Consider the following 57,671-nt stretch of genomic DNA (forward strand, 5'->3'; position numbering starts at 1 on the left):
GTAGCTAGAACCCTTGGTGCAACTGAAACCACAATCTTTTGGCGGATCAGTTTACCCCTGGCAGTACCCGGCATTGTCGCCGCCACAATGTTAGCTTTTGCCCGTGCTTTGGGGGAATTCGGCGCGACGTTGATGCTAGCTGGTAACATTCCTGGACAAACGCAGACAATCCCAATGGCAATTTATTTTGCAGTGGAAGCGGGAGCAATGAATGAGGCTTGGTTTTGGGCGATCGCAATTATGGTGATTTCTCTCTCTGGAATTATTGCAGTTAACTTCTGGCAAGAAGTGAGGGAAAAGGGGAGGGGAGCGGGGAGCGGGGAGCAGGGAGCGGGGAGAGCGGGGAGCAGGGAGCGGGGAGCAGGGGGAGAAATTCTTTATACTCCGCAATCTAGCTTTGAATTTGGTGGATTGTTAGTCAACATTGAAAAAATCCTTCCTAGCTTTGATTTAAAAGTTGCTTTCAATACTGATGAGCAACCCTTGGGATTGTTAGGGGGTTCTGGAGCAGGTAAGAGCATGATTTTGCGCTGCCTTGCGGGGATAGAAACGCCCACAACCGGGCGCATAGTCTTAAATGACAGAGTTCTGTTTGACTCAGAACAAGGAATTAATTTACCCAGCCGCGATCGCCGCATCGGTTTTTTAGTGCAGAATTATGCTCTTTTTCCACACATGAGTGTGGCGCAAAATATCGCTTTCGGTTTGCCCAAGAAACTATCTGCTGGAAGTATTAGAGTACAGGTAGAGGAGCAATTAATCGCGATGCAGTTACAGGGATTAGGCGATCGCTATCCGCACCAACTCTCAGGGGGACAACAACAACGGGTAGCCTTAGCAAGAGCATTGGCAAGTCAACCGGAAGCATTGCTCTTGGATGAGCCGTTTTCGGCACTTGATACACATCTGCGTAGTCAATTAGAGCAGCAAATGACAGAAACTCTAGCTGACTACCAAGGTGTGACTCTATTTGTCACCCATAATATGGAAGAAGCTTATCGGATTTGTCCGAATCTGTTGGTATTGGAGCATGGCAGAGCCGTTCATTATGGCTCCAAATACGATATTTTCCAGCATCCTGCTACCGTGAGTGTCGCTCAACTCACTGGATGTAAAAACTTCTCCCGTGCTGTTCTCCAGTCATCACAACAGATAGAAGCGACTGATTGGGATTGTACTCTTCAAGTAATTGAACCAGTCACGAGCGAATTATCTCACGTCGGCATTCGTGCCCATCAGTTCATTTTTACCAACGACTCATCACAGGAAAATACCTTTCCCTGCTGGGTGGTACGAACCAGTGAAACGCCTCATCGAATGACGTTGTTTCTCAAACTACATTCGGCTGGCAAGAATTCTCAAGATTACCATCTGCAAGCTGAAGTCTTCAAAGAAAAATGGGCGACGATGAAAGATCAACCTTTTCCTTGGTATGTGCGTTTAGATCCTCTGCGGTTGATTTTAATGGAGTGAACGCAGAGATACAGATCGCAATCCCAATTCCAATACGGTTCAGTTAAGGGTTTATTGGTGTGGGTACTGGGTCTTTGAAGACGCGATAAATCGCGTCTCTACATGAGGGTTTTGGGCTTATCTGAACCGTATTGATCCCAATTCTACAAACATAACCTGATATATTGTCACGCTTCCAGAGTTTGATATGTTCAACCCAACTTACTATTCTATTTAAGGGCGCGATCGCGAAGACAAGCGTGTAGAATGTGTTAGTTAATAGGGTAGGCATCTTTCACTTAAATCCCTATTGTGTAAGAGGTCAAGATGGTACAGACACCCGCCAGTCCAGAAACCGAAACCCTATTGATTGAGTTGCCTAAGACAATCGGATTGTACGTCACCCAGGAACAATTTGCAGCTCTAGCAGCAGCCAACCGAGACTTAAGACTAGAAAGAACCGCACGTGGAGAGTTAATTGTGAACCCACCAACGGGCTGGGAAACTGGAGAACGCAATTGCAGTATTTCTGGAGAGTTGTATTTGTGGTGGCGTAATTCGGGCGAACCGGGTAAAGCCTTTGACTCTTCGACTGGATTCATTTTACCCAACGGTGCGACTCGCTCCCCCGATGCCTCTTGGGTGAGCCAAGAACGTTGGCAGGTACTCATTCCAGAACAAAAAGGAACCTTTGCTAATATCTGCCCGGATTTTGTTGTAGAGTTACGCTCTAGCTCAGATCGGCTTGGGTCTTTGCAAGCTAAGATGAGCGAGTACATTGACAATGGCGCTCTGCTGGGCTGGTTAATCGATCCGCAGCAGCGACGGGTGGAAATTTATCGACCGGGATTAGCAGTGGAAGTGTTGGAGAATCCGATTGAGTTGTCCGGTGAAGCGGTGTTACCGGGTTTTGTGTTGAATTTGCGTCGGGTGTGGGATTGAAAATTGAATATCCCTTACATGACATTTACAAAAGACATCTCCAGAAATTAGGTTTTCACCTAGATAGGATAAGGGTTTGAGATTCTTTTTCGGAGATGTCTAAAGTACGTTACCAGCTTCCGAGTTATCTTCGATGGGTCGTAGACGCTTCTCCTGTCGGAGACGCTACGCGAACGTCTTGTCGCAGACATCGCTCTAATCCTGAAACTATTTTAAGTAACATTAATTATTTTTAAAGTATTAGTTTAGACTTGCATAACTGATAATTTTAAAAGTCATTACTTCAAGCGCCCAGACTCCAAAGAGTCTGAGCGCTTGAATATTAGGTTGCAGAGAAACTTCTGCTAGATTGTTATAGAATTATGCGGGCATCATGTGCATACTTCTGCAAGACTCTGCACACTTACGGCAAGCAGCAGCACATTCCATCATTTTGGCGTCATCGCTCATCATCTCACACGCCATTGCAGTGCGATCGCACATTTCCGCGCAAAGCATACAAGTGCGTTCCATGAACTCAGAACCGCTCATCATCATATTCATGCACATCATGCACATTTCAGAGCAATCGCGCATCATACTCATCATGCTCATCATGTTCTTATCCATGTGCTGACCACCTTTACTCATGCAATGAGTCATGGTTTCCATACACATTTTATGACAATCCATACAAACATCCATGCAAGCCTGCATTTCTGGAGTCATGGTTTCAGTCATCATCATCATCATCATAGGAAGTACCTCCTGATTTTTTGATGCATAAATAGTGTCCTTGAAAGGACTACTCATCACATTAGTCCTATCCTTTTAAAGAGTCAATGGGGTTTTTAATCCAGAATTTTTAAGCCTACTATCCCGATATAATTACCGGAAATTTGAACTAATTCTACACTAGTTTGGTGTTGTTTTTCTGGGGAATACTATACATTAAGGTTAAGAATCCCTCGCTTTGGAGTGGGGTTTCATTTTAAAAGTCAACTTTACATCGGGGATCAAAAGTTCGAGTTAAATTTAACTCGAAAATAATGTTATCTTTTTTAACAAATGAATGCTTAAATTAAGTATTTGTAAAATTATATTAATCTAAACATCGTCTACCTTGAGAACTGTAGTTTTGTAGGTTGGGTGCAGCGATCGCGTAACCCAACATAAAATTTGGTGGTAATGTTGGGTTGCGTTTCACTCCACCTAACCTACATAAATATATCTTTTAAAAAACTCTAGGTTTCAACATAGATGAGGTTTAGGTTTCATTAACTTATATTAATTTGAAGATATATGGTCTGATAAATTCGTAATTTATAATGGAATTTAAACGGCATCTCAAACAAAAATGCCTCACAAAAAAGTAGTTTTCACAACTTACATTTCTGTTATAGAATTGATTGTAATTTGAGTAAGCGATCGCTAGCTGCTTTTAATGTCTCAGGTCTTTTGCTAAAGCAAAATCTGATCAATGAATGTCCTTTTTCTGGTTGGCTAAAAAAGCTGGAACTGGGAACTACAGCGACACCAATATTTTTAATTAGATGGTAAGTAAATTCAACATCTGTTTTATAGCCAAATTTGGAAATATCTGCAAGAACATAATACGCTCCTTTGGGAACGAAATAGGGAATGCCAACTAGGTCTAGAATTTGTAAAATGCTGTCTCGCTTCTGGTGATAAAGTTTGGCTAGTTCTTCATAATAGGATGGTGGCAGTTGCATAGCAGCAACTCCGGCTCGTTGCAATGGTGCGGGTGCGCCAACGGTGAGAAAATCATGGACTTTGCGAATCGCTCCTGTCAATTCGGGGTTTGCTAGGATATAGCCGACTCGCCATCCGGTGACGCTATAAGTTTTGGATAAACCATTAATAGTAACGGTACGTTCTTCCATTCCGGGAAGGGTAGCTAGGGCAATATGTTGAGTGCCGTCATAGAGAATATGTTCATAGATTTCATCAGTGAACGCTAACACATCCCACTTTTGAGAAAGTTCAGCAATTAGGGTGAGTTCTTCACGGGTGAAGACTTTACCTGTAGGGTTGTGGGGCGTATTGATAATAATCGCTTTGGTATTGGCATTGAAAGCTTGACGCAACTGTGCTTCATCAAATGTCCAATGAGGAGGATGCAGTGTCACATAACGGGGTATAGCACCAGCTAAAATCGCATCGGGGCCGTAGTTTTCGTAATATGGCTCAAATACAATTACTTCGTCACCCGGATTGACTGTTGCTAGCATCACAGATGCCATTGCTTCTGTGGAACCACAGGTAACAGTGATTTGGGTTTCGGGATTGATATCTAAGCCGAGATACCAACGGACTTTGTTAGCGATCGCATGACGAAACGGGCGATCGCCCCAAGTAATGGCATACTGATTAACATCTGCCTCTATGGCCTGATATGCTGCCTGTTTCAACTCCAAGGGACAAGGGAAATCAGGAAACCCCTGCGCCAAATTCACTGCATCGTGTTGCAGTGCCACCCTGGTCATTTCTCGAATCACCGACTCTGTAAACTGTTCTGCCTTCGCTGATATTTTTTGGCGCTTAATCTCACTCACCCCTATACCTCCGTTGATCTTTATTGCAGTTATCCGGGAATTTGTGTAAACCAGACGAAACCCATAATATTGATAGATTTATCGTAGTATACTCAAATTTTAGATCCAGGGGAAGAAGCAAGAGAGCAGGGGAGCAAGGGAGAACAGTTTTCCCCTCAGCAAGAACAGCACGCTGCCCCTCTGCCTCTTTTCAATGCTCAATGCCCGTATTATCTATATACTGAATTATTGAGATTAATAGTCAATTATTGAAGTACCGATCCAGAATCATCATGAAATCTTTGCACCGTCCCGATCTTTATAGCTGGTCTAATTTCAATCCGGCAAGAAATATTGATTTCAATGGGATTGCCTGGATTCGCCCAGATGGCAACATCTTGATTGACCCAGTAGCACTATCAAACCATGATTGGAATCATCTAAAATCCCTCGGTGGTGTGGTTTGGATTGTGCTGACGAATTCTGAGCATGTCAGGGCAAGTAAAGAAATTGCCGATCAAACTTATGCTAAGATTGCTGGCCCGATTGCAGAAAAAGACACTTTTCCTATACCTTGCGATCGCTGGCTATCTGATGGTGAAGAATTTGTCCCAGGACTGGAGGTGATTGAACTCAATGGTTCTAAAACTCCCGGTGAGTTGGCTTTGTTACTGGAAGAGACAACTTTAATTACAGGAGATTTAGTCCGGGCACGTAAAGCAGGTAGCTTGACGATTTTACCAGATGACAAGCTGCTGAATCGAGAGGAGGCTGTTGCTTCTGTTCGCAGGTTGGCTCAACTGAGTCGAGTAGAAGCAGTGCTGGTGGGGGATGGTTGGCCCGTCTTTCGGGATGGACGCGATCGCTTAAAGGATCTGGTAGCAACGCTGTAAATAATTAGGTTAGGGTAGCACAACTAGCCTGGATTTCTCACTTGTGAGAAATCCAAGGGGTGTGGGAGGATGGGGAAGAAGTCTTACCCCCCACACTCCCCACACTCCCCACACTCCCCACACTCCCCACACTCCTCTTCCCCTGAAGCCTACACTATGCGTGAGAAATCCGGGCTAGCTATGCTACCCTACAGGCGATTGTAGTTCAAATAGATCAAAAAGGCTCTCAGAAGAAAATCAAACAACACCGTATCATGGTAGTTAGTAGCATTTCTGTCTGATACTTTCTTTTTTACCATAAAAGAATATCAGGTAAGTAATATCCTGATTTACTGACGGCAGAATGCGAAAGCTTTTACTGATTCACCTAGTTGGAGAACGCTGATGTCTAAGGAAAGAAAAAGTAATAAAGAAGCTAAAAAACCTAAAAAAGATCCTAAAGACAAAAAGGAGAAAAAAGAACCAGGCAAATAGGAAGATTTAGGTAAATAGTTCTAGCGAAGACCAAGAGTTGCATTTCCTTAAATTGACAATACTTCGTCCAGTAGCACTGAGTAGGAGAAGTTATTGTCAAAAAATTTATTCACCCTTGGTCAAGCTCCAAAATCTGATGATTTAGGTTGTGTATGCGATGTCACGAGGCTCTACGCCTACCCAACTTAATTAAGCCGGCTCAAATTTCAGCGAAACACCGTTCATGCAGTAGCGCTTCCCAGTGGGTGCAGGGCCATCATCAAAAACATGACCCAGATGACCACCACAGCGACTACAATGCACTTCAGTTCTGGTCATAAACAACGACTTGTCTACAGTCGTGGCGATCGCACCTTCAATTGGATTAAAGAAGCTAGGCCAGCCAGTACCACTATTAAATTTGGTATCAGATGTAAACAGTGGTAGTTCACAGGCGGCACAATAATAAGTGCCTTGGTCGTATTCCTTATCCAATGGACTGGTGTGAGGGCGTTCAGTCCCATGTTTACGCAATACATTAAACTGTTCTGGCGTTAAAATCGTGCGCCATTCTGACTCTGGTTTGGTAACTTCAAATCCACTCTGAGAAGTTGTCATTGCTTGTGACCCCCAATTGATATACCTTGATAACAATGCTGTGCCGACTATGACTGCACCAGCTTGTAAAAAATAGCGTTTGTCCATATATCTATTATTTTCTATTTTCCGGTTCACTGGGCAATCGATTCCAGTACGGAATTCCCTACATGAATGACTATAATCAGCGATCGCTCTGAGTTAGCCCTGATAAACTGATTAAAATTGGCTAAGAAACGCGATGTGCGACTTATTCTTAAAACCCCACTTCCATTCCTCTCCCCGAAAGGGAGAGAGGCTTTGATTCTTGCTCCCCTTCCCTTGTAGGGAAGGGGTTGGGGGTTAGGGCTGAAAGAAAGTCGCACACGGCGTTAAGAAACAACAAATTATTTTTCAGCCAAATACTAGGTGGTAATCCGATCTATTTCACCTAATTTTGGACAATATTAAGTATAGTTTTCAATTGGAGCATAAACTACGGTCAATCATCATCTTCATCAGAGGCGGTGAAATGCTGAGTAGTCCCGTGTTTACCCTGACTCGTCAGAAATGCAAATGCGTGATTGAGCCGCTTCACACCACTGAGGGTAATCAGAGTCAGTAAGCCTCCCAATAATCCCATTTGCCATAGACCACAACCAATTGCAGCCCCCAACCCGGCCGCTGTCCAGACACAGGCGGCTGTAGTTAAACCCTTTACTTTTGGCGTTGCAGATTTTCTCGGAGATTCTTGTAAAATCAATCCAGCTCCGAGAAATCCAACCCCGGTAGCTACACCTTGAATTGTGCGACTCAGTGCATTGGTAGCAGCATAGGGACTCTCGCCCTCAGCCTGCAAAGGAATCATCACGAATAGTGCTGCTCCCATACTCACGAGCATAAATGTTCTCATCCCTGCTGGTCTACCCCCTTGCTGACGGTTAAATCCAATCAAGCAACCAACTAGGAGCGCCAAAGACAATCTAAACGCTATATGTGGCCAATCATTGGCAGCAATAAACATCGGCCCCATTGCCTTATTTCTCCTAGAGACAGAACGGAATTTTGCTCCTATTGCCAGTGGACTGGATAGCTACCCACGTTTATAGCTGAAACCTAAGTACATTAAGTCAATCAGCTTGGCGTACATTAAGGTTAGTTTAACAAAAAGTTAGGGATAAGTAAACTAATATACACAATGGTGCTATTTTTGTATTCTCCCTAGAGACAGAAAGAAGGGAACAAGAGGAATAATTCCCCAATCCCCAATTTTTTTGATTGCTAGCTTATTGAACACTGCCTAATATACATTGGACTGATAGAGATACCGGAGTTTTATGAAAAACCTGTTGCTAGGTTAAGTAGAATATGTGATACTCTAAAAACTGTAAATAAAGAACGGTATTTCTATCGAATTGCCGGAGTTTAAAAGGACAGGATTCATGCAGCTACTATGGTTCATCCCAACTCATGGCGACGGACGTTACCTTGCAACTGCTACAGGTGGACGGGCAGTAAGCTTTCCTTATCTGCGGCAGATTGCCCAAGCGGTGGATGACCTTGGTTATACAGGGGCATTGCTGCCTACAGGCCGCTCTTGCGAAGATGCTTGGATTGTAGCGTCAACGTTGGTATCACTGACGCGACAGATGCGTTTTTTGGTGGCAATTCGTCCCGGCTTGGTATCACCTGGGGTAGCAGCGCGGATGGCAGCGACTTTTGATCGCCTCTCTGGAGGACGCTTGCTAATAAATGTCGTGACAGGGGGCGATCCCGTGGAATTAGCGGGAGATGGCTTGCATTTGGATCACGATCAGCGCTATGAATTAACAGATGAATTTTTAACAGTATGGCGAGCGATCGCTAGTGGAGAACAAGCCAATCTCCAGGGCGATTATCTCAATATTCAAGATGGTAAATTGCTGTTTCCACCTGTTCAAAAGCCATATCCACCCTTATGGTTTGGCGGTTCCTCTCCTGTTGCTCAAAAAATTGCTGCCAAGCACGTAGATGTCTATTTGACTTGGGGCGAACCACCGGCGCAAGTAGCCGAGAAGATTGCAGCAGTTCGGAGACTTGCTTTATCAGAAGGCCGAACTTTGCGGTTTGGGATTCGCCTACATGTGATTGTGCGCGAAACTGAGAGTGCAGCTTGGGATGCGGCGAATGAATTGATTAAGTATGTAGATGATGAGGCGATCGCTAAAGCCCAAAAAGCTTACGCCCGGATGGATTCAGTTGGACAACAGCGAATGACTCAATTACACCACGGTAATCGTGAGGCATTAGAGATTAGCCCGAACCTGTGGGCGGGAGTCGGTTTAGTGCGGGGTGGTGCGGGAACAGCCTTAGTCGGCGATCCCCAAACCGTAGCTGCCAGGATATTAGAATATGCAGATTTAGGTATTGAGTCCTTTATTCTCTCTGGCTATCCCCACCTAGAAGAAGCTTATCGAGTTGCAGAACTTTTATTTCCCCATTTGCCCTTAGATAATTTACCCGCAGTGGAGAAGCAACACGTCTTAAGTCCATTTGGCGAGATAGTGGCAAATGAAGATTTCCCTAAGCAAAAGCTTCAAGAAAGAGCAACGTCCATATCCTAGTAAATAAGAACTAGGAGATTAACAGCAATGCTGCACCAACAAATCGACCAAAAAATCTCAGAAAAAGAAGCATGGGTATTGCGTCGTCAGTTGGGAATACCTAACAATAAACGCTTGTGGGTGCTAGCTTGCATGGATGAACGTTTACCAGTGGAGAAAGCATTAGGAATTGGTGAAGGAGATGCTCATATTTTCCGTAATGCTGGGGGGTTAGTTACAGATGATGCAATTCGGTCAGCGATGTTAACTACACAGTTTTTTGGCACAAAAGAAATCATCGTCATTAATCATACCGAATGTGGCATGATGACAGCATCAGGAGACTTTCTCAGTGAGGTATTGCGAAATCAAGGTATTGACGTGGATCGAGTTAGTGTCGATCCTGCTTTGCCAGAGTTGAAGCTACCAAAAGGCGTTTTTTCCAAATGGATCAAAACCTTTACCGATGTGGATGAAATCTGCACACAGCAGGTGGAATTACTGCGGAATTCTGCTTTAATTCCCCAAGATGTAGTTATTCATGGCTACATCTGGGAAGTAGAGAGTATGAGTTTGCGCCATCCTTACAAACGCCTGAGTGAGAAAGTCAACACAGCATCAGCTATGAATACCAAAACTGCAAAACATACTGAACCCGTTTTAGAAATTGGGAGTTTAATTGAATGACAAATATTTTAGCGATCGCAGGTAGTCCAACCCATCCATCTAGAACCTATGGTGTTGTCGAATATACAGCCCAGCTTTTACAACAAGAAGGCTTGCACGTAGATATTATTTCAGTTCGGGATTTGCCTGCTGAAGATTTAGTTTTTGGACGTTACGATAGCCCAGCTTTAGAACAGCCAAAAGCTTTATTAGCAAAGGCAGATGGTGTGATTATTGCCACCCCAATTTACAAAGCTGCTTACACAGGAGTGCTAAAAACATTTCTAGATTTGCTGCCACAAAAATCATTAACAGGTAAACCCGTGTTACCAATTGCTTTGGGTGGAACGATCGCTCATTTATTGGCAATTGAATATGCTCTGAAACCCGTGTTATCTGAATTAGGAGCGCGGCATATCCTAGCCACTATTTATGCGGTAGACAAACAAATTCAACGACAAGCTGATAATAGTGTCTTGTTAGATGAGGAAATTGAGCAAAGACTCAAAGACGTTCTCAAGGAATTTGTGAAAGCTGTAGAATATGATGCCGCAGCACCTCAAGAATTGGTTCATGCCAATTAAATAATTAAGTTTATACCTCCGTTTGCTTGTAGCAGAGGGGTAATTTTTACCCATCTGTTACTTTTTTTTAAAATTAATCAGAATCATATAACTTTACTTTCATAAATTGCACTTTTATTGCAATATTAAAATTATTTACAGACTACGCTCATACTTATCTCCCAACTTCTATAGTCTATTCAACTAACACCGCTATAATTTATTATTTTTTCTATAAAATATCTTGTATATATGCAAATTGTCTCCTAACTCTACCTGTAGTAGATGAGTTCAATTTACTCATCTACTACTTTCTCCACTTAAATTTCAAAATTTATCAACAAATTTACAAAATTATAGGTTGGATAAGGCTAATACCTTAACCAACCAAAGCGCGATCGCTTTTAATACAAGAGTTGTAGGTTGGGTGGAGGCTTTGCGTAACCCAACATCCTGATATCTGTTGGGTTGCGCTCCGCTCCACCCAACCTACGTCTCATGCAAAATTTTTTTGCTTGCCACGCCAGTTAAGACAGTTAAGTAAGTATTTAATAAATTTTTAATAATTTATTAGGTTGTTAATATAGTTAGATTATTAGTCATAAACGTTAAAGTTGCAGACTGCGCTAAAAAGTTTATTGTAAATGAGTAGCGATCGCTTGAAAAACAAACTTTCTTTTATTTGGCGCTAATTACAAGCTGTCGTTGGTGCAACCAGCCGTAGGAATCTAAAGCCACCGATTAATGGCAATGCGCTTTTTTGGTCAGGTTAGCCAGTAAATTAGAAGTAGGGCGTAAAAAAATAAACTCAATGAAAGCGATGTCTAACGACAAGCCGCAAGGCGTCTGCGCTTCTGAACTTGCATCTATCGTCGGTGAAGAAAATGCTATTTGCCTTTGGGAAAATATCGAACTCAGTCAGCAAAAACGTATCCAACAGGCTATAGCTTCTGGAAATTCACCCAGTTGTATTGTCTATCCCCGCAACCAAGAACAGCTAGCCGCAGTCATTACCACGGCTCACGCAAATAACTGGCGCGTCCTTCCCTGTGGTAGTGGCAGTAAACTTAGCTGGGGTGGTTTAGCAAAAAGCATTGATGTTGTAGTTAGTACAGAACGCATTAACCAACTGATTGAACACGCCGTTGGCGATTTGACTGTCACAGTAGAAGCTGGGATGAAGTTCTCCGATTTGCAAGCACTTTTGGCAAAATCGCGGCAATTTCTCGCCCTTGACCCCACAGCACCAGAGTCGGCAACCATTGGCGGTATTGTTGCCACAGGTGATACAGGTTCTCTGCGACAACGCTATGGCAGTGTGCGCGACCAGTTACTAGGTATTACCTTTGTCCGTGCTGATGGAGAAATCGCCAAAGCTGGGGGAAGAGTAGTTAAAAATGTCGCCGGATATGACTTGATGAAGTTGCTTACGGGGTCTTATGGCACATTAGGCTTTATTAGTCAACTAACTTTTCGCCTGTATCCGCTAGCAGAGGCATCAGGGACGGTGGTACTAACTGGGAAAGCTGAGGCTGTATCTCAAGCGGCTGATATCCTTCGAGGTTCAGCGTTAACACCAGTTCAGGCTGATTTGTTATCAAATAAATTGGTATCTAGTTTAGGATTGGGTGAAGGGCTGGGATTAATTGCTCGGTTTCAAAGTATTAGTGAGAGTGTTAAGGAACAGTCAAACCGAGTTTTGGAAGTAGGGCAAAAGCTAGGCTTAAATGGAGCAATTTTTGCCGATGGTGATGAAGCTAATCTATGGCAGAGATTGCAAGAACGAATACATACTACTGCTACAGAATCGGTAATTAGCTGCAAAATAGGAGTGTTACCTACTGCTGCTGTGGAGATTTTGACTCAGGTGGAGTTGGGTTTAATTCACATTAGTAGTGGTTTAGGTTTGTTACAATTAGAGAGTAAAAATCAAGTTTTAAAAATTCGCGATGAGTTATGCTCCGTTGGAAGCAATCGCACTCAAGCGAATAAAGGTTTTTTAACAATTCTGTCAGCACCAGTTGCGGTTAAAGAACAAATAGATGTTTGGGGTTATACGGGGAATGCTTTGCCGTTGATGCGCCGTATTAAAGAACAGTTTGATAGTAAGAATATTTTAAGTCCTGGTCGCTTTGTGGGTGGAATTTAGTTTTAAGAAAACGAACCGCAGAGACACAGAGGACGCTGAGATAGAGAGGGGAAAGAGAAAAATATGCAAGTTTCAAAGAATTCTGTTAATAATACGGCTAGTTTAAAAAATTTGAATGGCTTTGATGTTAATCATCCGCCTGACCCAAAGTTAATTGATAGTTGTGTCCATTGTGGATTTTGTCTTTCGACTTGTCCCAGTTATCGGGTGCTGGGTAAGGAGATGGATTCTCCTAGAGGACGCATTTATTTAATGGATGCAATTAATGAGGGTGAAATTGCCCTCAATACGGCAACAGTAGAACATTTTGATTCTTGTTTGGGATGTCTTGCTTGTGTGAGTACTTGTCCTTCGGGAGTGCAGTATGACAAGTTAATTTCTGCAACTCGTCATCAAATTGAACGAAATTATCCCCGCAGTTTACCAGATCAATTTTTTCGTCAATTGATATTTTCTCTGTTTCCTTATCCCAATCTTTTACGGGTTTTATTAGTTCCGTTGTTAGTTTATCAAAAGTTGGGATTTGCTAAGTTATTTCGGGCTACGGGTTTACTGAATAAAATATCGCCCCGTTTGGCAGCAATGGAATCAATTCTGCCAGAAATTACTCTCAAATCTTTTCAAGATAATTTGCCTAGTGTGATTCCTGCTAAAGGTGAAAAGCGGTATCGAGTCGGGGTAATTTTGGGTTGTGTCCAACGACTGTTTTTCTCACCTGTGAATGAAGCAACAGTGCGCGTTTTAACAGCGAATGGTTGTGAAGTTGTGATTCCCAAATCTCAAGGTTGTTGTGCAGCGCTTCCCGAACACCAAGGACAAACAGAACAGGCAAAAGCTTTAGCAAGACAGATGATTGATAGTTTTGCCAAGACAGATGTAGATTTCGTGATTATCAATGCTGCTGGTTGCGGTCATACTTTAAAAGAGTACGGTCATATTTTAGAAGACGACCTAGAATATCGGGAAAAGGCCAAGGATTTTGCAGCTAAAGTTAAAGATGCTCAAGAATTTTTGGCAACTGTTGGGTTAACAGCGAAACTTTCCCCACTGACAGATAAACCCTTGAATTTAGTTTATCAAGATGCTTGTCATTTATTGCATGGACAAAAGATTAGCGTCCAACCGCGTCAGGTGTTGCGACAAATTCCAGGGGTGAAGTTGAGAGAACCAATAGATGCAGCTTTGTGTTGTGGCAGTGCCGGGGTTTATAATATGCTCCAACCAGAAGTATCTGAAGAATTGGGTCGGCAAAAAGTAGAGAATTTGTTGAATACTGGTGCTGAGTTAATTGCTTCTGCTAATCCTGGGTGTACTTTGCAAATTACTAAACATTTACAGTCGCAAGGTAAGAAGATTTCAGTTATTCACCCGATGGAGTTGTTAGATTATTCGATTCGCGGTGAGAAATTGAAATTGTAGAGGTTTGCTAGCTGCGTTGTGTATTTACAATACTCAGCACTCTTCATTTAATCGGATGAGAATAATTTTGCTGGCTTAAGTGTGCAGAAAAAGAGGTAGAAATTGGTATAGCGGTTCTCGGTTGAGTGAGGTACAAGAACCCCACCCCCAACCCTCTCCCCGCAAGCGAGGAGGGGGCTAAAATGTACCTCATGTGATTAGGAAACGCTATATGAGATTTAAGGGAATTTGAAAGCAAAGCACTCAATTTTTCAATGGGATTGGGCGACCATCTTAAAGAAAAACAAAGCTTGATGCCAACGGCAATATTTACCATATCTCATGTTTGAGATTGTCAAATCGCAGCAAGAGGTTAATGATTCCTTTGCTGCGATTTTAACCTTAATTGCGTGTAGCTTCCAGTAGGCGAGAAAAATAGAAGCGAGTCTTCGTCATTGCCCGTCGTTGCAATGAAAAGCCATTACTTTCCAAGATTTTCACCACATCAGCCTCACGATGCAGATATGCACGAGTGGCTTTACTTGGACCAGGAAAGAAACTGCCAATTTTCTTGAGTATACTCAGGGCGCAGGTCTTCGGCGCAAAACTGAGAATTATCCGCGACTGTGCCAAAGAACAGAGGTGAGATATCATCTCATCGGCTTTTTCTTGAGGGTAATGGATGAGAACATCTAGGCAAATAACCGTATGGTAGCTACCACTCAACGATTCCAAATCCTGCACGGCAAAAGTAGGATTTTCGGTATTTCCCAAAGTTTGCTTTGCTCTATCTCTGCCTTCTTCTACCATTTTTTCCGAAATATCGGTGGCATAGATTTTGGCACCATCTACCGCCAGGGGAATGCTGAGACTACCGACACCACACCCAGCATCACAGATTGATAGCTCTGGTAAATTGTTATCAGCCTTCAGCCAACCGAGTACTGTATCCACAGTTTGCTGGTGTCCATTCCGGATGTCTAATTGGACTTTGTTGACTTCGCCATCGCCGTAGATTCGCTTCCAACGGTCAAACCCTGTGGAATTGAAATACTCGCGAACAATCGTTTTGTCGTCGGCTACGTTCATAAACTTTGATTTTTAGGGGTTCCCAATGCTTAAAATTATCATTGATAGGAACCCATAAGAGCGGTCTTCCAGATTTTTCCAGATGATAGTTGCCCGATAAGCAAGGATACTTACGTACATAGAGTAACTCAGGATGTCGAATTCCAGTCCAGACGCACAAAATTGAAGCTGTACTGGCTTAACAAGCAAAAGACTGAATTTAACTTGGGTTTTATGGCTTTTAGATATACCTTTTGCCCATAACAGCGATTTGCTTTTAAATAAATCAGCAAATCGCTATATTTCTACAATTACTTTGGATTAGTCTATATTATCAAATTTGATGTTGTCATTGCACCAGCTGTCGGCCTTATTTTTCCGTTTAAATCATTGTTTAGTTAATATTTTATTATTTAAATTAAAACTGCTATTTTTCTATGATTTCACAATTTATAATTGCTAAATACTATTTATAGCTATTTAAATACCCATGATTTTTGCAACATCAAATCTCATCGAAATTTATATCTATGGATATAAAAAATACTTCCTTAAGATAGAATTGAATTGCGATCGCAACAATTATGCTGTTAAAGATTTAATTATATGTAACCAATAAAACGGAACTATACAAAAAAATAAGTAAAATTTCGTATGCCTTTTGTACATCTACTATCTAGGCTGATTTATTATACATGACACTGAACTCTCTCACAGACAGTCCTATTGTTGCATTTACAATTCTTCTAACAGTAATCTTTACTGTCCCTCCGATATTTGAGCGACTGCGACTACCTGGATTAGTGGGATTGTTGGTTGCAGGCGTAGTCTTGGGGCAAAATGGACTGAAGTTGTTGAATTCTGAGTCTGAAACAATCAATCTGCTCTCGGATATTGGCAAGATTTATTTGATGTTCGTAGCAGGTTTAGAAATTGACTTAGAGCAGTTCCGTAAAACTAAAAACCGCTCAATTGGGTTTGGCATCTTAACATTTTTAGTACCATTAATTGCTGGCATTGCTGTTGGACGTTTATTCAATTTTAGCTGGAATACCTCTGTCTTAATTGGTTCTCTACTAGCATCTCATACACTCTTAGCGTATCCAATTGTGAGTCGTTTAGGAGTAGTAACAAATGAAGCTGTAACCGTCACCATTGGGGCAACAATTTTTACTGACACAGGTGCTTTGTTAGTGTTAGCAATTTGTGTGGGAATTCATGGAGGGCAATTCTCTGCCTTAAGTTTAGCTACTTTATTAGGAGGATTAGCAATTTACTCTGTTGTTGTTCTGTTTGGGTTTGACTGGGCAGGAAAAGAGTTTTTTCGCCGATCTGGAGATGAACAAAGTAACCAGTTTTTGTTTATATTGCTAGCATTATTTTTGGCATCTGTCGGAGCGCAGGTAATTGGAATTGAAAAAATTGTTGGTGCTTTTTTAGCAGGTTTAGCAGTCAATGACGTTCTAGGACGTAGCCCAGTCAAAGAAAAGATTGAGTTTATTGGCAGTGTTTTATTTATTCCTTGTTTCTTTGTGGACATGGGATTATTGATTGATATTCCTGCATTTATAAGAACTCTCAGTTCAGTTTGGTTGACTGTGGTAATTGTAGTAGCTTTGATTGGCAGCAAATTTATTGCGGCATTCTTAGCCAAACTTTTATACCGCTATAATACGGCGGAATTGCTAACAATGTGGTCGTTGTCACTACCACAGGTAGCAGCCACACTAGCAGCAGCCTTAGTTGCATATCAAACTAAAAACCCTGCCGGTGAGCGCTTAATCAATGAAGGTGTTTTAAACAGTGTGATTGTTCTCATGCTGGTAACTGCAATTTTGGGGCCGATAATAACAGCACGATTTGCTTCTTCGTTACAGCTCTCTCAAGCAGATTTTGAAACAGATAGTTTAACAACTTGGTGGGAAAGTAATGAAGCTCAACTAGTAGAGCAAAAACAAGATCCATTTACTGTAGTAGTACCAATATACAACCCTCAAACGCAGCGTTATCTAATAGAAATGGCAGCACTGCTGGCTAGTCATGAATCTGGAAAAATTGTGCCATTAGCTATTACTAAAGCGCATATTCATATGGACGATCCACAATTAGTAACAGCACTCGACCAGAGCCAGCAAAGATTAAGTTTAGCTAGAGAAATCAGTCAAGAATTTGATGTAGAAGTTTCACCTGCAAATCGGATTGATGATGATATAGCTTTGGCAATTAGCCGCACCAGTCGAGAACAAAATGCTAGTTTAATAGTGATGGGTTGGTCGCGGACAACAGGTTTACGCGCCCGCTTATTTGGTAATGTTATTGATAGCGTCTTCTGGTCTTCTCACTGTCCGGTTGCAGTTACACGCCTCTTGAGCAGTCCCAAGACAATCCAAAGAATTCTTGTACCAGTTGGAGACTTAACGCGCCAAACCATTGGTGCTTTAAGGTTTGCTCAGATTTTAGCTGATGTCAATCAGGCGGAAGTTGTGCTGTTACACGTATGCGATCGCAAATCACCCCCAAATCGGGTAGAAAAATTTGTATCTCAATTGTCTGACATCGCTTCTAAAAGCCAGTTACAGGTAAATACGAATATTCAAACAATCAGGGGTGATGATGTCGCTAGAGTCGTCATTCGGGAAGCTCAGGCATTTGATTTAGCAGTATTACGTTCCGTTCGTTATCGCACAGCCGGGGGATTAGCAGTCAGCGAAGTGACAACGCAGATGATTCAAGAATTGAAATGCTCAATTGTGTTATTGGGAGAGCCGAATTCGTGATGTGCGAGTCAAAGCCAGTAAAAAGGGAAAAGTAAAAATACTTGCGATCGCTTTTGTCTCAGTGATGGGAATCGACAAGAGCGATCGCGTGGTTTGATAACTATTCTCCAAATTCCTCTTGAGATAATAACGGCTCAAATGAGTGGTAAGCCTGATAGTTCCGAAAATGTCGAGCATATAAATCAACAATATCCTCAGATGAATCAAAGTCATCATACAAAACTGAATTCACGTCTACTACTTGCTTCAAAGACCAAGTAATAGTTTCTCCATTTTCATTTGTATAGCTGACACTTTCATTTTTACCATGATTCAAAGCTTTTGCTTTTGCTTCTTCTAAAGAAGCGGCTTTAATCAAAACAAAGCTTTCTTGGTACAAAGGTTGATAATCAGGTTTATCTGAAGATGATTTGTAGAGAATTATAGCAATATAGAAGAATTCTGCTTTATTTGCACTTTTAGTTTCCATCTCATGTTCTCCACGAGTCTTACAAAGGTAAGTATTGAACACGATTACTTAATTCTTCAAGATAGGCTGTTTTAGCAATAATTTCTAGATCGCGAACACAATCGCCAACAGTAACTCTGAGTTTATGAGCATAAATAACGCCAGCAAAATTTATTTGTTTGTCTTGACGATGGTTGGCTTCAGCTAGAAAATCGTCATCTTGGGAAAACAAAACACGCTCAAGTTCTGTCGCACGGTCAAGTATAAGAGGATCGGGAAAGCTAGTCCGCCCATCTTCTTGTACTGTTAATACATCTACACCCAGAATCCGTAATCCATCTGTAATTCCTCGATGGACATTTTCATCAATATAAAGAGCAACGCTCATTTAATTAATCCTTCTGCACGGAGTCTTTTTGCTAATGGAGATTCTCCTGTTTCTAAACGTAATCTTTCCGCATACTCAAAACGTTGCTGCATATCAGCATCAATTTCTTCTTTATGTTCCCAATAATAAGCTAAAGCCGAATAAATCTGGCTCATGCTTAAATGTGGATATTGAAAATGTAATTCTTCTGGACTCCAACCATAAGCATGAATGGAAGTAATTAATTCCACAAGTTTCATAGATGTTCCTTTAATGAAAGGAACATTTCTTTCATCAACTAGAATATGTTTGTATTCAGTAGTTGTTGCTTGAGTCATAATTTATACGTTAAAGGTTTTGGAGTTGTTTTAATTGCTTACCAATCAGAAAGCTAATCCAAACTTAAATTTATGTTCATCACTATTCCTACACCTTATTTTAACGCCGAAACCAACTGCATACCCAACGCCACAACCGATGCAACCACACCCAAAACCCACGACGGGAGACTACAGGCGTTTTTGATTTAGAAAGACGCTCAATTGCATTGTTACAAAGTTTTACTTCTTTCTCCAGTTCCATAGCTTGATATAGTTCACGAGCATTACGATAAGCACCTAGCGCGTCTGATTCTCGATTAGCGCTCACTAATGCTCCACCTAAATTCAACCAGGCGTTAGCTTCCACTCTGCGCTCACCCATTTTACTCTCACCCAATTCACTTTGTATCTGCAAAGAACGCTGGAAATATTCAATCGCCTGCTGATACTGTTCAAGAATACGGTAAACAACACCCAAATTATTTAAACAATTGCTTTCTCCATTGCGATCGCCTAACTCCATTTTGATTAACAAAGATTGCTCGTAGTGGTCAATTCCATTTGAGTAATCTTCCAATGAAGTGTAAGTATTACCCAAGTTGTTTAAAGAATTGCTTTCTCCATTACGATCATTTATCTCTTTAGCTATCAACAAAGACTGCTCGTAGTAGTTAATTGCTCTTGGATACTCTGTCAATGAGTTATAACAATTCCCCAAATTGCCTAAAGAATCGACTTCACCATTGCGATCGCCTATCTTCTTTTTTATTTCCAAAGACTGCTGATGGTAGTTAATCGCCTGTTCATACTGTCCTAAGCATTGAGAAGCATTGCCCAATTCATTTAGAACAAATCCATATTTCCAAGTTTCTTTATCGCCAGTTTTTCTCCAGGCTTCTCTTAATTGAACGCAGAAATCAATAATAATAGTGTAATAGCCTTGGAATGTCAAAGAATTATAGCATTTGATGAAAATATCAAAAGCAGTATCATAATTTTCTAGTTGATACCAATGATAGAAAATTTCTAGATATTCCTTAATATCTTCTTTAGTTTGCCAAGGTGCTGGTTTAACATTCAAAAGATAGTAATTGATAGCTTGTTGATGCGCTTCTGTCTGATTACCAGCTTTATACCGCGCATATTCTAAAACAACAGGCTGAAACTCATACCGCCGCTTACCATTGAGTTTTTCTAACAACAAAGAACGCTTAACCAGATTCCTCAATTCTCCCTCAATCTCTGTTTCCGAACTTCCCGGCAACACTGCCACGGCTGCTGCACTCTCAACAGCACCACGATAAACACTGATATTGAGTAATAAAGCCTTTTGCAATTCACTCAAACGCTCAAAACTTGCATCCAACACCAACACCATCCCCACATTTTCCCGGCGATGCACACCTACCACTTGGGGATCTGTCAACAACTGCCGCAAATTCCCTAAGCCTAAATCTGCTAATCGTCTTAAATCCGGGTCTTGGGGGTATTCTTCTTTTAATAAATCTGCGACCAATTTCAACAGCAGGGGATGCCCATCTACCAATTCGACAAAATCCCCTAAATCTCCGCGAATGCCTAATGCAGTTAACAGTGCTACCCCTTCTGCCACTTCCAAACCTTTCAGAGGTAGCCACTCAAAGCCTCTTAATTCTGGTCTTTCCCTAGTGGTAATTATTACCTTACTATTACCGCCATATTCCACCCAAGCATTGAAAAAGTCGCCGTAGAATTGACTTCCCCACTGTCTATCTGGCTGTAATAAACTCTCCAGGTTGTCAATGATAAGTAAAAATTGCCCAGATTGCAGACACTTAACTAGGGCTTGCATTAACTGAGTTTCTTGTTCTGGAACCGAAAAGCCAAATTCACTGAGGACTTGGCGGGCTAAATCGCTAAAACCTGCGCCATAACTAACATCAGCCCAAAATCTCTTAGGGAAACCCTCAATTTCGTCATAAATTTTAGCTGCTAGCATCGATTTACCTGTGCCACCGATGCCTTCTATGCCAATTAGGAAGGTATTTTTATCAGTTAACCATTGCTGTATTTGGGCGATTTCTGTTTTACGTCCCTGCCAATAAGCCAAACTTTTGTTAGGGTTGCCTGCTTTGAGAACCCCAGGCGATTCTGGTGGAGAGATTTGTTGTAATCGCTCTAATACTGGTTCTATTCGGTCAACAATAATCTTAACTTCTGCTGCATTTATCTGTCCTACTTGAGTTACCTTACTGTTACCGTAGGCAGTGAGATTCATTTCAATGTTGTTCGAGTTACTGGGGCTAAGTTCCTCTGCCATTGCTTACATTAAGTAAAAATTTTGCTTGATATTGTGGCTGTGAACTCGGCCGTTCGTGTTCAGAACTCGGTTGTTCCTGTTTAGAACTAGACCGTTCCTGTTTAGAACTAGACCGTTCCTGTTTAGAACTAGACCGTTCCTGTTTAGAACTAGACCGTTCTTGTTCAGAACTCGACCGTTTCTGTTTAGAACTAGACCGTTCCTGTTTAGAACTCGACCGTTCCTGTTTAGAACTCGGACGTTCTTGTTCGGAACTCGAAACATCAAAATTTTTAGGGTGGGCAGTACTCTATCCACCCTATTTAATTAAAAACTTACTTGGTTTGCGTCAATCTTCCCAACTTGCTTCACCGTACTTTGGTCGTGAGCATTAGCGCTGACCTGAATATTGTCTCCTGGTTTGTCAGTCGATGCTTGCAAAATCTTAGCTATTTCCTCTGCAAGTCCTGTATCCGCTTCTAAAATCTTTTTGAGTTGCACTCGCAAACTTGCTTGTAAATCTTCATCTTCTGGCTTCTGCGCCACATCCGTTGCTGCTTCGTTCGCTGCTTCCTTAGCCTCTATTTTGGGATGTAACTTAGCCCAAATAGCTTTGGCTTTATTCCAAACATCCTCACCTACTTTCTGAGATGCCCCTTCTACGGCTTTATTACCCACATTCAACAAAAATGGCAGACAGGGAGCGAGAAATTTAACGAGTAGAGCTATATCCATTGGTTTACAATGTCTATTTCATAAATGTACATTTTTACTGAGTATATTAACGCTTCTTCCCCTGTCACCTTGATTCTTTTACCTTGACGCGAAATTTAGCCCAATAATCGCTGCCAAGTTAATTCTTTTGTCGCTTCATCCCAATGCCAGCGTAATAAATTAGCGGGTTGACTCTTGGCAATTCCAGGCAAACCAATTGCTTGTCTAGGTGCATCTGTAGCTAGCAAAATGGCAGTCTCTACGTCACAAATCCCCCACTTCACCAAATTCTGCACTCCCACTAATAAGGGTAAAGTCGTCCCCGATAAAGTGCCATCCGCCAGTCGTGCTGTACCGTTTTTAACTTCAATTTGCCGACTGTCCCAAGGATACACGCCATCGGGTAGCCCCAGAGGTGAAAGCGCATCACTCACAAGGAACAGCCCTTTCTCTTGATAGCTAGCGCGAAGTAATATTTGCAGCATCGTGGGCGAAACGTGTTCACCATCAGCAATAAAACCACACATCACATCAGGATGAGTAATTGCTGCGCCTAATAATCCTGGTTCGCGGTGATGTAGTGGTGGCATGGCATTGAAAGCATGAGTTACCATCGTTGCACCGAGTTCAAATGCAAGTTGCGCTTGGGCAGATGTTGCCTGAGAATGTCCTAAACTAACGGTAATTCCCAAAGAACGTAAATATGGAATTACTTCACCTGTGGGATCTAACTCCGGCGCTAAAGTGATGACTTTTACAATGTGAGCATAATCACCCAAAACTCGTTTTACCTCGTCAATTGTTAAGGGTAACAAGTACTCTGCCGGGTGTGCGCCGCGTTTTTGGTAATTCAAAAATGGCCCTTCTAAATGGACTCCGAGAATCTTGGCAGATGACCTCTCTCCTTTGACGGAGAGGGGAGTAAAATTAGCAAAGACTGCAAGCGATCGCTGAATCTTTTCTACTGAAGTTGTCACAAGTGTCGGTAAAAATCCATCTACCCCGACATCCCACAAAAATTTTGTTATTTTTTGAAGTACATGAGCATTTTCAGCCGCTAAATCAGGAAATGCCAATCCCAAAGCACCGTTAATTTGCAAATCAACGCCACCCAATGAAATCCAGTCGCCAGCTACATCGATTACGGATGCACATCTGTGCGTTCTTACTGTACCCATTGGCAAGATTTGTTCAATTATGCCCTCTTGATTAACCAAGAGCATCTGCAAATCTTTGTAACCAGGCACTCTAGCATTGATAATATCTACAAAATTTTGTGTTGCTTGGGTCATCACACTAACGAGAAGATAGCTAAATCTGATTTTAGATGCAACTAACATCAATGAATCAATTCAAACAACGCCAATAGATGAGATGATGATCCGCATCACGTAGCTTCCATAAGCTAGCTCAAATAATTTTGAATTTTGAATTTTGAATTTTGAATTATTATGACTCCCCTAGTTGGTATTATCATGGGCAGCGATTCCGATTTGCCCACTATGAAAGATGCGATCGCAGTTTGTGAAGAATTTGGCGTTGAGAGCGAAGTTGCGATCGTTTCAGCTCACCGTACCCCAGAACGCATGGTGCAATATGCTCAACTTGCACACCAACGCGGTATTAAGGTAATTATTGCTGGTGCCGGTGGTGCTGCCCATCTACCTGGAATGGTAGCGTCTTTAACTCCACTTCCGGTGATTGGTGTTCCTGTACCCACTCGTAACTTACAAGGTGTAGATTCTTTGTATTCTATTTTGCAGATGCCTGGGGGTATTCCCGTAGCAACAGTTGCGATCGGTAATGCCAAAAATGCCGGACTTTTAGCAGTACAAATCCTCGCAACTCATCAACCAGAATTGCTAGAAAAAGTGCAACAATATCGTCAAACCCTATGTGAATCAGTAATTGCAAAGCAAGCAAAACTAGAACAACTAGGCTATGAGCAATATTTACAGCAGATGTTTTAATAAGTTTTAACACCAGAGCAGCAGGGGAGCAGAGGGGCAGAGGCAGAGGGGCAGAGGAGCAGAGGAGCAGCGAAAGAATTCCTAACTCTTGACTTAATGACAAATGACAAATGACAAATGACAAATGACAAATGACAAACCAAACTATTCACATTGTTGCCCGTATTATTGCTTTGCCTAACAAAGTAGAAGAACTAAAAGCTGTACTGTTGGAACTCATTGAGCCAACCCGTCAGGAAACAGGTGCGATCAAGTATGAACTTTTGCAAAACCAATACGATCCAACAGATTTTACTTTTGTAGAAGAGTGGACTTCTAATGAAGCCCTGAATACTCATCTAGATTCGCCTCATTTCCAAGCGGCAGCAGCTAAACTCGAAGGTTTAGTGACTGCTGCACCAGATATTCGCCGCTACCATCTTTTGGCATAGTGCGATCTTGCTAACTAGAAGCAGACTCTTTATTTTTGGCGATAATTTGGAGTATCTTAGCTTTAAATTCTAAGATTGAAGCGATCGCTCCAGAATCAATGCAGCATTCTGAAGTATCTTGATCCTGAGACCTTAGTCAAAAATTGAGAGCTAATGTGCCAATTGCTCGGAATGAATTGCAATGTTCCAACGGATATTTGCTTTTCTTTTGAAGGGTTTTCTGCACGGGGAGGAAAAACGGATGACCATCGCGATGGTTGGGGCATTGCTTTCTTTGAAGGAAAGGGATGTCGAATGTTTTTAGATGCCCAACCTTCTGTTGCTTCTCCGGTAGCGGAGTTTGTACGGAGTTATCCGATCCACTCAACCCATGTCATAGCCCACATCCGCAAAGCTACTCAGGGTGAAATTGCCCTACACAACTGCCATCCTTTCCGCAGGGAATTGTGGGGTCAGTATTGGGTGTTTGCCCACAACGGTAATTTGCCAGATTTTGATCCAGAAAATTTGGGCTTTTATCAAGCCGTAGGTGATACCGATAGTGAAAAAGCATTCTGCATGATGCTAGAAACATTGCGATCGCGCTTTCCTGGGGGTAAGCCTGACATCAAGGAACTATACCCTGTGCTGCAAGAAATTACTGGTGCAATTGCAAAACTGGGTATATTTAATTACTTATTATCAGATGGAGAACACTTTTTTGCTTATTGCTCAACTAAACTCAGCTACATTGTTCGCCAAGCGCCCTTTGCCGCTGCCCATTTAATTGACCAAGACATGACTGTAGATTTTCGGGAAGTGACTACTGAACGCGATCGCGTCGCTGTCATTGCTACCACACCCCTCACTGACAATGAAGTTTGGACACAAATTCAACCGGGAGAATTACTAGTTTTTCAGGACGGGTTGCCCCTGAAATATGCATTCAGTTAATAATAAGTAGTTGTTCAATTTTGCCCATTTAGATTATTTCTAGATGGGTTTTATTTTTCACGGTATTCATATTAAATAATTTTTAGCTATTTCCAGATAAATAGACTCGCTCTAGCAATCCTATTTAATTTACTTTTTACGGAGAGGCTCAGATCCCCGACTTCTTGAAGAAGTCGGGGATCTTTTTGTTGCAGATGTACGTTACTTTTGTAACTTACCAATTTATATAATTTTTGCCCAACTTAGTTGTTATAAGCTTATATAAAATACCGATTTTATTGGTATAAAACTTATGTCTTTACACTGAAATATATCTATATTAATATAGTCAATAAAATGCTGTAACTCATGTTAAGCAAGAGTTACAGATATTTCTGTTTACTGCAAACATCATTGTAGAAAATGTATTGCTAACAACATAAAATAAAACTCTCTGATGAATACTATCCAATTGCTCCTACTCATTGCAATTTTCTTTCTCACAAGTGTCATAAGTGTCATTACAGGAAGCACCTCTTTAATTACCGTCCCTGTCATGTTGCAATTGAGTATTGAACCCCGTATTGCTCTTGCCACTAATATGTTGGCATTAACTTTTATGAGTGTTGGTGGCACATTGCCTTTTATTGGTAAAAAAGCAATTGACCGCAGTCGCTTGCCAATAATGATTTTATTAACACTTTTAGGCTCAATTATTGGTGCATTACTTGTTTTAGTTGTACCTGCAAAATCGATGCCTCTAATTATCTCGATTTTGATGATTGTAGTTACCGTCTTTTCAATCACTAATCGGAATGCTGGAATCGTTTCAAGAATAGGGAAACCATCACCAGTAGCAGAAATTGGTGGATATATGGCAACTTTTGTGCTTGGTGTTTATGGTGGTTTCTTTAGTGGAGGCTATGTCACTATGCTCACAGCAGCTTATGTCAGTCTATTTCGGATGACATTTGTGCAGGCGATCGCAAACACAAAGTTTATCAATATTTTTTCTTCGCTGATTGCCACCATTATTTTCTTTACACAGGGAATAGTTGATTACCAACTAGGTATTATTCTGAGTATTACTATGTTTATTGGTGGAGTTGTCGGATCGCGGGTTGCTCTGAAACTTAGTAATATCTGGTTGCGCCGTATATTTCTCACTACAGTAATTGCTCTTGCACTTAAGACATTACTTGATTTTGTTGTACTGCATTGAGCGAAGCCGATATCTACGACGGGCTACGCCTACGCTAAATTAGCTATTCCCTAGCAAGTTGCTTGATACACCAGTATAGTTGATTGCGATGCTTAGGTTGGGCTGCGCCTACGCAATTTGATAGTTAAAAGTAAAAGCATTTTTAATTTTTCACAGAACTGGTAAAATCACCATGTTCTTGATAAAGAATGTGAGGTTTTTTGGTGTTTGCAACTAGATACATGGAATCATCCAGTATTATAAACATTATATAACTGTATTCCCATCAGTTATCTGTAGATTTAGTGGAGGAAATAGAATGAGTTTGTGGCAACGCCCACTGAAAAGATTACAAGCGATAGCTGAACATACAACCTATCGGTTCAGACTAAATTCGCTCAAAGGCTTTATATCACTCTTTTTGGTAGGGACTGTATTGAGTGTAGCCCTTGCCGCCTGCTCTGGTGGTGGAACTGGGAGTAATTCTGCCTCTGAAACCCCTAGTACTAGTGCTACTCCTGTGGCTGCAAGCAAAGATAATGTTGAATTAACTCTGGTTTCCTTTGCAGTTACTAAAGCAGCTCATGAAGCCATTATTCCTAAGTTTGTAGAACAGTGGAAGAAAGATCATAATCAAACTGTCGTCTTCAAGCAAAGCTATGGCGGTTCTGGTTCCCAAACACGCGCCGTCATCGATGGTTTGGAAGCAGATGTTGTCCACTTAGCCCTAGCTGGAGACACTTCAAAGATTGAGAAAGCTGGATTGATTCAGCCAGGATGGGAAAAAGAAGTTCCCAACAATGGTATTGTCTCCAAATCAGTTGCAGCATTAGTCACTCGTTCCGGCAATCCTAAAGGCATCAAGAACTGGGCAGATTTAGCCAAAGACGGTGTGAAATTGATTACTGCTAACCCCAAAACTTCCGGTGGTGCTAAGTGGAATTTCTTAGCACTATGGGATTCTGTAATTAAAACAGGTGGCGATGAGGCTAAAGCTACTGAATTTGTGACTAAAGTTTACAAAAATGTGCCAATCTTGCCTAAAGATGCGCGGGAAGCTACTGATACATTCGCCAAGCAAGGACAGGGTGATGTCTTAATCAACTACGAAAACGAAGTTATTTTGGCACAGCAAAAGGGCGAAAAGGTTGAGTATGTCGTTCCCGATGTGAATATATCTATTGACAATCCGATCGCTGTGGTAGATAAAAACGTCGATAAGCATGGAACCCGCGAAGTTGCTGAAGGTTTTGTGAAATACCTCTATAGCCCAGAAGCACAGCAAGAGTTTGTCAAATTGGGATTCCGTCCTGTGGATGAGACTTTAGCTCAAACTAAGGAAGTCACAGACAAATTTCCCAAGCTGAAAACTTTAGGTACAGTTGCAGACTTAGGCGGTTGGGAAGCAATTGATAAGAAGTTCTTCGCAGATGGGGGCGTGTTTGACAAGATTCAAGCCAAAAAATAATTCGTAATGACGCTCCTGCGGACGATCGAGTACTCGCTACCGCTTCGCTAACGCTAATGCTGCGCTAACGTAATTCGTAATTCGTAATTATGACCCCACAACTTTCTTTTCTCCAGAATTAAAAGTAGTTGGTCTGTGCTTGAATTACGAATTAGCAATTACGAACACTGGCAAAAAGCTCCTTGTGAATTTTAAATTTTGAATTTTTCACTATGACATCTGTATCTCCTTCTGTGGAAGTTGAACGCAAAACGCCATTCTGGAAGAGATTGGGGCGAGTTCCTTGGACTTGGCGAATTACCATTGCATACCTGACGGTGATGTTGTTTGTCCCCATAGCTGCTATGTTTCTGAAAGCAGCTACAGAACCTCCATCTAGGTTTTGGGCGATCGCAACCAGTGATATCGCATTAGCAACATACAACGTAACTTTTTTTACAGCAATATTTGCCGCCTTACTCAATGGCGTATTTGGAACTCTGATTGCTTGGGTTCTGGTTCGCTACGACTTTCCCTTGAAGCGCTTGATTGACGCCACAGTAGATTTACCATTTGCACTACCAACTTCTGTAGCAGGGCTAACCTTGGCAACAGTCTACAGCGATAACGGCTGGCTAGGTTCGCTACTAGCACCACTGGGAATTAAAGTAGCTTTTACCCGCACGGGAGTAGCAGTAGCAATGATATTTATCTCACTACCTTTTATCGTGAGAACTGTGCAACCCGTGCTTCAAGAAATGGAACGTGAAATTGAAGAAGCCTCTTGGTGTCTGGGTGCTTCTCAATGGCAGACCTTCTGGAAAGTGATTTTGCCGCCTTTATTTCCCACAATTTTGACTGGTGTTGCCTTGGGTTTCTCCCGTGCAGTTGGAGAGTATGGTTCGACTGTAATTATCTCTTCTAATACGCCCTTCCAAGATTTAATCGCACCTGTGCTGATTTTCCAACGATTAGAGCAGTATGACTATTCTGGTGCAACAGTAATTGGCATAGTTCTACTATCAATTTCGTTGGTACTGTTATTGGCAATTAATTTCTTACAAGCATGGGCAAGGCGATATGACAGTAGATAAGCCAAGTTTTCATTCATCTGCATCTGATACACATACGGCCAAGCCTCAAGAGCAGAAGAGTTGGGTGCCAATAGTTTTAATTGGGATAGCGATCGCCTATTTAGCCCTAGTTCAATATATCCCGGCAATTAACGTTTTTGTCCAAGCCTTCAGCAAAGGAGTTGGGCCGTTTCTGTCCAACCTAACGCGACCAGCTTTTCTCCATGCAGCTTGGCTGACACTGTTGTTAGCTGTGATTTCTCTACCTTTAAATACGGTATTTGGTTTATGTGCAGCTTGGGCGATCGCTCGTCATAAATTTCCTGGACGGGCCATAGTTTTGAGCATTATTGACCTACCCTTTTCCATTTCGCCCGTAGTTGCAGGATTAATGATTGTCCTACTTTACGGTCGGAATGGCTGGTTTGGCCCTTGGCTCCAAGCCCATGATATCAAGATTATCTTTGCCTTTCCAGGTATGGTACTGGCTACAGCTTTCGTGAGTATGCCCTTTGTGGCACGGGAAGTGATTCCGGTTTTAGAAGAGTTTGGTAAGGATCAAGAAGAAGCTGCTAGAACACTAGGTGCGAAAGATTGGCAGATATTTTTGCGCGTCACTCTACCTAGTATCCGTTGGGGCTTACTCTATGGTTTAATTTTGACCAATGCCAGAGCAATGGGTGAATTCGGAGCGGTTTCAGTGGTATCTGGCAACATTGCTGACCAAACGCAGAGCCTACCACTGTTTGTAGAAGACGCTTACAAACAATACGAAACTGAAGCGGCTTTCTCTGCGGCTGTACTGTTAGCGTTGCTAGCAGTAGTAACCTTGGTGCTTAAGGAGATTCTAGAACGGAAAACCCGCATTAAAGATGTTGAATAGAAAAATCAAGCAATTGTAGTTATCTTTTTAAATAGGATACAAGCAAATCATGGGACATGGTACGATCTACTTAGTACCTATAAGGAAATTACCGTTAGGGTTAAGAGTAGTTCTGTACCAATCCCGATTAGGGATTGAAATAATTCAGATATGGCTACTGACAATACACTTACCAATAAACGGATTCGACTCAGAATTCCTAAAGATTATCACCAGGAACCTGTTATTTCTCGCCTGGTGTCTGACTACGGACTGATTGTGAATATCACGGCAGCGATTTTGGGAGCCAATGCTGTTGGAGATGGTTGGTTTGACCTTGAACTACAAGGAACAGATGCACAAATTCAAAGCGGGTTAACTTATCTCCGCGATTTGGAATTGGAAGTCTGGGATGATACTAAAGCAAGTGATTGGTAAGGGTTATAGCAACACAAACAGTTTATTTATCTGGTTTTAAGAGAATTGTAACCCGCAGATCCCCGACTTCGTAAAAGTTGTCGGGGATCTTGTTTATCATGAATGATTTAGAATTGCTGTAGTGGTTTGTCTACAAAAGGGTATACCAAGTACCGTTATTATTTTGACGTAAAATACGGTATCTTCCCTCAAGAAATTCTAGCATTCTTGGAAAATTTTTGTTGATAGTAGGCTGCTGAATATAATCAATAAAGATATAAGGAGGCTTAGATGAATCTAACTCTTCTATAAGTTTTGTCCATTGCTCAGGCAGAAAATATTCAAGTGCCCAACCACGTAGTGATGTTGCCTGAGTCCGATTAGAAAAGTAATAAATAGATGGATCGCCAGCTACATAAATCTTACCAGGAAGACTTCCTGGTTGAGAGATAAATTCAGCCTCTGAACGAAGAGACGGATATTTTTCTCTAAAAACAGTCTGATATTTGAATCGTGTATCTTCAGTTAAAGCAAAGTTATTATTAACCAGAACAACACTCTTTTTTATAAGAGTGTGCGATAAAGGTAAGAAAAACAAAAATATTAGCAAGATTGTAGTAAATGGGGAACTCAATTTTTTTAAAGACTCCCATAAAACATCTAATCCTTTAGTTGCTAAAATCCCTAAAGGTATAAACAATAGTAAATAATGGTATTCCCAAAATGCCCCACGTTGTAGAGCAATCACACCCCAAGCAAAAATACACCAAATAACAAGTAGCAAAGTCAATATATTCTTAGACTTACGCAATGATACATCTACTGCAACAGTAGCGGCTAAAAGTAGAGGGTAAAAATTATTTAAGAACCATTTTATTCCTGCAAAAAGCCCACTTGGATCGAACTGGGAATTAGCAACAATCCGAGGTGGATATAAAAAGAATGTTTGATACAAAATTGGTAAACTATTAAACCAAGCAAAATAGCTAACAATAAATAAAATAGGAAATATAATCCCCATAAAAATTGGAACAAATATTTCTACAAAAACTTTTTGAATTGCCTCCCGTTTTATTAGCACAGAATAGATTAACAGAGTTAGCCAAAATGAAAGCAATATTAGCAGAAGTATTAATTTAAATATGAGGACAATCCCACCAATAAAACCTGACAGTAAAAGTAGAAAAAATCTTTGTCTTCCTTCACATTTAAAAGATTGATAAGTCAGCCAAATACAAATGAATAAAGGCAAACCAACCAGTGCCTCCACTTGAGTAAGATGCCAAGGCTGTGAAACCGTATAGTAAACACCAACCGTTAACAAAGGTACTAGACTTGCGATTATCGGATGCTGAAAATAGCTTTTTAGACTCAGCAACAATACTATAGACAGAAACACCATATAAATAAGTTCAAAGAGATGGATGCCAATCTCATTAAAACCAAAGAAAGTTCCTGCCAAAAAGTAAAAGCAAAAAATCCCCGGTTGCTTCACATCCCAAAAATCACGATACAGTAACTTTCCTTGTTGCATCTCCAAACCACCAAGCCGAAAAAATGCTTGATCTCCGTCAAATGGAAAAGGTAAATGTATAAGACCAATAATCACAATCCCAATCAAAACGAGAAAGTCAATTTTATTTAATTTAGTAATATTAATCATGAAACTTTATAATCAGAAATTAACCGACTATCTTATGCTGATTAATATCCTAACAGGGTCAAGAACAAGGTAATTTTAGGATATGAACTTAAAGTTTAAAGTTTTCGCGATCGCACCAGCAATGATCTGTCAGTTTATTAATAATTAGCTCAACTACCAACCAAGTCCTATGTAGTTGCGTGTGGATCGCTCTCGTCCTTGTCTATGTCTTTAATTTAACTAAGTATTAAGAGGTTTTAATCTTTGTGGCGGTAGTTGTATCCGTCCGTGAAGCTGCCGTAATTGGCAATGAAAAGCTATTTCTCTCCTTGCCCCCTTGTAACGCAATATGCATTTCTTTTGTTCCTCCCGCTCCTTGCTACCGTCTATACACAAGTCGGATGTAAAGTAGGTGCATAGGATTTCCAAGAGGCAAAAACTTTAGATAATCTCATCTTAATTCACGCTAATACGATACCAGAAAAGGCATTTGAAGACCTTCGGTTGATAAAAAAGGGGCGGTATTATATGAGGCGATTCCCCAACATCAATCGGTAAATATCTGGCAAATAAGTCGAGTAAATTGCTTAATGAAGGTGGTCTGATTAAATGGGAGCTAAAAATTAAAAATGAAAGTAATACAGTTTATTAAATTTAGCAACGTGACAGCTCACCAGAAGATATTACTATTTTGGAGATGTCTATAGAACTTCCTAGTGATGATTGTGCAATTATATTAATACCTAATAGTCCTTGTCCACCACATGAAGTAGATAGAACAGTAATACAATCTTGCTCCGCAAATCCATTAGAACCGTTAGATGTAAACTGGGTAGTTTTAGGGGGAGATATGTCTTGACCAAGAACACCACCACTAAAGCTATAGGTTCTGCTTAAGCTAGCACCTTTACTCATTGAACTAACTGTAGCACTTCCTTGGTACAGTATCTGTATATCTTTGACAAAGAAACCACTAGGAATAAAAGTCTGAGCACGTAAAATACACCTTTGACGCTGACCCTCGCTTGCACTGATTTGATCCAAGGCGATCGGTAAGGTTATAGGTGCAGATCCAGGAAGCGTATTTGTAACACTACATCCAACCGTTGTTATTGCTCCAAAAGTAATACTAGGTAAATCTTGAGCCACAGTCTTGGTCGCAATAACGTTCATTCCAAAAATTGTAGATATAGACAGTAATACGCCAAATTGTTTAAAGTTCATATAGATTATACTCACGTTATTAAAGTTGTTTAAGACGGTGAATTCTCAAGATAATTAATGCAATACTTGAGCGCCTAAATCTTGATGCTTGATATTAGAAAAAGAATGTGAGGAACTCGTGAATAAATACGGTGCTTATTAAAACTTAAATCTTGTAAACGACATTCCCCAGTTGGAGGGTCAGGTGATGATATTTTAGGGTTTATTCATGTAAGTCCCTAAAAGCTATGTGTAACTTATTCTCTCACAAGAACATCGAACGGGAGCAACGCGATTTGGTGAGGTCGGGTAAAAAAAAAGGATGCGTTCAGTTTTGATTCCAAGATAATGACGATATCAGCAAAGAGACAGATGAAATAAATTCTCAATTCGTTTAGCGTCAAGTACTCTACATAAACTGCTCCTAACTTACGTTAATTTGCTGATTGCTTTTTTGCGAACTTTGTGATATTTTCCTGTAAATAACAATTAAATACATTAAATCTGTAGAGTTGCCGTAGTTAAATAAAAAGCCAGAAATATGAAAATTTCTATGAGGCTGATATTCAACCACACACAGTTGAATTGTAGGGGCACGGCATTAGTAAGATTTTCTGCCAAACCCAAAAATTACGTAGCACTTCGGCATGGTTCGACTCCGCTCACCAGTCGCTCTGTTACCACCGGAGGCATCGCTATTGGAAATTAATCTGATGTCTGAGAGTAAATCTGTAGAACCTGCTTCAGTCCACAGTCGAATTCTTGTGCCTCAACGGTATAACAGGCAACCTGTAATTTCTCGGCTGGTGTCTCGTTATGGTTTAACTGTCAATATCAAAGCTGCATCCCTGACATCCGACAATGACAGCGATGGCTGGTTTGATTTGGAACTTTCAGGAAATCCCCAAAAACTGACAAATAGCCTATCTTACTTGCAAGGATTGGGAGTGAATTTGCTGGAATTAGCGATCGCTAACCAAATTCAATCCAACCAGCACACTCTACCTTTCCCAAATCCAGCTACCAAACTGAGTCCCAAAGACTCTGCATGGTTGACAAATAAATGGCAAGAACAATTCCAGCAATGGATTTCTCTCGGTCAAACCAATCGATTGCGCTTGCAACTGTGCGTCTTAAAATCTTATTACCAAGAACCAGTGATTTCCGAGTTAGTTTCTCGTTATGGACTAACAGTCAATATCACCAGTGCTATACTTCAACCCGATACGCAAGATGACGGCTGGTTTGACTTGGATTTGTGGGGGAGAACAAAGCAACTCTACTCTAGCTTGAGTTATTTAGAAAAACTGGGACTACCGATTTGGCTGGATTTGTCTAGCGTTTATAGCGATCGCTAAGTTAATAATTCGTAATTCGTAATTCGTAATTCGTAATTCAAGGGCAATTTGGCTGGATTTGTCTCGGTAGCGATGTCTACGACGGGCTACGCCTACGCTAATTAATAAAATTACCACTATCCAATGGCAGCACTAAATCACCAAAAAACCAATTCCCAAAACAGATTATCACTAGTTTCTTCAGTTTCTGAAAAAAGCCAAGTCACTCAGATTCGTCTGCGAATACATATTCCCAAAAGCTATCTACAAGCGCCCGTAATTTCGCAGTTAATTTCTGCTTACGGGTTAGTAGTTAATATTACCAAGGCTATGCTACAACCAAATACAGATGGCGAAGGATGCTTTGACATTGAACTGCGGGGAACAGTGGCACAAATTTCTAGCGGTTTAGCTTACCTGGAATCTCTAAACCTTAGAATTGTCGGCAAGCCCAATGCTGACGGCGATAGCTGGTGTTACTGAAATAATCTAAATTTCGTAGTACCAAATTTCTTCTTCTTTTAGGACAATTCGATGTAAGGAGAGACGATCGATCAAGCCCTCTTGTTCAAACTGCCCAAGAACACGAGTGATGGTAACACGAGTTGAACCAAGCATTTCCGCCAAATCTTCATGAGTCAGACGCATATCTATTAAACGTCCCTTCTCAACTTCCGAACCAAACTTTTTGGATAACCATGCCAACAGCTTGATGAGCATAGTATCCACTTTTTTATGGCTACGAATGATCATCAATTCTTGAGCCTGTTGGATATGGGCAAGTAGAGTTTCTGTTAGTTCAGTCCACTCCTCTAGAGGTAAAACTGTTGCCTCCACTTTAGTTAGGCATTCCATCTGATAAGGTTCTAATTTTGACAACCTCTTACCAACGACATCTCCAGGGCCCCACAATCCTAGAGCGACAGTTGTACCATCTTCCAGATAGCTAAAAGTTCTCACAAAACCCGTTTCAATCTTCCAAAGGTCGTTATGATGCTCTGGCAGAAATGACCTACGCGCAAAAAGTTGCTTAGTATTGTTACTGGTTGAACTAGATAAGCTTGTGTACAAAGACACCATATTATATAAAACTATTCTCCGATAAATTAACCGTAGTATTACATTTATATCAGGTTATAAGAACCTATGGGTATTTTAAAGAGGAGAGTTAGGAGTTAGGAGTTAGGAGTTAGGAGTGGGAAGTGGGGAGGAGAAATCAATTCAAAATTCAAAATTAAAGAACTCCTGCCCAATGCCCCATGCCCCATTCCCTAATTTAAATTCCCGCACCATCAAGAAAATCTTCAATCATCCCATCAGAGTTTTTGCTCTTAGGGTTGTCGGTTGGTTCGTCGCCAAGTTCAGTTGGAGACAAACTTGATTGTTCCAACTGCTCAAACTGTTTCTCTAGAGACTTGACACGTTCAAATAAAGCGCGGATGACTTCAGCTTCTACGTCGCGTACTTTATCATGATCCAGAACGTTGCTAGACGAGTTGTTCTGACGAGTTACGCGCCCTGGAATCCCAACTACAGTAGTGTTACTAGGGACATCTCGTAGCACCACAGAACCGGCTCCAATACGGACGCGATCGCCAATTTGAATATTTCCCAATACCTTCGCACCCGCTCCCACAATCACATGAGAGCCTAAAGTTGGATGGCGTTTACCGCTTTCTTTCCCAGTCCCGCCAAGGGTGACACCTTGATAAATCAGAGCATAGTCGCCCACGATCGCAGTCTCGCCAATCACTACTCCCATCCCGTGGTCAATAAACACTCCCTGGCCAATTAATGCCCCAGGATGAATTTCAATTCCGGTTAAAAACCTACTAATATGAGAGATGAATCTTGGTATGAATGGAATTCCAATTTTATACAGCCAGTGCGCCAATCGATGAAACACTAGAGCTTGCAGTCCAGGGTAACAAAACAATACTTCTAGCCAGTTACGGGCTGCTGGGTCACGCTCAAAAATGGTTCGCAAATCAGTTATTAGCATACTCTGTTGAGATTTTTGTTGGTAGGTGAGGCTCTGAAAACAGAAACTCAGGATGATTCCCAGAAAAAGAGCGAGTCCTTATATGGGAATTGTGTAATATCACAATCTACGGTAATTCGATAGAGTATAGTGTTTTTGTGGGTAATAAGTGGGATGCTATCACATTCCACAGTTGAAAAAAATTAATTTCGCATAAACTGCGATAAGTCCCTCAATTCACCGTAGTATGTTGAGTACAGTGTTGAATAGCCAAAACTACGCTCTCTTGGATCTATCTTCCAAAGTGGAATACGCATTGCTGGCACTATTAGAACTGGCAAGCCACCACGGAAAAAAACTTCCTTTAACCATGAGCGAGATCGTTGCCAAGCAACCCATACCTGAGCGCTATCTGGAACAAATTTTGACCAACCTCCGGCGTGCTGGTGTGGTGCAGAGTCAACGCGGCTCTAAAGGAGGTTTCGTTTTAGTTCGGGAACCTTGGCAGATTACAATACTTGAAATTGTCACTTTGGTTGAAGGCGAGCGGAAAGAGAAAGATACCTCTAACTCTCCGACTCTGGAAAAGACTCTGGTTTATGAAGTTTGGGAGCAAGCTAACGCTGCCTCAATTGAAGTTTTGGGTCGTTATACACTCCAAAACTTGTGCGAGGAAAGAGAAACTCGCGCCCAGCAGAGTCCAATGTATTATATTTAGACACGACGGAGTACCCACATGCGGATAGCGAAAGATATCACAGAGTTAATCGGCCGAACTCCTTTAGTTCAATTAAACAAGATTCCCCAAGCTTCAGGAGCGGTTGCTCGGATTGTGGTGAAGCTAGAAAGCATGAATCCAGCATCTTCTGTGAAAGACCGGATTGGCGCGAGTATGGTGGAAGCGGCGGAAGAAGCAGGCTTGATTCACCCCGGAAAAACTGTTTTAGTAGAGCCGACTTCTGGAAATACAGGAATTGCGCTAGCGATGGTGGCAGCTGCCAAGGGCTACCATCTCATTCTAACGATGCCTGACACAATGAGCCATGAAAGACGATCGATGCTCAAAGCTTATGGCGCTCAATTAGAGTTAACGCCAGGGGTAGAAGGTATGCGAGGAGCGATCGCTCATGCAGAGGAGCTTGTAGCTAAAACGCCCAATGCCTATATGTTGCAGCAGTTCCGCAACCCCGCCAACCCGAAAGTTCACGCCGAAACCACAGCCGAAGAAATTTGGAATGATACCGATGGAGAGGTAGATATTCTCGTGGCGGGAGTGGGTACTGGTGGGACGATTACGGGAGTTTCAGAAGTTATTAAAAAACGGAAGCCGAGTTTTCAAGCGATCGCAGTTGAACCCAGCAACAGTCCGGTATTAACAGGTGGTAAATCAGGTCCTCACAAAATTCAAGGTATTGGCGCGGGATTTATCCCAGCAATTTACCGTTCAGAACTGGTAGATGAAGTGATTCAGGTAGCAGATGAGCAAGCGATCGCTTACAGCCGTCGCCTCGCAAAAGAAGAAGGATTGCTATCGGGGATTTCGACTGGCGCTGCTTTATATGCGGCTATTCAAGTAGCACAACGGCCAGAAAATGCAGGTCGCCTAATCGTCATGATCCAGCCTAGCTTCGGCGAACGCTACCTCAGCACCTCACTATTCAAAGACCCAGAGGAGAATGAGTGGTTGAGTAAAGTTTGATTCAGGTGGGGTCTGAATCCCCATCAATTAAGCCCAAAATCCTTGTTAGAGACGCATTAGCACAGCAGGAGGTTAGCGTAACCCAATCCAATTTCGCGTCTCTACAGGTCTAACCTCTACTCAGTCTCGCCTCAGCCTGATTGAGCAAGTTATATCAGGTTTCTAATAATGATTTTCAAAGATTTTTAAATAATGTCGTTACCCCTCTTTTTCCAGATGGGTTAACTGTTTTCGATACCAATGGACAGTATTTAGACAGCACAGGCACTATTTTCGGAGAAAAGTCTAAGAGTATTTCCTTGTTTTTTAACTATACTCAGCAAAACAAAAACGTTTTCCTCCTGCCTTCCTCGATAAAAATCTAAAATTGGCTCGTTTATCTACTAGAATTTTCGCCAATTTTATCGGTAATTTCATTGTTTTTCACCAAAATCATCAAACAGATACTACTAGCAGCGAGCTTTATTGGACTTAAAGCTTCACTTTTTAATACAATAAAAACGCCTAATCCGATCAGAACGAAAGGTACAAGATAATTAACATAGTGAGTCAATACATCAGCTATGACTCTATTGTTAATTAATTTGTATGCTACGTAGCACCAAACTCCTAACAAGAGAAAAAATAATCCGATAATTACCAAAAAGCTCTCTAAGTTGCAGCTAGCAAATAAAGGCACGTAGACACTAATATTATCGCTACCATTGGCAATTGTAACGGCTGCCACACTATAAATTTGTGGAGAAAAAAAGCTAGTAATTGTTGATGCTTCGGCTTCTTCTGTGGCAGCTACAATTTCTTTTGATGAATCTTCTTCCCGATTCACTAAGCTACTGATACCTATAGACATTGGTAGTAAACCAAGTAATCCAATCCAGTTTTTTGATAAAACTAACCCACCAAATAAACCCGGAAGACTAAGGATTAACAGAACTGTAAAACCGAGAAACTGACCAGCAACTATATGCCGAGGGCGAAAGTTAGCATTTATTTGAGAAAAAAACAACAATAGAATGACAATATCATCGATGTTAGTAGCAATGAATGCAATTGCCCCTGTAGTAATTGCAGTAACTAACTCGTTCATATTTTAAGATAAAGAAGAATTGAGGAGTCAGTAATAATTACTGTGTCATTTTAAATCTAAGTTGTACCAGAAGGTTAAAATAATTCGTGATTGATAATGACGCGCGAGTATTTCGTCAATAATTACGAATTACGTTAGCGTAGCGGTAGCGAGAAACGAGCGTCATTACGAATTACGAATTACGAATTACGAATTAGTGAATTTGGTATGGTGGTAAATCGTAGATTCTAAAAATCCAGCATGAGTCAGCTAGGGACAGCCTTCAGTGAAGGGATAATTGCCTTCATCGCCACTAACATAGATGACATCATTATCTTGTTAATATTTTTTTCACAAATAGATGCTAATTTTCGGCGGCGGCATATCTTACTTGGTCAATATCTGGGTTTTTCAGCCATTATCATCGCTAGCTTACCAGGATTTTTTGGTGGATTGGTCATACAGCGAGAATGGATAGGATTGCTAGGATTGCTACCAATTGGTATTGGGATTCACCACTTAGTATATAAAGAAGAAGATACTATAACAGTTCAGACAGTCAGTAGTGATTTTAACCAGCCAACATCTACTAACCCGGTATTGTCTTTTATTTTGAGTATTTTGCATCCCCAAACCTATAAAGTGGCAGCAGTAACGATTGCAAATGGTGGTGACAATATAAGTATATATATCCCTTTATTCGCTGGTCATGACCTTGCCAGTTTGGGAGTAATTTTAGGTATATTTTTTATCATGGTAGGGGTTTGGTGTGCGATCGCTTATTTTTTAAGCCGTCAACCTACCATTGCTAATATTTTAAGTCGCTACGGTAACGCTGTTGTACCTTTTGTGTTAATTGGCTTGGGTCTGTTCATTATGTATGAGCGAGGTACATTCACTCTACTGCCTTGGATCAGAAGTTAATCAATATTGGATGTTGAATGCTGGATTTGGAATTGAAAATTTTAAATTGGTTACACCTGATGAACTAATTTCCAACTTACCATCATCAAAATGGCATAAATGATAAACCTTAGTGGGCGTTGCGGAGCTACCTGACAGATTTTAGCGCCTAGTAACACCCCAGGCACAGAGCCTAGCCATATAGGCAGTACCAAACTCCAATCAACTGTTCCCAAGCTGAGATGACCAAGGGCTGTAAACAGCAGTAAAATCGCTGCGTGTGAAATATCTGTACCCACTAACTTTCGTGCATCAAGACGGAAAAACCCAATCAGCACTAGGGCAAACATTGAACCTGATGAGACGCTAGTTAGACCGACAAAACAGCCTAAAATTGCTCCCAAGGTGATTGTTATAAATCGACCAAAGTTGGTTTCTAAATCTAACTTTGGCAGTTCGGGTAAATTAAATTTGGGGAAAAAAGTCAATAACAACAATTGCACTAGTGCTAAGGCTGTGACTAGCAAAATCATCCCGCCAAGCAAACGGAGCAAGATATTATCTAGGTTATATTCACCTGTATGTTTAATAAAGTGCAAAATCCCCACTCCAAACAATGAGCCTGGAACACTTCCAAAGGCCAGCCATTTGACAACTTCTGTGTCGAGGGTTTTCTGTTCCCAATGCTTGACGCTACCAACAATTTTCATCAAGGTGGCCGCCACAACATCAGAACTCACAGCGATAGAAGGCGGAACCTGAAAAATAAAAATCAACATTGGGGTGATGAGAGACGCTCCACCAATTCCCGTCAAACCAACGATGATTCCAACAAAAAAGCTTAAGAACGGTAGTAATAGATAGTGCATACTCTTCGGGGGTTTCAACAATTAGTTATCAGTTATCAAAGTCCTGTTGAGTCTCCCACTTCTATAAGTGAGCAGCGTCGGTAAGGGTTAATTAATTCCCCAAACGAAGCCTTGATAACTGTTCACTGACTTAACTACGAGCAGTTAGAGAGCAGCAACTCAGCCAAACTATAGCCCAGTGGTAGACAGGGCTAGTTATGACAAGTTATTGCGTTTCTCAAGGATTCCTGGACAACTTAAAACCTGTGTGGAAGTTTTTGTAAGCATGACGACTGGCGTTTAGCTCAAACAGACTTTGATAACTGCTTATTGGTCAGTCGCTCTGCTCAACTCAACTTCTAACTAGGTTTTTCTACAGTTTTACATATAAAACCACGTAAGGCGATGCACTTACCGTATTTTACTCGTAAGTATGATTAAACGTCTAGCGTATTCGCGTTGTATATTGTTCAATTATCTGGATAATACACCGCAGTCAGTCAAACTCCCTACGGACTGGTTTCTCAAAAAATTACCTACAAGTTAGTAAGCATAGGGATAATACCAAACTTTGTAGAGACGCGATATATCGTATTATGCTGCAATTAGGCAACATCCTGAAAGTGATTACAATACTCAAGGTCAATTCCGATTCCCTAGTTTAATGACTCATGGAAAACTTTGTTTTTTGCAATCCAGTCAAAATCCTGTTTGGCAAAGGTCAAATCGCCAACATTGCTGCTGAAATTCCTGATAATGCCAAAATCCTGATTAATTATGGTGGGTAGCATCAAAACTAACGGCGTCTATAACTAGGTGAAGTCTGCATTGGCAAACTTTGGCTATAGCCAATGCCTAGTACCGCAAGGCGGAATTAAAAATTAAAAATTAATACAGCGTAAGCATTTCATTGGTTTTGAATGGGTGGTTTATTTACGCCGTACTGTACTAGTTCTGTACCCAGTGCTGAAAAAAACTTGACTTACAAGCAACTATCATGATAATTTAAATAAAACCATTCGGTCGGTAATATTTTATTTACAGCAATTTTCAATTTAATAAACTCCCTACTATCAAAATCGCTGTAATGTCCAAAGGCGAAGAAACAAAAACCAGAATTCTTGAGCAAGCAGCCGAACTGTTTAATCAACAGGGGTATGCAGGTTCATCGATGTCAGACATTATGCGTGTAACTGGATTGCAGAAAGGAGGAATTTACAATCACTTCCAAAGCAAAGACGATCTCGCACTACAGGCTTTTGATTTTGCGATCGCTCGCATTAAGCAGCATACTAGATTTGCATTACGAAGCAAATACCATGCAGTAGAACGTCTGCAAGCAATCATTGGGGTGTTTAGTAGCTTCGCAGAAAATCCACCGATTAAGGGAGGGTGTCCACTGCTGAATACTGCTGTGGAAAGTGATGATGCTCATCCGGCGTTGCGAGAACGTGCTCAACAAGCCATGAACTCTTGGCTACATCTAATTTGTCGAATTATTGAAAAAGGAATTGAAAAGGGTGAAATTCGCCCGGAAGTGAGTGCTGATGAAATCGCTACCATCATAATCGCAACACTAGAAGGAGGCATAATGATGAGCAAGCTTTATGGAGATTCAATTCATATCCATAGGGTAATTAATCACCTGAATCAATACTTGAAAACTTCTCTTTAATTGAACAGACCGAGCAGTATTAAAAAATATCAAAAGAAATAATGCTAGTAAATAACAACTTACACAGACCATTTGAAGTAGTATTAGCAATTCCTGTCAAAACATACGACATTGATTTTATGGGAATTGTGAGCAATATCGTATATATCAGATGGTTAGAGGATTTACGTCTAAAGTTTTTAGATGAACATTGGCAACTCAATCAACAAATTGAACAAGGATATACACCAATTCTAGCTGGAACAGAGATTGAATATAAACGTCCAATAAAAATTATTGATCGAGTGATTGGACGTTTATGGCTGAGTGGTTTAGGACGCTTAAAGTGGACTGTGCAAGCTGAAATTTTATCTAACAATGAGTTAGCAGCAGTGGCTAGCCAGAAGGGTGGTTTTGTCAGTCTGCAAAATAATCGTCTTATTCCCATTCCAGAGGAATTACAGAAAAAATATTTACAGTATCAACAAGGGATTCAGAAAATTTAATAATTAGGAATACTTCGATATTTTTTTAATTCTTTACAGACTGTTCGGTTTGTTTTTGTGTAAACATAATCTGGACTATAATACAATATAATTCAGTTAAGCATTTCTTTCTTCTCTTTGCGTCCTTCTCTGACGAGACGCTGGGCGTTGGCGGAGCCTCTCGCAGAGAAGGCGTCCTTGGCGGTTCGTTAAAAAAAATTGGATTTGACAAAGAGTTTTAGGCTTAACTGAACCGTATTGGACTATAATATCGATTCTTCACGAATACGCATACAAAGAACCCCACTGCCTGCGGCACTTCCCCTTGGTAAGAGCAGATTGGGAGTGGTCAATCTAAAAAATTATTAATTTCTTGATGCTTACCCTTAATCCCCTCTTCGCATCAGGGCTAGTGTGTACACAAGTCGAAAAAAGCTCGATTTCCTAAGCTGTCGCGCATTTAAATTTGATAATTTAGCGCCAGAAAACGTTTCCTGTATTAGATTGTCTTGTAAAACTAGATGCCGAACAACTTATTGTCCTCTCATTCCATACTCTGCATGGGAATGAGAAAGACCTCATCAAGCTTAGGTTTTTAGGGCTTGTGTGCACTGTAGACAAGCGGGGAGTGGAGACGAAGTGTAGCTTAAGCTCTTTGGGGTTATTGGGGTTTAATAAGCAATCAAGCGGACATGAGATGAGAGGCTAAATATTCACAAATATTGTGTTGAGTGGGTAAACAGGCAATTTTTTTATTGTCAATCTCGTAAATATACGGGAACTTCTTGTTCTAAGTTTTGGTCACTTTATGTCACTTTGAACAGCAAAGCGGTTCTGACTCCAATAAATTAGGTATAGTTCAACTCAGGCATTGCAGCCTTATATGTCGTCCAATTTAACTGACCCTAACTCTTCGGTAAACCACTGTACCCATCCAAAGGTATGTACAAATGCTGTTATCCGTTGTCAGCTTTTCCTGAATTGTCTTTATATATACAATAATTACACTTTGTTAGTCAGATTAACGCAGACTTAAAGCACTTTCAAATCTCTAAAATGGATGTTTGCTTATGGAAAAATTTCGTCATATCTAACCAAATATTACCATAATTCTTTATATCTATACTAAAAGTTTATGAAAGCTATATCAAACGACACTTCAAACACTTTTGCACCCAAAAACCTCTATACTAGACTAGACTTTGATAAATTTCAGAGTTTTGTTAATTGCAATACCAAAAACTATCAATTTTTAGATGAAATACTAGCGTATCTTATAGTCTATAGTTTTTAAGGTTTAGTCAAAACTATATCCAGTATCATCAAAAAACTGCAAACTTCATGTGGTGCAAAAATCAAGTGGGGAGTGAAAACATGAATTTACGTAGAGATGCATTGCAAATCCTCAAAGAAACTAGCCGAACTTTTTATATCCCAATTAGTGTTTTACCGCCAGGATTACAAGAAGCAGTAGCATCAGCATATTTGTGTATGCGTGCCATTGATGAAATTGAAGATCATCCCGAACTAGATAACGCTACTAAAGCAAAGCTGTTAAGAACCATTAGCCTGACATTACAGGCAGGAGTTGATGGCTTCGCGGTAGATGCTTTCTTTGCAGGATTTAGTGGGTATGAGAATTCATTAGAAGAAGTCACTTTGAGGATTAGAGAATGGTTACTGCTAGCACCAGACACTATTGCACCTCGAATTTGGGATGCCACTGCTGCAATGGCAGACCGGATGGCTTATTGGGCAGAAAAAAACTGGAAAATTTATACAGAATCTGATTTAGATCGTTATACCTTTGGAGTTGCAGGTGCAGTGGGACTGTTACTTTCTGATTTATGGACTTGGTATGATGGAACACAAACGAACCGTACCCAGGCGATTGGTTTTGGTCGGGGTTTACAAGCAGTTAATATCCTGCGTAACCATACTGAAGATTTGGGGCGTGGAGTGGAATTCTTCCCAGAAGGTTGGAGTGCAGAAAATATGCAAGAGTATGCCCGACGCAATATCGGGCTGGCCGAAGCTTATATCAAAGACCTTCCTACCGGGCCAGCCTTAGATTTTTGTCAAATCCCCTTCACCTTGGCAAACGGCACTCTTGACGCCCTTGCTAATGGTAAAGAGAAACTCAGCCGCAGTGATGTTTTTGCACTTATCGAACAGATGACTAGTGTGAACATGAAAGCTAGCTAATAATCTCTTAACGACTAATGGAGATGATTCTAAATTGCCTCCAAATTTGGGCAACCAAAATCCTACAGTGACTTTCTGTAGGGTAGCCAGTGCGGTCTTCTCTCCTGGCATTAGTCTCTCCCTTTGGGAGACGCTACGCGTAGCTTGCTTCCACAAAGTGGTACGAGAGGCTTGTCTGCGACACGCACTCGCGTTCGCCAACGGCATGGCTTCTCTTCTTAGGCTGCGCCAACGCTTTGAGCGAGTCCGCGAGCGTCGTCTGGGGTTTCCCCAAATTAGTAACTGGCGTTGGGCACTGCCCTCCAATACCTTTTAATACCAATTCTTCCATGCAAAAATCAGATTAAAGCTGATTTTCTGAATGGTATAATAGCGCGATGAACGTCACAAGCCTTGAGAGAGCGTGATTAGGAATTAGGAATTGGTAGAAAGTAGCATAAACAGTATTTGCCTATGTTAAGTATAATAAATAATCTTGTTTAGCCATCGCTTTAGGTAATCTCAGTTAAACTTTAGGAACTCTTCAAACGATTTCCAGCAGAAATTACCTTGCAAGAGTTGATTAATGTCTAAATAATTGAAAGGGAGTATAACACTCCCCGTGATTATTCGTGCAGCGAGTTGAGAGTGCATGAGCTACTGCTTAAATCCTACCTGTTCCAATCCAGAAAATTTGGTATATAACCAAAGGTGTCAGTCTTGTGGCTCGCAACTACTGTTGCGCGATCGCTATCAGGTGATCAAACCATTAGGTCAGGGCGGCTTTGGAGCGACCTTCCTAGCCAACGATCAAGGCTTACCAGGAGAACCGAGTTGCGTAATCAAACAATTACGCCCATCAGGAAGCGCCCCACACGTTTTACAGATGGCCAGAGAACTCTTTGAGCGAGAAGCCAAAACTCTAGGTAAGATTGGCAATCATCCCCAAGTACCAAGATTGTTAGACTATTTTGAAGATCACGAGCAATTCTACTTAGTTCAAGAATATATTAGTGGTGACACCTTGCAAGAGGAGGTCAAACATAACGGCATCTTGAGCGAAACCGGAGTCAAGCAATTTTTGAGCGAGACTTTGCCACTGTTACAATACATCCACGATCAAAAGGTGATTCACCGTGATATCAAGCCAGCCAACTTAATCCGCCGCACTCAAGATGCCAGAATGGTACTTATCGACTTTGGTGCCGTCAAAAACCAAATCAGCCAAGGTGCGACAGGCCCATCAGGACAGACAGCATTAACTGCGTATGCAATTGGTACTCCTGGTTTTGCACCTCCAGAGCAAATGGCTATGCGTCCAGTCTACGCCAGTGATATTTATGCATTGGGGGTAACATGCATTTATTTACTGACTACCAAAACTCCTAAAGATTTAGATTACAATCCCAACACTGGTGAGATGATGTGGGAGCAGCTTGTGCAAGTGAGCGATCACTTGGGCAATGTGTTACGAAAAATGTTAGAGGTGTCTGTACGTAATCGCTATCAGTCAGCGGCAGAAGTTCTCAGAGCATTGGAAATAGAACCATACTTAGATAGTTTAGCCAAGGGTTTGCTGATTAAATCCGATCATGGATCTAAAGAGCGAACACATAACTACCTGGAAAATTCTGCTGTTTTATGTAACAACCCGGCTGCTACCAGTACTGGAGTGGCACAGGTAGCGGCAGCGATTCGTGCTAGACGAGCCAAGGCAGCAGAAGCTGCGGGATCGCACCAGGGTTCTGGGATGGCCAAATCAACGAGTTTCAGTAGCAACAGCAATAGTTCACAAGGTCAAAATTCTAAAGTTGGGCGAAAGTTAGATACCCAAGGTTTATTAACAGCTTATCTGAAGGGAAGACGAGATTTTGCCTTACACAATTTAAATTTGCTAAATCTGCAAGGTGCTGATTTATCTCAAACCAATTTCCATTCTGCTCAATTGCAAAAAACCAATCTTCAGGGAGCTAATCTTCACAATAGTGACTTTGGCAGAGCCAGTCTGACTCGAGCAAATCTTAAGGATGCTAATTTGAGCAAAGCATACTTTAACCATGCTGATTTAGAAGGAGCAGACCTGCGAGGGGCAGACCTTAGCAATGCTTATCTCAGCAATGCTAACCTCCGAGGAGCTAATTTGTGTGGTGCTAATCTCACCAGTGCCAAAATTTCAGATGAGCAGCTAGCACTAGCAAAAACAAATTGGATGACCGTGCGCCCCAATGGGAAACGAGGCTTGTTGTAATTTTAAAGTAGTAATTTTAAAGTATGAACTACCCTAACCTATAGACGGATGGGGTTTCCCAATTCATCGGGAATAGCCTCTCTTGTCGCTGTAGTTCTATCCGAATATGCTCCTATATTAGATTCTAAATTATCCTGGCGGATGAACCCTTTTTATTGAAATAAATTATTTTAGATTAGCAGAATAGCCTCAACTCACTGCTTTTAAGCTCTCCATTTTTATTAACAATTTTAAAAAACTTATTTTATCAGAATCACAATGCTGAACTTTTCTCCCTTCTGGGAAAATTATCCCTGAGTCTTCTCGATAAAAACTTAGATTCATTCAGAATTGACCAAATATGTATAATGTTTAGGTTCAGCCATAGCTATCACTTTCATGAATATTAAGAAATATCCAAATATCTAGCAGAAATACGTAGATGTTTGTTAATTCTTCATGAAATCTTTATGATTTTTATCTGTTACAAATAACAAATGATTATTTACAATAAACAATAAAGCATCATAATAATTTTCTAAAGGTATTTACATGCTTTTCATGGCTATAAATAACAGGGAATCTAAAATTTCTAAAATAGAATGATCCTAAACCACTAAATTTTTTAGATGGCAGCAAAAAGCAAAAAATCAATTATTCCTGATTGTCGGCTGGAGATGTATATTACAACCGACAATCAGGTAGTATAAGGTTTACGTATAATGACTGACTTTGCACAAACGGAAATAGAACGGCGATTAACTTTATATCAAGTATTTCTCAAGTTGTATGAACACCACAGCAACCTTTTAGATGAAATTCTTCAGCTAGAAAACCTATCTCAACCGTCGTTGAGGAGAGTCAAGACGACGGGTTACGTACATGGTGTAGTGGATAGTGCTGCTGTTTATTTGATGACTAACTTGGGCGACAATCAGACTCAGAGTTTACGACAGCCACAACAAATCTGGACGATAGGTCGTAATCGCACCAGTGGTATTTGCATTGCTGACAATCATCTGTCTCGTCGCCACGCTGCTATTCAGCATATTGACGAGCAAGGCTTTTACTTAATTGATTTCAACAGTACCAATGGCTCGTTTGTGAATGGTAATCGCAGTGTTAGGCCGATTAAGCTCAAAAATGGCGATCGCATCCGTCTAGGAAATATGACTTTTGATTTTTTTGTGACTTCTACCTACCGCGTTCTGCCAACTGTTGCAATGGATTTATTGATGCAGCTTGTGCATCGAAAGAATAATCATACAGTAGATATACTTACTTATTCCCAGAATAGACAAAAATCTCTAATTGAAAAACCAGATTCTAATTTAGAGGCGTTCAGAAATTTCGGCATAGTTGACAAGCTTGAAAATTTTTATGACAACTTCAGTTCGGAACAGAAATCAGAAATTTTAGACCGCCTATTTACTACACAAATACCGTCTAATCCCAACCAGCTAAAAAATTGGAACTTCTAGCAGTTTTCAATTGCTTCAGGAGTGCTGTTAGCGTTAGCGTGACACTTAGTCTGTTAGTCTGTACTGAGTAAGAAGGTAAGGTTTGGTGAGGCAGACAAATAGTGAAAGTTAAAAGGGAACTCGTCAAAATATATAAAAAAAATTAAGAATGTGATTAAATATCATAGCAATCATTTTGGAGTGGCATCTCTAGGTAACAATAAAAAGAAAGCAATTCAGAGATTGAGTGACTAAGTTACGCTCTATCCTGTAAACAGGAGGATACTCAAGGTCTACCAGCAGTAGCAACAGTGATAGAGATGTACTCCGGTTATGTGGCTCACCAGTACGCGTCTACGGCAAAAAAAACCCCCAGTGGGTGTTAGCCTACTAGGGGAGTTAGTTATCAGGGTGCATCTACCAATTAAGTGTTCTCAGGTTGAAGACCATAATCAGGATAAATTTGTACAAAGGTGAGTTATTTTTTAAATAAAAAAACCCCCAGTGGGTGTTAGCCTACTAGGGGAGTGAGTTATCAGGGTGCATCTACCAATAATCTTTTCTAGGGGTAGCCAGCATCTTCCGGGAAAAATGAATTAAATTAGGGTTGATGGTAATGTCTACGATGTACTGTGAAGCTCGTACCTCTATGGAGAAGCAAGCTACGCGTAGCATCTCTGAGAGAAAAAGACTCGCTAATATCTCTCTACCAGACACATTTGCGATCGCGATTGGTAAGGCAACTAGTAGAAAAAATTCCCAGTGGGTGTTAACCTATCAGGGGAGTGAGTTATCAGGGTCAGTTATTTTTTAAATAAAAAAACCCCCAGTGGGTGTTAGCCTACTAGGGGAGTGAGTTATCAGGGTGCATCTACCAATAATCTTTTCTAGGGGTAGCCAGCATCTTCCGGGAAAAATGAATTAAATAAGAGGCGATGTCTACGATGGGCTGTAAAGCTCGTAGTCTTATGGAGAAGCAAGCTACCTATAGCTTCTCTGAGAGGAAAAGACTCGCTAACATTTCTTAACTAGACGCATTTGCGATCGCTATCGGTGACGCAACTAAAAAAAACTCCCAGTGGGTGTTAACCAACCAGGGGAGTGAGTTATCAGGGTGCATCTACCAATAATCTTTTCTAAAATAAAAGGGTCGCTACCGGATAAATTAGCAGAGGTTGAAGTTGTTACTATTTGTCGATCGAAGAAAAACCTCAGAGGGGTTAGTTATCAGGATAGACCTACCAATTAAACGATCGGTGCGCTGCTTTACAAAATGGGTGTGTCAGGGTTAATCAATAGGACTCAATTTTCATAAAAAAACCCCCAGTGGGCGTTAGCCAACGAGGGGAGCTAGTTATCAGGGTGCATCTACCACTTAAATGTTCTAGGTTTAACCACCATGCTCCGGATAAATTTATGAGAAAATTGATTGTTATCGTGTGTCAAAAAAACCAAAGTGGATATTAACTCAATTAGGGGAGTTAAAGATCGAGGGACATCCATCTATTAATCAAGTATTCTAGAATTAAGCACTCTTTTCTGGTAGAGAATATCTGCGTCAGAAGTTGCTGTTGTTTGCCAAAAATAAAAAAAACCCCCAGTGGGTGTTAGCCAGCTAGGGGAGTTGAAGATCAAGGTGCATCTACCAATTAAGTGTTCTAGACCCAAGTAATCCGATCCGGATAAAGTTGTAAAGGCAGGAAAAACCAAAACAGCGCGGAATCAGAAACATTCAGGGGCAGGATGCATCTAAATTATCAGAGAGAGCGAAAAATCGACTTGAAACTTTCGCGTTTCAAACCAGATTCAGGAGGCGGACAGGAGAAGTTGTGACCCAGGAATTCCATATTTCCGTAACCCCAGTAGGGCAAAATGACTACTTGGTGCGGACGGAACAAGTCGCGCCTGGGGTACCATTGGCAGAAGAATTGGTGACTTGGCCTATAGCTGATTGGTTAATGGCTGCTGGGCATTTGATGAATGACCCGTTGAATTCGGTGTTGCAAGGAGATCCATTTACCTCTGGCGGGCATGAAAGCGATATCGCCAGAAACTCTGTGAATTTGGTGGCGTTGGGTCAACAATTTTATAACGCCCTATTTCAAGGCACTCTCAGAGATAGTTGGATTACTGCCCAAGGTATTGCCCAGAACCATCAACAAGTGCTGCGGTTACGCTTGGGGCTAAAAGACACTAGGTTAGCTCGTTTGCCTTGGGAAGTGATGCACGCAGGCGATCGCCCTTTGGCCACTGGGCCTTATGTGGCTTTTTCTCGCTTCCAAAGTGGAATTTCGGGGGCTTCTCCTTTGCGCTCGCCAAATATGCCCACACCACAAGAACAAGGTGGTGTCAGAGTCTTGATGGTAATTGCTTCTCCCTCAGATCAAGTCCGTCTTGACTTACAGAAACAAGAAGCAATTAAACTGCAAGCAGAACTTCACCGTCAAACGTCACGACTTGGTGAAAGTCGCAATCGTTTCCCCGAAATTGAACTCACTGTATTAGACCAACCAGGACGGGAAGAACTGACGCAAGCCCTAGAACAAGGCAGATACCACGTTCTCCACTACTCTGGTCATAGTAACTTAGGCGCAAATGGCGGAGAAATTTATCTTGTTAGTCGCAGAACTGGCTTAACGGAAATCTTAACTGGGGACGATTTGGCAGGTTTGCTCGTCAACAATAATATCCAAATGGCAGTGTTTAATTCCTGCTTGGGGGCATACACAGCAGCCTCCAATCCCTCTGGAGATACTGGCGAACGAAACTTAGCGGAAAGTCTCGTGAAGCGGGGAATTAGAAGCGTTTTGGCGATGTCAGAACGGATTCCCGATGAAGTGGCGTTGACGCTCACACAATTGTTTTACCGCAACTTAAGTCAGGGATATCCAGTAGATTTGTGTGTAAGTCGGGTGCGCCAAGGATTAATTTCTGCCTATGGTTCTCTCCAGATGTACTGGGCATTACCGATTTTATATCTCCAGCCAGAATTTGACGGTTTTTTAAGTCAGGAAACTGAGGCATCTGCAAGTAGGGAGTCGCTGAATCAGTATAGTTCGCCTTTAGGGGCAACTTCCACGATGTACCCTGGTATACCTGATGATAGCGAGATGCCTTTAGGAATGGAAGACATGATTCCTAGTGGTTTGACGCGGGACTCTTCTGGGTTGGATTGGCTGGGTGAAGATACTTGGGGCGATCTGGTTGATGAAATTGAGTATGATGACCCAAGCTATGAAGAAGATTCTGCGATAGTTTCGGATTTGTTTCGTCAGTTAGATAACCAAAAACCTCCAACTGAACCGGATCAGCAAATTCGCGAAAATAGTCTTCACCAAAGCCAGATTTCAGAGGAAATGACTTCTTCAGAAGAGTCAGCAGATTTGTGGGGAGAAGTTCCACCACCGCCACCTGCAACTCCTGGAAACCTTGAAGAAAATAGGCAAAATTCTAATTTTTCGCTATCACAACCACCCCCGCCAAGAAATCGTACCCGTCGCCGCCAGCTGTGGCCCATTGTCGGCGTTGTGGGAATCAGTGCGATCGCCGCGGCGATCGGTTTAAATTGGTGGTGGCAAAATCGCCCCCAAGCACTGCCTAAAATACCAGAAATTCCCACCCAATCTCTACCTGATTCTCGACCGATTCAAAAACAGGGAAATATCGATTTAGGAATAGAAGCAACTGGAATTGTCACCGCTACTGCTACGGAAAAATTGAGCCAGGGTGACTTGCAAGGTGGGCTATTGGCTGTAGAAGAACTACTGAATCGGGGCGCACTGGCTGCGGCTGAAACTTCCTTAAAACTAATTCCCAGTAAACAAGCTGACGATCCATCTGTGAATTTTTACAAGGGACGATTGGCGTGGCAGTCTATCCAAACTGGAGACAATAACTATAGCGTCGATGATGCCCGTCGTTATTGGGAAACTGCTGCCAAAGCTAAACCCGAATCGCTTTTGTATAATAACGCTTTGGGATTTGCTTACTACACAGAAGGCAATCTGAATCGCGCCAATGATTCTTGGTTCAAGGCTTTGAATTTAGCACTCAAAGAACAGAACACAAATTCAACATCCAGAAATACAGCAGTTCCTCAAGATGCTTTAACTTCTTATGCTGGTTTAGCTCTTGGATTGTATAAATCTGCACTTAGTCAATCTAATGGAAAGCAGACGCAATATTTGAATGAAGCGATCAAGTTGCGGCAAACGGTTCTCAAGTCCGATCGAGAAAATTTCCAGGTAGATAAATTAACTAAAAATTGGCTGTGGACGGAGAAGGCGATTGAAGATTGGCGATCGCTCCTTCAGCAAAAAGGTGAAGAACAGTAATATATTGTGATGGCGCGATCGCTGTGATGATTGTCTTGGGATCTGAAATAGGGTTAGTTCGGCTTTATTCCTAAATTTTTCGTGATTTAGGATATAGCCAAAAGCTAAACAAGCGGCTAACTCTCGGCATGACAACATAGGTTAAGAGCAAAACCATAGTAATCGTTATAATCAACGAAATAATCAAGGGTGGTAAAGCACGAATTAGGGGTACTAAGAACGTATTCAATAAATTAATCAACACATATACAGCTCCCCAAGTTAGCAAGGCTGTTTTATAGCGCGGTGGAGTTTTTAAGGGTTGACCGGGAAGAGAAAACCAAGCTTCTAATCCACTAATTTTTTGAACATAAGGATCGGATTCAACCAAATGCTTACCTTGATTGAGCAAATGTTCGCGATCGCGCGATGTCATCCACACTTCTAAATTTTCATAATTGTCAAATCGGAAGATAATCACATATTCATTTCGCACCCCAAGTTGGGGGCAAATCACATTTGTTCCCATGTGACCCACGTAAGTTCTGGAAACCCTGGTAATCTCTTTCAACCAAGCTTCGTAAGCGGTTTCGCATCCAGGTTTGACAAGTTGTGTAATGACCACGGTTACAAATTGATCGTTCTGTTCTATCTCCATTATTTATGCCAATCAATTTTGGATTTTAGATTTTTTCACGTAGTTTATCAATTTCAGAGTAAGTATAAATTTGCTTGCTGTGAAACATTTATAAATTTGGGATTTTCAATTGAAAATCCCAAATTTAAAATCTAAAATTCGGTCACGCTCAAGCCAAGGGGTATCCAGGTTTTCCAACTTCAAGCCGAACAACATTAGCAGGAACGACACCAGTGGGTGGAGGTAAAAACATTCCACCATTAGTCACAACATAAATTGCGGTGCGATCGCTCTGTGTTTGACCAAAAGCCACGGCTGTGCTACCAATTACACCTTGCTCGGCTTGAGCAATAATAGTAGTACTGCGATCGCTGGCAATTCGCACTACACTGTTGTATATGTGGGTTGCTCCATAAAGATTGCCTTCCACGTCAAAGGCGAAGTCATCAATATTTGTTTGCTCTGCAAAAATTTCCGGCTCACCTGGTCGATTTGCGGTATCAACGGGAATCCGCAACAGCAACATTTTTTCCGTATTTGAAACGTAGAGGAAATCATCAAAACGCTTCAAACCATTTGCAGCCGGAATAATATTTTCCGAATTGCTACGAGCAAGCATTGGATGTTCTAGCCAAATTGAGGCGCGAGGTTGAGCGATATCAATCAGCCAAATTGCACCCCGATAAGAATCTGCTGTTAAATACTGAGTGTTAGAAAGGGGAGTGATGCCATTGAGAAATATTGCATCTGGCAGTTTCAGCAAGGTTTCCACTGTCCCATCATTGGCTACTAAAGAAACCACTGGTATAGAATCAGCATTCCAGCCTGTTGCCACTAAACCCCCGTTGGCAGTGAAAGCAAGACCACTTACTTTGCCTTCAACAGTGGCATGAATCTGCTGATTGCCATCTGGATTAATACGAACAATCTGGCCAACTTCGTGATTAGTTACAAATATTGTGCTATCTGGTGCGATTGCTAGATTTTCTAAAAAAGTATTGATGGGGAATGAGGTAACAACTTTAGCTGGTGCTAATTCAATGATTGTATCTACGTAAATAGGCGGTAAAACTGCGGAATTTCCCATATTAACCTACCACTGTAATTGAATCGGGCCACCAAACTTTCGCATCTCTGCAAAAAATAGTCCTTGCGCTCCTCCATCGGGAAGTGTTGCCAAATAAACAGCTGTCTACTTTACCGTAAGTTTCACGCAACCAGTCGGTAAACTGCTGCACGCTTCCATCATTGGTAACATCCAGCTTGTGATAGTCAATATCAAGCCCTTCACTGGATAACTGCTGCTTGGCAGCAAGACCATCTGTTTCATTACGACTCGTCAGAATTACGCGGTTGCCAATTTGGGATAATTGACGGGAAATGGCATATCCTAGCCCTCGGTTACTTCCTGTGACTACAGCAATCCTTTTTTGAGTCGTCATTTTATGACCTTCAAACTGCTTTTAAGTTTACTGTACTGAGATGTTGTAAATTAAGCAAATTGATTTTAGCAATGTATTTTAGGGTTTATATATTGACAATAAATACAAAATATGAGTTGGGTTAAAGATGAATTGCAATCTTGGCGGCCTTTAATATATGAGGCGATATCAACAATGTTTCAATCCCTAATAGGGATTTTGATGAATTGCAATTACAACTTTTAGTTAAAGCACTTGAGCGCATATTTGTTTCAATCCCTAATAGGGATTTTGATGAATTGCAATTTGGGTCGCGTCAGTCCGACAAACAATTTTATGTTTATGTTTCAATCCCTAATAGGGATTTTGATGAATTGCAATTCATCAGTACCGGGAATTGAGCCACCCAGTAGACGTTTCAATCCCTAATAGGGATTTTGATGAATTGCAATCTGAAGACAAGGAAGGTCTGTTCTGATGTGCAATTGTGTTTCAATCCCTAATAGGGATTTTGATGAATTGCAATCCATGAACTCGTTTTACGATCGCAAGTGCTTTGTGGTTTCAATCCCTAATAGGGATTTTGATGAATTGCAATTATATAAAGCTAGATTGTTTCTTCTATAATTATTAGTTTCAATCCCTAATAGGGATTTTGATGAATTGCAATCCAGTACTTTTTCGTAAAATGTATCAATCATTGATTCTGTGTTTCAATCCCTAATAGGGATTTTGATGAATTGCAATTCCTCCTCCGTCTGCGTCGTCCGGTTGGCAACGATGCTAAGTTTCAATCCCTAATAGGGATTTTGATGAATTGCAATAATTAAGTAGTTTAGATAAAAGCAGAATCGATTCTGTTTCAATCCCTAATAGGGATTTTGATGAATTGCAATAAAGGTCAGCCCTGGCACGCCTGTTCCCAATTCTGTTTCAATCCCTAATAGGGATTTTGATGAATTGCAATTCTGCATTACTTTGCGGTCATGCTTAAGGGGTCGTTTCAATCCCTAATAGGGATTTTGATGAATTGCAATGCTGCGTCTTGTACGCTTTGGTGCAGGCTCTACGTTTCAATCCCTAATAGGGATTTTGATGAATTGCAATAACGGGTATTTTCACAATTGGGTTATGTAAAGGTCTGTTTCAATCCCTAATAGGGATTTTGATGAATTGCAATTCCGCGTAATTCGCGTATGTCCTCTTGTATTGAAGTGGTTTCAATCCCTAATAGGGATTTTGATGAATTGCAATTTAGCGCCTGAGAGGTTAGCGCCTGAGAGAAAATAACCGTTTCAATCCCTAATAGGGATTTTGATGAATTGCAATGGGTTCTATCTAATGTGCTTATCGCTTTCTCGGCAGGTTTCAATCCCTAATAGGGATTTTGATGAATTGCAATACTGTTACCGTTGGCAGAGATGAAATTTGGTATAGTTTCAATCCCTAATAGGGATTTTGATGAATTGCAATAAGTATTTTTTTGAGCCAGACATCTAAGTAGCCCTTGTTTCAATCCCTAATAGGGATTTTGATGAATTGCAATAGCGGGAGCCTGAAAGCCAAGCTATATTTAGTTTTCAAGGTGCGGTTGCGCGATTCTGGAGCAATCATAGCATTAGAGAATTCCTTTGGGAAGAGTGCCGGGAAAAGTTAAAGGCTGACATCCTAGTTTTTGTAAGCATTTCAGAGATTGCGCGGATGATAATTGGGTGATGAGTGGGGTGAAATGCTTGCTGGTATTGAGATAGAAGCATTTTTTTGGGGCTATGGAATTTGTACACCTACCCATTCGCGCATTTTACATACAGAAACTCTGTGAGATATGCGATCGCTAAAAATAATCTAATGGTGATGGGGGGCGCGATCGCTGCCTTCGGAGCCAGAAATCTCAGTCTTTAAATGCTTATAGCCTCCCACATCACACACAACAACACTTGTAATGTTAGTCTTGAGGCTCCTCAGAGATAGATTCTGATTCGGTTTCAAGTTCTTCTGTTTGAACTTTAGGGGCTGGAGGTTTAACCGGTTTTGGGCCACGCGCTAGTGCAGGATTTGTCGGTTGTCTGCCTTCATCCCTATATGACGATCCTTTTTTTCCTTTGTCAGACGAGCGTT

At 41.2% G+C, this 57,671-nt stretch carries 52 protein-coding genes, 2 pseudogenes and 1 CRISPR repeat array (2 of these 55 cut by a window edge); of the genes and pseudogenes, 33 read left to right on the forward strand and 21 right to left on the reverse strand.

Going from position 1 to position 57,671, the window contains the following annotated elements; translation table 11 throughout:
- A protein-coding gene (modB, locus tag V7K61_RS14005) for a molybdate ABC transporter permease subunit (RefSeq protein ID WP_335053869.1) crosses the window boundary here: on the forward strand, window positions 1–1,473 show its 3' portion. It extends 360 nt beyond the left edge of the window; only the last 1,473 of its 1,833 coding nucleotides appear in the window; its start codon lies beyond the left edge, outside the window; the stop codon is at window positions 1,471–1,473.
- Window positions 1,474–1,779: 306 nt separating this feature from the next.
- Window positions 1,780–2,394 (forward strand): Uma2 family endonuclease, encoded by a 615-nt coding sequence (locus tag V7K61_RS14010; protein ID WP_335053870.1) that lies wholly within the window; start codon window positions 1,780–1,782, stop codon window positions 2,392–2,394.
- Between the two features lie 360 nt (window positions 2,395–2,754).
- Here the strand turns inward: V7K61_RS14010 and V7K61_RS14015 are convergent, their stop codons facing one another.
- Together V7K61_RS14015 and V7K61_RS14020 are read right to left on the reverse strand one after the other, a co-directional pair.
- Window positions 2,755–3,126 carry a four-helix bundle copper-binding protein gene (locus V7K61_RS14015; RefSeq protein WP_292844818.1) on the reverse strand — a complete coding sequence of 124 codons (372 nt, stop codon included), beginning with the start codon at window positions 3,124–3,126 and terminating at the stop codon, window positions 2,755–2,757.
- A gap of 644 nt (window positions 3,127–3,770) precedes the next feature.
- On the reverse strand, window positions 3,771–4,949 hold the full coding sequence (locus tag V7K61_RS14020) for a pyridoxal phosphate-dependent aminotransferase (protein WP_335053871.1): 1,179 nt from the start codon (window positions 4,947–4,949) through the stop codon (window positions 3,771–3,773).
- 272 nt (window positions 4,950–5,221) lie between these two features.
- Between V7K61_RS14020 and V7K61_RS14025 the strand changes: the two genes are divergently transcribed.
- Together V7K61_RS14025 and V7K61_RS14030 are read left to right on the forward strand one after the other, a co-directional pair.
- Window positions 5,222–5,821, forward strand: coding sequence for an MBL fold metallo-hydrolase (locus V7K61_RS14025; protein ID WP_289797933.1), 600 nt, complete (start codon window positions 5,222–5,224; stop codon window positions 5,819–5,821).
- Between the two features lie 43 nt (window positions 5,822–5,864).
- Window positions 5,865–5,999: a hypothetical protein gene (locus V7K61_RS14030; RefSeq protein ID WP_335053872.1), complete on the forward strand. Its 135-nt coding sequence runs from the start codon at window positions 5,865–5,867 to the stop codon at window positions 5,997–5,999.
- A gap of 485 nt (window positions 6,000–6,484) precedes the next feature.
- Here the strand turns inward: V7K61_RS14030 and msrB are convergent, their stop codons facing one another.
- Both msrB and V7K61_RS14040 read right to left on the reverse strand, forming a co-directional pair.
- Window positions 6,485–6,979 carry a peptide-methionine (R)-S-oxide reductase MsrB gene (gene msrB, locus V7K61_RS14035; protein WP_292810631.1) on the reverse strand — a complete coding sequence of 165 codons (495 nt, stop codon included), beginning with the start codon at window positions 6,977–6,979 and terminating at the stop codon, window positions 6,485–6,487.
- A 373-nt stretch (window positions 6,980–7,352) separates the two neighbouring features.
- A complete protein-coding gene (locus V7K61_RS14040; RefSeq protein ID WP_335053873.1) occupies window positions 7,353–7,883 on the reverse strand; it encodes an MgtC/SapB family protein in 531 nt (176 codons plus the stop codon).
- Between the two features lie 409 nt (window positions 7,884–8,292).
- Between V7K61_RS14040 and ssuD the strand changes: the two genes are divergently transcribed.
- From ssuD to V7K61_RS14065, 5 genes are all read left to right on the forward strand, one after another.
- Window positions 8,293–9,453 carry an FMNH2-dependent alkanesulfonate monooxygenase gene (gene ssuD / locus V7K61_RS14045; protein ID WP_335053874.1) on the forward strand — a complete coding sequence of 387 codons (1,161 nt, stop codon included), beginning with the start codon at window positions 8,293–8,295 and terminating at the stop codon, window positions 9,451–9,453.
- A 27-nt stretch (window positions 9,454–9,480) separates the two neighbouring features.
- On the forward strand, window positions 9,481–10,119 hold the full coding sequence (locus tag V7K61_RS14050) for a beta-class carbonic anhydrase (RefSeq protein WP_335053875.1): 639 nt from the start codon (window positions 9,481–9,483) through the stop codon (window positions 10,117–10,119).
- On the forward strand, window positions 10,116–10,682 hold the full coding sequence (gene ssuE / locus V7K61_RS14055; protein ID WP_335053876.1) for an NADPH-dependent FMN reductase: 567 nt from the start codon (window positions 10,116–10,118) through the stop codon (window positions 10,680–10,682). The genes V7K61_RS14050 and ssuE overlap by 4 nt, the downstream gene beginning before the upstream one ends.
- Before the next feature lie 790 nt (window positions 10,683–11,472).
- Window positions 11,473–12,810: an FAD-binding oxidoreductase gene (locus V7K61_RS14060; RefSeq protein WP_335053877.1), complete on the forward strand. Its 1,338-nt coding sequence runs from the start codon at window positions 11,473–11,475 to the stop codon at window positions 12,808–12,810.
- A gap of 63 nt (window positions 12,811–12,873) precedes the next feature.
- A complete protein-coding gene (locus V7K61_RS14065; RefSeq protein WP_335053878.1) occupies window positions 12,874–14,229 on the forward strand; it encodes a (Fe-S)-binding protein in 1,356 nt (451 codons plus the stop codon).
- Window positions 14,230–14,610: 381 nt separating this feature from the next.
- Here the strand turns inward: V7K61_RS14065 and bchM are convergent, their stop codons facing one another.
- Window positions 14,611–15,297 carry a magnesium protoporphyrin IX methyltransferase gene (gene bchM / locus V7K61_RS14070; protein WP_335053879.1) on the reverse strand — a complete coding sequence of 229 codons (687 nt, stop codon included), beginning with the start codon at window positions 15,295–15,297 and terminating at the stop codon, window positions 14,611–14,613.
- A 674-nt stretch (window positions 15,298–15,971) separates the two neighbouring features.
- On the opposite strand from bchM, the gene V7K61_RS14075 reads away from it, so the two are divergent.
- Window positions 15,972–18,053, forward strand: a complete 2,082-nt coding sequence (locus tag V7K61_RS14075; protein WP_335053880.1) for a cation:proton antiporter domain-containing protein — start codon at window positions 15,972–15,974, stop codon at window positions 18,051–18,053.
- Window positions 18,054–18,153: 100 nt separating this feature from the next.
- Here the strand turns inward: V7K61_RS14075 and V7K61_RS14080 are convergent, their stop codons facing one another.
- The 6 genes from V7K61_RS14080 to nagA all read right to left on the reverse strand — a co-directional run bounded on the left by V7K61_RS14080 (window position 18,154) and on the right by nagA (window position 23,472).
- Window positions 18,154–18,522: a DUF4288 domain-containing protein gene (locus V7K61_RS14080; protein WP_335053881.1), complete on the reverse strand. Its 369-nt coding sequence runs from the start codon at window positions 18,520–18,522 to the stop codon at window positions 18,154–18,156.
- 19 nt (window positions 18,523–18,541) lie between these two features.
- A complete protein-coding gene (locus V7K61_RS14085; RefSeq protein ID WP_335053882.1) occupies window positions 18,542–18,889 on the reverse strand; it encodes a DUF5615 family PIN-like protein in 348 nt (115 codons plus the stop codon).
- Entirely contained in the window at window positions 18,886–19,206 is a 321-nt protein-coding gene (locus V7K61_RS14090) for a DUF433 domain-containing protein (protein ID WP_335053883.1), read from the reverse strand. The genes V7K61_RS14085 and V7K61_RS14090 overlap by 4 nt, the downstream gene beginning before the upstream one ends.
- A 100-nt stretch (window positions 19,207–19,306) precedes the next feature.
- Window positions 19,307–21,487 carry a tetratricopeptide repeat protein gene (locus V7K61_RS14095; RefSeq protein ID WP_335053884.1) on the reverse strand — a complete coding sequence of 727 codons (2,181 nt, stop codon included), beginning with the start codon at window positions 21,485–21,487 and terminating at the stop codon, window positions 19,307–19,309.
- 306 nt (window positions 21,488–21,793) lie between these two features.
- On the reverse strand, window positions 21,794–22,201 hold the full coding sequence (locus V7K61_RS14100) for a hypothetical protein (protein ID WP_335053885.1): 408 nt from the start codon (window positions 22,199–22,201) through the stop codon (window positions 21,794–21,796).
- A gap of 95 nt (window positions 22,202–22,296) precedes the next feature.
- A complete protein-coding gene (gene nagA, locus V7K61_RS14105) occupies window positions 22,297–23,472 on the reverse strand; it encodes an N-acetylglucosamine-6-phosphate deacetylase (protein WP_335054110.1) in 1,176 nt (391 codons plus the stop codon).
- Window positions 23,473–23,631: 159 nt separating this feature from the next.
- Here nagA and purE point away from each other — a divergent pair, with 159 nt between their 5' ends.
- The 8 genes from purE to V7K61_RS14145 all read left to right on the forward strand — a co-directional run bounded on the left by purE (window position 23,632) and on the right by V7K61_RS14145 (window position 30,514).
- Window positions 23,632–24,150 (forward strand): 5-(carboxyamino)imidazole ribonucleotide mutase, encoded by a 519-nt coding sequence (gene purE / locus V7K61_RS14110; RefSeq protein ID WP_104905015.1) that lies wholly within the window; start codon window positions 23,632–23,634, stop codon window positions 24,148–24,150.
- A gap of 131 nt (window positions 24,151–24,281) precedes the next feature.
- The gene (locus V7K61_RS14115) at window positions 24,282–24,581 is read left to right on the forward strand and encodes a putative quinol monooxygenase (protein ID WP_335053887.1); all 300 of its coding nucleotides are present in this window, start codon (window positions 24,282–24,284) and stop codon (window positions 24,579–24,581) included.
- A gap of 153 nt (window positions 24,582–24,734) precedes the next feature.
- A complete protein-coding gene (locus V7K61_RS14120; protein ID WP_335053889.1) occupies window positions 24,735–25,514 on the forward strand; it encodes a class II glutamine amidotransferase in 780 nt (259 codons plus the stop codon).
- Between the two features lie 436 nt (window positions 25,515–25,950).
- Window positions 25,951–26,715, forward strand: coding sequence for a sulfite exporter TauE/SafE family protein (locus tag V7K61_RS14125; protein WP_335053891.1), 765 nt, complete (start codon window positions 25,951–25,953; stop codon window positions 26,713–26,715).
- A gap of 298 nt (window positions 26,716–27,013) precedes the next feature.
- Window positions 27,014–28,162 carry a sulfate ABC transporter substrate-binding protein gene (locus V7K61_RS14130; RefSeq protein WP_335053893.1) on the forward strand — a complete coding sequence of 383 codons (1,149 nt, stop codon included), beginning with the start codon at window positions 27,014–27,016 and terminating at the stop codon, window positions 28,160–28,162.
- 212 nt (window positions 28,163–28,374) lie between these two features.
- Window positions 28,375–29,235: a sulfate ABC transporter permease subunit CysT gene (gene cysT / locus V7K61_RS14135; RefSeq protein WP_335053895.1), complete on the forward strand. Its 861-nt coding sequence runs from the start codon at window positions 28,375–28,377 to the stop codon at window positions 29,233–29,235.
- On the forward strand, window positions 29,222–30,097 hold the full coding sequence (gene cysW / locus V7K61_RS14140) for a sulfate ABC transporter permease subunit CysW (RefSeq protein WP_335053897.1): 876 nt from the start codon (window positions 29,222–29,224) through the stop codon (window positions 30,095–30,097). The genes cysT and cysW overlap by 14 nt, the downstream gene beginning before the upstream one ends.
- Window positions 30,098–30,247: 150 nt before the next feature.
- Window positions 30,248–30,514, forward strand: a complete 267-nt coding sequence (locus V7K61_RS14145; RefSeq protein WP_289797696.1) for an NIL domain-containing protein — start codon at window positions 30,248–30,250, stop codon at window positions 30,512–30,514.
- Window positions 30,515–30,644: 130 nt separating this feature from the next.
- Here V7K61_RS14145 and V7K61_RS14150 read toward each other — a convergent pair whose 3' ends face one another.
- Window positions 30,645–32,156 (reverse strand): hypothetical protein, encoded by a 1,512-nt coding sequence (locus V7K61_RS14150; RefSeq protein WP_335053900.1) that lies wholly within the window; start codon window positions 32,154–32,156, stop codon window positions 30,645–30,647.
- A 633-nt stretch (window positions 32,157–32,789) separates the two neighbouring features.
- On the reverse strand, window positions 32,790–33,308 hold the full coding sequence (locus V7K61_RS14155) for a hypothetical protein (protein ID WP_335053902.1): 519 nt from the start codon (window positions 33,306–33,308) through the stop codon (window positions 32,790–32,792).
- A 743-nt stretch (window positions 33,309–34,051) separates the two neighbouring features.
- On the opposite strand from V7K61_RS14155, the gene V7K61_RS14160 reads away from it, so the two are divergent.
- Both V7K61_RS14160 and V7K61_RS14165 read left to right on the forward strand, forming a co-directional pair.
- A complete protein-coding gene (locus V7K61_RS14160; RefSeq protein WP_335054112.1) occupies window positions 34,052–34,696 on the forward strand; it encodes an NIL domain-containing protein in 645 nt (214 codons plus the stop codon).
- 123 nt (window positions 34,697–34,819) lie between these two features.
- Complete coding sequence (locus V7K61_RS14165; protein ID WP_335053904.1) at window positions 34,820–35,158, forward strand: NIL domain-containing protein; 339 nt, start codon at window positions 34,820–34,822, stop codon at window positions 35,156–35,158.
- 6 nt (window positions 35,159–35,164) lie between these two features.
- Here the strand turns inward: V7K61_RS14165 and V7K61_RS14170 are convergent, their stop codons facing one another.
- Window positions 35,165–35,755 carry a Crp/Fnr family transcriptional regulator gene (locus V7K61_RS14170; RefSeq protein ID WP_335053906.1) on the reverse strand — a complete coding sequence of 197 codons (591 nt, stop codon included), beginning with the start codon at window positions 35,753–35,755 and terminating at the stop codon, window positions 35,165–35,167.
- A gap of 196 nt (window positions 35,756–35,951) precedes the next feature.
- A complete protein-coding gene (gene cysE, locus V7K61_RS14175; RefSeq protein ID WP_442936314.1) occupies window positions 35,952–36,677 on the reverse strand; it encodes a serine O-acetyltransferase in 726 nt (241 codons plus the stop codon).
- 226 nt (window positions 36,678–36,903) lie between these two features.
- Between cysE and V7K61_RS14180 the strand changes: the two genes are divergently transcribed.
- The 3 genes from V7K61_RS14180 (at window position 36,904) to V7K61_RS34120 (ending at window position 38,720) form a co-directional block, all read left to right on the forward strand.
- Complete coding sequence (locus tag V7K61_RS14180) at window positions 36,904–37,374, forward strand: RrF2 family transcriptional regulator (protein WP_335053908.1); 471 nt, start codon at window positions 36,904–36,906, stop codon at window positions 37,372–37,374.
- Window positions 37,375–37,392: 18 nt separating this feature from the next.
- Complete coding sequence (cysK, locus tag V7K61_RS14185) at window positions 37,393–38,355, forward strand: cysteine synthase A (RefSeq protein ID WP_335053910.1); 963 nt, start codon at window positions 37,393–37,395, stop codon at window positions 38,353–38,355.
- Window positions 38,356–38,495: 140 nt separating this feature from the next.
- Window positions 38,496–38,720 carry a DUF3574 domain-containing protein gene (locus V7K61_RS34120; protein ID WP_442936315.1) on the forward strand — a complete coding sequence of 75 codons (225 nt, stop codon included), beginning with the start codon at window positions 38,496–38,498 and terminating at the stop codon, window positions 38,718–38,720.
- An 11-nt stretch (window positions 38,721–38,731) separates the two neighbouring features.
- Here V7K61_RS34120 and V7K61_RS14190 read toward each other — a convergent pair whose 3' ends face one another.
- Window positions 38,732–39,442 carry a cadmium resistance transporter gene (locus V7K61_RS14190; RefSeq protein WP_335053912.1) on the reverse strand — a complete coding sequence of 237 codons (711 nt, stop codon included), beginning with the start codon at window positions 39,440–39,442 and terminating at the stop codon, window positions 38,732–38,734.
- Window positions 39,443–39,682: 240 nt separating this feature from the next.
- Here V7K61_RS14190 and V7K61_RS14195 point away from each other — a divergent pair, with 240 nt between their 5' ends.
- Window positions 39,683–40,345: a cadmium resistance transporter gene (locus V7K61_RS14195; protein WP_335053913.1), complete on the forward strand. Its 663-nt coding sequence runs from the start codon at window positions 39,683–39,685 to the stop codon at window positions 40,343–40,345.
- 50 nt (window positions 40,346–40,395) lie between these two features.
- Here the strand turns inward: V7K61_RS14195 and V7K61_RS14200 are convergent, their stop codons facing one another.
- Entirely contained in the window at window positions 40,396–41,193 is a 798-nt protein-coding gene (locus V7K61_RS14200; protein WP_335053915.1) for a sulfite exporter TauE/SafE family protein, read from the reverse strand.
- A gap of 650 nt (window positions 41,194–41,843) precedes the next feature.
- Here V7K61_RS14200 and V7K61_RS14205 point away from each other — a divergent pair.
- The 9 genes and pseudogenes from V7K61_RS14205 to hetF all read left to right on the forward strand — a co-directional run.
- A pseudogene (locus V7K61_RS14205) lies at window positions 41,844–41,985 on the forward strand (NADH-dependent alcohol dehydrogenase); the annotation flags it as partial.
- A gap of 274 nt (window positions 41,986–42,259) precedes the next feature.
- Window positions 42,260–42,847 (forward strand): TetR/AcrR family transcriptional regulator, encoded by a 588-nt coding sequence (locus tag V7K61_RS14210; protein ID WP_335053917.1) that lies wholly within the window; start codon window positions 42,260–42,262, stop codon window positions 42,845–42,847.
- Between the two features lie 41 nt (window positions 42,848–42,888).
- Window positions 42,889–43,332, forward strand: a complete 444-nt coding sequence (locus tag V7K61_RS14215) for an acyl-CoA thioesterase (RefSeq protein ID WP_335053919.1) — start codon at window positions 42,889–42,891, stop codon at window positions 43,330–43,332.
- A gap of 1,353 nt (window positions 43,333–44,685) precedes the next feature.
- Complete coding sequence (locus V7K61_RS14220; RefSeq protein ID WP_099099359.1) at window positions 44,686–45,516, forward strand: squalene/phytoene synthase family protein; 831 nt, start codon at window positions 44,686–44,688, stop codon at window positions 45,514–45,516.
- A gap of 34 nt (window positions 45,517–45,550) precedes the next feature.
- Entirely contained in the window at window positions 45,551–45,832 is a 282-nt protein-coding gene (locus V7K61_RS14225) for a hypothetical protein (protein ID WP_335053921.1), read from the forward strand.
- Window positions 45,833–46,147: 315 nt separating this feature from the next.
- A complete protein-coding gene (locus V7K61_RS14230) occupies window positions 46,148–47,743 on the forward strand; it encodes a serine/threonine-protein kinase (protein WP_335053923.1) in 1,596 nt (531 codons plus the stop codon).
- A gap of 701 nt (window positions 47,744–48,444) precedes the next feature.
- On the forward strand, window positions 48,445–49,203 hold the full coding sequence (locus tag V7K61_RS14235; protein ID WP_335053925.1) for an FHA domain-containing protein: 759 nt from the start codon (window positions 48,445–48,447) through the stop codon (window positions 49,201–49,203).
- Window positions 49,204–49,798: 595 nt separating this feature from the next.
- Window positions 49,799–49,996, forward strand: a complete 198-nt coding sequence (locus V7K61_RS14240; RefSeq protein WP_335053927.1) for a hypothetical protein — start codon at window positions 49,799–49,801, stop codon at window positions 49,994–49,996.
- 1,015 nt (window positions 49,997–51,011) lie between these two features.
- Complete coding sequence (hetF, locus tag V7K61_RS14245; protein WP_335053929.1) at window positions 51,012–53,516, forward strand: cell division protein HetF; 2,505 nt, start codon at window positions 51,012–51,014, stop codon at window positions 53,514–53,516.
- Between the two features lie 70 nt (window positions 53,517–53,586).
- Here the strand turns inward: hetF and V7K61_RS14250 are convergent, their stop codons facing one another.
- The 4 genes and pseudogenes from V7K61_RS14250 to V7K61_RS14265 form a co-directional block, all read right to left on the reverse strand.
- Window positions 53,587–54,153, reverse strand: coding sequence for an antibiotic biosynthesis monooxygenase (locus tag V7K61_RS14250; RefSeq protein WP_334715925.1), 567 nt, complete (start codon window positions 54,151–54,153; stop codon window positions 53,587–53,589).
- Window positions 54,154–54,301: 148 nt separating this feature from the next.
- On the reverse strand, window positions 54,302–55,219 hold the full coding sequence (locus V7K61_RS14255) for an SMP-30/gluconolactonase/LRE family protein (protein WP_335053931.1): 918 nt from the start codon (window positions 55,217–55,219) through the stop codon (window positions 54,302–54,304).
- Window positions 55,220–55,322: 103 nt separating this feature from the next.
- Window positions 55,323–55,574 (reverse strand): annotated as a pseudogene (locus V7K61_RS14260) (SDR family NAD(P)-dependent oxidoreductase); the annotation flags it as partial.
- A 176-nt stretch (window positions 55,575–55,750) separates the two neighbouring features.
- A CRISPR array of direct repeats spans window positions 55,751–57,099; the repeat unit is 37 nt; unit sequence GTTTCAATCCCTAATAGGGATTTTGATGAATTGCAAT.
- A gap of 399 nt (window positions 57,100–57,498) precedes the next feature.
- Window positions 57,499–57,671, reverse strand: the 3' portion of a protein-coding gene (locus tag V7K61_RS14265; RefSeq protein ID WP_335053935.1) for a hypothetical protein. 145 nt of this gene lie beyond the right edge of the window; 173 of the gene's 318 nt are visible here — the last part of the coding sequence; its start codon lies beyond the right edge, outside the window; its stop codon occupies window positions 57,499–57,501.

Source organism: Nostoc sp. (assembly GCF_036918015.1).
Taxonomy (GTDB): Bacteria; Cyanobacteriota; Cyanobacteriia; order Cyanobacteriales; family Nostocaceae; genus Nostoc.

Coding starts and splice junctions, on each gene's coding strand:
- V7K61_RS14050 (WP_335053875.1), top strand. CDS start 9,481: ATGCTGCACCAACAAATCGACCAAAAAATCTCAGAAAAAGAAGCATGG.
- V7K61_RS14080 (WP_335053881.1), bottom strand. CDS start 18,522: ATGGAAACTAAAAGTGCAAATAAAGCAGAATTCTTCTATATTGCTATA.
- cysK (WP_335053910.1), top strand. CDS start 37,393: ATGCGGATAGCGAAAGATATCACAGAGTTAATCGGCCGAACTCCTTTA.
- purE (WP_104905015.1), top strand. CDS start 23,632: ATGACTCCCCTAGTTGGTATTATCATGGGCAGCGATTCCGATTTGCCC.
- V7K61_RS14040 (WP_335053873.1), bottom strand. CDS start 7,883: ATGGGGCCGATGTTTATTGCTGCCAATGATTGGCCACATATAGCGTTT.
- ssuD (WP_335053874.1), top strand. CDS start 8,293: ATGCAGCTACTATGGTTCATCCCAACTCATGGCGACGGACGTTACCTT.
- V7K61_RS14150 (WP_335053900.1), bottom strand. CDS start 32,156: ATGATTAATATTACTAAATTAAATAAAATTGACTTTCTCGTTTTGATT.
- V7K61_RS14100 (WP_335053885.1), bottom strand. CDS start 22,201: ATGGATATAGCTCTACTCGTTAAATTTCTCGCTCCCTGTCTGCCATTT.
- V7K61_RS14240 (WP_335053927.1), top strand. CDS start 49,799: ATGTCTACGATGTACTGTGAAGCTCGTACCTCTATGGAGAAGCAAGCT.
- V7K61_RS14165 (WP_335053904.1), top strand. CDS start 34,820: ATGGCAGCACTAAATCACCAAAAAACCAATTCCCAAAACAGATTATCA.
- V7K61_RS14215 (WP_335053919.1), top strand. CDS start 42,889: ATGCTAGTAAATAACAACTTACACAGACCATTTGAAGTAGTATTAGCA.
- V7K61_RS14060 (WP_335053877.1), top strand. CDS start 11,473: ATGAAAGCGATGTCTAACGACAAGCCGCAAGGCGTCTGCGCTTCTGAA.
- bchM (WP_335053879.1), bottom strand. CDS start 15,297: ATGAACGTAGCCGACGACAAAACGATTGTTCGCGAGTATTTCAATTCC.
- V7K61_RS14200 (WP_335053915.1), bottom strand. CDS start 41,193: ATGCACTATCTATTACTACCGTTCTTAAGCTTTTTTGTTGGAATCATC.
- V7K61_RS14130 (WP_335053893.1), top strand. CDS start 27,014: ATGAGTTTGTGGCAACGCCCACTGAAAAGATTACAAGCGATAGCTGAA.
- V7K61_RS14065 (WP_335053878.1), top strand. CDS start 12,874: ATGCAAGTTTCAAAGAATTCTGTTAATAATACGGCTAGTTTAAAAAAT.
- V7K61_RS14230 (WP_335053923.1), top strand. CDS start 46,148: ATGAGCTACTGCTTAAATCCTACCTGTTCCAATCCAGAAAATTTGGTA.
- cysW (WP_335053897.1), top strand. CDS start 29,222: ATGACAGTAGATAAGCCAAGTTTTCATTCATCTGCATCTGATACACAT.
- V7K61_RS14170 (WP_335053906.1), bottom strand. CDS start 35,755: ATGGTGTCTTTGTACACAAGCTTATCTAGTTCAACCAGTAACAATACT.
- V7K61_RS14250 (WP_334715925.1), bottom strand. CDS start 54,153: ATGGAGATAGAACAGAACGATCAATTTGTAACCGTGGTCATTACACAA.
- V7K61_RS14190 (WP_335053912.1), bottom strand. CDS start 39,442: ATGAACGAGTTAGTTACTGCAATTACTACAGGGGCAATTGCATTCATT.
- V7K61_RS14160 (WP_335054112.1), top strand. CDS start 34,052: ATGTCTGAGAGTAAATCTGTAGAACCTGCTTCAGTCCACAGTCGAATT.
- V7K61_RS14095 (WP_335053884.1), bottom strand. CDS start 21,487: ATGGCAGAGGAACTTAGCCCCAGTAACTCGAACAACATTGAAATGAAT.
- cysE (WP_442936314.1), bottom strand. CDS start 36,677: ATGCTAATAACTGATTTGCGAACCATTTTTGAGCGTGACCCAGCAGCC.
- V7K61_RS14120 (WP_335053889.1), top strand. CDS start 24,735: ATGTGCCAATTGCTCGGAATGAATTGCAATGTTCCAACGGATATTTGC.
- V7K61_RS14145 (WP_289797696.1), top strand. CDS start 30,248: ATGGCTACTGACAATACACTTACCAATAAACGGATTCGACTCAGAATT.
- V7K61_RS14255 (WP_335053931.1), bottom strand. CDS start 55,219: ATGGGAAATTCCGCAGTTTTACCGCCTATTTACGTAGATACAATCATT.
- V7K61_RS14015 (WP_292844818.1), bottom strand. CDS start 3,126: ATGATGATGATGATGACTGAAACCATGACTCCAGAAATGCAGGCTTGC.
- V7K61_RS14010 (WP_335053870.1), top strand. CDS start 1,780: ATGGTACAGACACCCGCCAGTCCAGAAACCGAAACCCTATTGATTGAG.
- V7K61_RS14125 (WP_335053891.1), top strand. CDS start 25,951: ATGAATACTATCCAATTGCTCCTACTCATTGCAATTTTCTTTCTCACA.
- V7K61_RS14155 (WP_335053902.1), bottom strand. CDS start 33,308: ATGAACGTTATTGCGACCAAGACTGTGGCTCAAGATTTACCTAGTATT.
- V7K61_RS14085 (WP_335053882.1), bottom strand. CDS start 18,889: ATGAGCGTTGCTCTTTATATTGATGAAAATGTCCATCGAGGAATTACA.
- V7K61_RS14180 (WP_335053908.1), top strand. CDS start 36,904: ATGTTGAGTACAGTGTTGAATAGCCAAAACTACGCTCTCTTGGATCTA.
- ssuE (WP_335053876.1), top strand. CDS start 10,116: ATGACAAATATTTTAGCGATCGCAGGTAGTCCAACCCATCCATCTAGA.
- V7K61_RS14210 (WP_335053917.1), top strand. CDS start 42,260: ATGTCCAAAGGCGAAGAAACAAAAACCAGAATTCTTGAGCAAGCAGCC.
- nagA (WP_335054110.1), bottom strand. CDS start 23,472: ATGACCCAAGCAACACAAAATTTTGTAGATATTATCAATGCTAGAGTG.
- V7K61_RS14115 (WP_335053887.1), top strand. CDS start 24,282: ATGACAAACCAAACTATTCACATTGTTGCCCGTATTATTGCTTTGCCT.
- V7K61_RS14195 (WP_335053913.1), top strand. CDS start 39,683: ATGAGTCAGCTAGGGACAGCCTTCAGTGAAGGGATAATTGCCTTCATC.
- msrB (WP_292810631.1), bottom strand. CDS start 6,979: ATGGACAAACGCTATTTTTTACAAGCTGGTGCAGTCATAGTCGGCACA.
- V7K61_RS14235 (WP_335053925.1), top strand. CDS start 48,445: ATGACTGACTTTGCACAAACGGAAATAGAACGGCGATTAACTTTATAT.
- cysT (WP_335053895.1), top strand. CDS start 28,375: ATGACATCTGTATCTCCTTCTGTGGAAGTTGAACGCAAAACGCCATTC.
- V7K61_RS14075 (WP_335053880.1), top strand. CDS start 15,972: ATGACACTGAACTCTCTCACAGACAGTCCTATTGTTGCATTTACAATT.
- V7K61_RS14025 (WP_289797933.1), top strand. CDS start 5,222: ATGAAATCTTTGCACCGTCCCGATCTTTATAGCTGGTCTAATTTCAAT.
- V7K61_RS14090 (WP_335053883.1), bottom strand. CDS start 19,206: ATGACTCAAGCAACAACTACTGAATACAAACATATTCTAGTTGATGAA.
- V7K61_RS14220 (WP_099099359.1), top strand. CDS start 44,686: ATGAATTTACGTAGAGATGCATTGCAAATCCTCAAAGAAACTAGCCGA.